General features: G+C 59.7%; 49 protein-coding genes (1 of these 49 running past the window's edge). 18 read left to right on the top strand and 31 right to left on the bottom strand.

Annotated elements, in window-relative coordinates:
- Positions 1-815 carry the 5' portion of a UDP-glucose 4-epimerase GalE gene (galE, locus tag NTD85_RS19495; protein ID WP_201137007.1) on the bottom strand. The gene continues 202 nt to the left of window position 1, outside the view, so 815 of the gene's 1,017 nt are visible here — the first part of the coding sequence; its start codon is at positions 813-815; the stop codon falls past the left edge of the window.
- 389 nt (positions 816-1,204) lie between these two features.
- Between galE and galU the strand changes: the two genes are divergently transcribed.
- Both galU and NTD85_RS19485 read left to right on the top strand, forming a co-directional pair.
- Positions 1,205-2,038 carry a UTP--glucose-1-phosphate uridylyltransferase GalU gene (galU, locus tag NTD85_RS19490; protein ID WP_103484261.1) on the top strand — a complete coding sequence of 278 codons (834 nt, stop codon included), beginning with the start codon at positions 1,205-1,207 and terminating at the stop codon, positions 2,036-2,038.
- A 38-nt stretch (positions 2,039-2,076) separates the two neighbouring features.
- Positions 2,077-2,481 carry a mannose-1-phosphate guanylyltransferase gene (locus tag NTD85_RS19485; RefSeq protein ID WP_262142962.1) on the top strand — a complete coding sequence of 135 codons (405 nt, stop codon included), beginning with the start codon at positions 2,077-2,079 and terminating at the stop codon, positions 2,479-2,481.
- A gap of 85 nt (positions 2,482-2,566) precedes the next feature.
- On the opposite strand, the gene NTD85_RS19480 is transcribed toward NTD85_RS19485, so the two are convergent.
- From NTD85_RS19480 to NTD85_RS19445, 8 genes are all read right to left on the bottom strand, one after another.
- The gene (locus NTD85_RS19480) at positions 2,567-3,706 is read right to left on the bottom strand and encodes an SGNH/GDSL hydrolase family protein (protein WP_262142961.1); all 1,140 of its coding nucleotides are present in this window, start codon (positions 3,704-3,706) and stop codon (positions 2,567-2,569) included.
- A 110-nt stretch (positions 3,707-3,816) separates the two neighbouring features.
- The gene (locus NTD85_RS19475) at positions 3,817-4,860 is read right to left on the bottom strand and encodes an acyltransferase family protein (protein ID WP_262142960.1); all 1,044 of its coding nucleotides are present in this window, start codon (positions 4,858-4,860) and stop codon (positions 3,817-3,819) included.
- Between the two features lie 12 nt (positions 4,861-4,872).
- Positions 4,873-5,976, bottom strand: a complete 1,104-nt coding sequence (locus NTD85_RS19470; protein WP_003226536.1) for a hypothetical protein — start codon at positions 5,974-5,976, stop codon at positions 4,873-4,875.
- Complete coding sequence (locus NTD85_RS19465; RefSeq protein WP_262142959.1) at positions 5,967-7,196, bottom strand: polysaccharide biosynthesis C-terminal domain-containing protein; 1,230 nt, start codon at positions 7,194-7,196, stop codon at positions 5,967-5,969. Before NTD85_RS19465 ends, NTD85_RS19470 begins: the two co-directional genes overlap by 10 nt.
- On the bottom strand, positions 7,193-8,305 hold the full coding sequence (locus tag NTD85_RS19460) for a polysaccharide pyruvyl transferase family protein (protein ID WP_262142958.1): 1,113 nt from the start codon (positions 8,303-8,305) through the stop codon (positions 7,193-7,195). Before NTD85_RS19460 ends, NTD85_RS19465 begins: the two co-directional genes overlap by 4 nt.
- Before the next feature lie 15 nt (positions 8,306-8,320).
- Positions 8,321-9,403 (bottom strand): glycosyltransferase, encoded by a 1,083-nt coding sequence (locus tag NTD85_RS19455; RefSeq protein WP_003226542.1) that lies wholly within the window; start codon positions 9,401-9,403, stop codon positions 8,321-8,323.
- Positions 9,404-9,444: 41 nt separating this feature from the next.
- On the bottom strand, positions 9,445-11,673 hold the full coding sequence (locus NTD85_RS19450) for a polysaccharide biosynthesis tyrosine autokinase (RefSeq protein WP_262142957.1): 2,229 nt from the start codon (positions 11,671-11,673) through the stop codon (positions 9,445-9,447).
- Between the two features lie 38 nt (positions 11,674-11,711).
- The gene (locus NTD85_RS19445; protein WP_003226547.1) at positions 11,712-12,152 is read right to left on the bottom strand and encodes a low molecular weight protein-tyrosine-phosphatase; all 441 of its coding nucleotides are present in this window, start codon (positions 12,150-12,152) and stop codon (positions 11,712-11,714) included.
- A gap of 291 nt (positions 12,153-12,443) precedes the next feature.
- Here NTD85_RS19445 and NTD85_RS19440 point away from each other — a divergent pair, with 291 nt between their 5' ends.
- On the top strand, positions 12,444-13,394 hold the full coding sequence (locus tag NTD85_RS19440) for a glycosyl hydrolase family 5 (RefSeq protein WP_262142956.1): 951 nt from the start codon (positions 12,444-12,446) through the stop codon (positions 13,392-13,394).
- A gap of 207 nt (positions 13,395-13,601) precedes the next feature.
- Positions 13,602-14,528 (top strand): transaldolase, encoded by a 927-nt coding sequence (tal, locus tag NTD85_RS19435; protein ID WP_027611470.1) that lies wholly within the window; start codon positions 13,602-13,604, stop codon positions 14,526-14,528.
- Between the two features lie 215 nt (positions 14,529-14,743).
- Here the strand turns inward: tal and rssC are convergent, their stop codons facing one another.
- Both rssC and rssB read right to left on the bottom strand, forming a co-directional pair.
- Complete coding sequence (gene rssC, locus NTD85_RS19430) at positions 14,744-15,226, bottom strand: anti-sigma factor antagonist RssC (protein WP_003226553.1); 483 nt, start codon at positions 15,224-15,226, stop codon at positions 14,744-14,746.
- Positions 15,223-16,407 carry a two-component system response regulator RssB gene (rssB, locus tag NTD85_RS19425; RefSeq protein WP_003226555.1) on the bottom strand — a complete coding sequence of 395 codons (1,185 nt, stop codon included), beginning with the start codon at positions 16,405-16,407 and terminating at the stop codon, positions 15,223-15,225. The genes rssC and rssB overlap by 4 nt, the downstream gene beginning before the upstream one ends.
- A 274-nt stretch (positions 16,408-16,681) precedes the next feature.
- Between rssB and NTD85_RS19420 the strand changes: the two genes are divergently transcribed.
- Positions 16,682-16,981, top strand: coding sequence for a PilZ domain-containing protein (locus tag NTD85_RS19420; protein ID WP_003226557.1), 300 nt, complete (start codon positions 16,682-16,684; stop codon positions 16,979-16,981).
- A gap of 53 nt (positions 16,982-17,034) precedes the next feature.
- Here the strand turns inward: NTD85_RS19420 and NTD85_RS19415 are convergent, their stop codons facing one another.
- Entirely contained in the window at positions 17,035-17,724 is a 690-nt protein-coding gene (locus NTD85_RS19415; RefSeq protein ID WP_103485780.1) for a VacJ family lipoprotein, read from the bottom strand.
- Between the two features lie 195 nt (positions 17,725-17,919).
- On the opposite strand from NTD85_RS19415, the gene NTD85_RS19410 reads away from it, so the two are divergent.
- Positions 17,920-18,540 carry an HAD family phosphatase gene (locus NTD85_RS19410; protein ID WP_262142955.1) on the top strand — a complete coding sequence of 207 codons (621 nt, stop codon included), beginning with the start codon at positions 17,920-17,922 and terminating at the stop codon, positions 18,538-18,540.
- Positions 18,541-18,649: 109 nt separating this feature from the next.
- Positions 18,650-18,913, top strand: a complete 264-nt coding sequence (locus NTD85_RS19405) for a DUF4404 family protein (protein ID WP_103485781.1) — start codon at positions 18,650-18,652, stop codon at positions 18,911-18,913.
- 177 nt (positions 18,914-19,090) lie between these two features.
- On the opposite strand, the gene queF is transcribed toward NTD85_RS19405, so the two are convergent.
- Together queF and NTD85_RS19395 are read right to left on the bottom strand one after the other, a co-directional pair.
- Entirely contained in the window at positions 19,091-19,921 is an 831-nt protein-coding gene (gene queF / locus NTD85_RS19400) for an NADPH-dependent 7-cyano-7-deazaguanine reductase QueF (protein ID WP_003226566.1), read from the bottom strand.
- A gap of 61 nt (positions 19,922-19,982) precedes the next feature.
- Positions 19,983-20,516: a cupredoxin family protein gene (locus NTD85_RS19395; protein ID WP_262142954.1), complete on the bottom strand. Its 534-nt coding sequence runs from the start codon at positions 20,514-20,516 to the stop codon at positions 19,983-19,985.
- 154 nt (positions 20,517-20,670) lie between these two features.
- Between NTD85_RS19395 and NTD85_RS19390 the strand changes: the two genes are divergently transcribed.
- On the top strand, positions 20,671-21,351 hold the full coding sequence (locus NTD85_RS19390; RefSeq protein WP_103520045.1) for a heavy metal response regulator transcription factor: 681 nt from the start codon (positions 20,671-20,673) through the stop codon (positions 21,349-21,351).
- Positions 21,351-22,700: a heavy metal sensor histidine kinase gene (locus NTD85_RS19385; protein ID WP_262142953.1), complete on the top strand. Its 1,350-nt coding sequence runs from the start codon at positions 21,351-21,353 to the stop codon at positions 22,698-22,700. Before NTD85_RS19390 ends, NTD85_RS19385 begins: the two co-directional genes overlap by 1 nt.
- 108 nt (positions 22,701-22,808) lie before the next feature.
- Here NTD85_RS19385 and NTD85_RS19380 read toward each other — a convergent pair whose 3' ends face one another.
- The 3 genes from NTD85_RS19380 to NTD85_RS19370 form a co-directional block, all read right to left on the bottom strand.
- Positions 22,809-24,053 carry a lipoprotein-releasing ABC transporter permease subunit gene (locus tag NTD85_RS19380; RefSeq protein WP_103485785.1) on the bottom strand — a complete coding sequence of 415 codons (1,245 nt, stop codon included), beginning with the start codon at positions 24,051-24,053 and terminating at the stop codon, positions 22,809-22,811.
- A 63-nt stretch (positions 24,054-24,116) separates the two neighbouring features.
- Positions 24,117-24,800 (bottom strand): lipoprotein-releasing ABC transporter ATP-binding protein LolD, encoded by a 684-nt coding sequence (lolD, locus tag NTD85_RS19375; protein ID WP_177327499.1) that lies wholly within the window; start codon positions 24,798-24,800, stop codon positions 24,117-24,119.
- A gap of 7 nt (positions 24,801-24,807) precedes the next feature.
- Positions 24,808-26,058: a lipoprotein-releasing ABC transporter permease subunit gene (locus tag NTD85_RS19370; protein ID WP_003226577.1), complete on the bottom strand. Its 1,251-nt coding sequence runs from the start codon at positions 26,056-26,058 to the stop codon at positions 24,808-24,810.
- A gap of 94 nt (positions 26,059-26,152) precedes the next feature.
- Between NTD85_RS19370 and NTD85_RS19365 the strand changes: the two genes are divergently transcribed.
- Both NTD85_RS19365 and NTD85_RS19360 read left to right on the top strand, forming a co-directional pair.
- A complete protein-coding gene (locus NTD85_RS19365; protein WP_003226578.1) occupies positions 26,153-26,734 on the top strand; it encodes a PilZ domain-containing protein in 582 nt (193 codons plus the stop codon).
- 14 nt (positions 26,735-26,748) lie between these two features.
- The gene (locus tag NTD85_RS19360) at positions 26,749-27,471 is read left to right on the top strand and encodes a glycerophosphodiester phosphodiesterase (protein ID WP_003226579.1); all 723 of its coding nucleotides are present in this window, start codon (positions 26,749-26,751) and stop codon (positions 27,469-27,471) included.
- Positions 27,472-27,513: 42 nt separating this feature from the next.
- Here the strand turns inward: NTD85_RS19360 and sthA are convergent, their stop codons facing one another.
- Positions 27,514-28,908 carry a Si-specific NAD(P)(+) transhydrogenase gene (gene sthA, locus NTD85_RS19355; RefSeq protein ID WP_003226580.1) on the bottom strand — a complete coding sequence of 465 codons (1,395 nt, stop codon included), beginning with the start codon at positions 28,906-28,908 and terminating at the stop codon, positions 27,514-27,516.
- Between the two features lie 197 nt (positions 28,909-29,105).
- On the bottom strand, positions 29,106-30,050 hold the full coding sequence (locus NTD85_RS19350; protein ID WP_315975163.1) for an FAD:protein FMN transferase: 945 nt from the start codon (positions 30,048-30,050) through the stop codon (positions 29,106-29,108).
- A 416-nt stretch (positions 30,051-30,466) separates the two neighbouring features.
- Here NTD85_RS19350 and NTD85_RS19345 point away from each other — a divergent pair, with 416 nt between their 5' ends.
- A complete protein-coding gene (locus NTD85_RS19345; RefSeq protein ID WP_003226582.1) occupies positions 30,467-31,768 on the top strand; it encodes an MFS transporter in 1,302 nt (433 codons plus the stop codon).
- Positions 31,769-31,949: 181 nt separating this feature from the next.
- On the opposite strand, the gene NTD85_RS19340 is transcribed toward NTD85_RS19345, so the two are convergent.
- Positions 31,950-33,413 carry a glyceraldehyde-3-phosphate dehydrogenase gene (locus NTD85_RS19340; protein ID WP_003226583.1) on the bottom strand — a complete coding sequence of 488 codons (1,464 nt, stop codon included), beginning with the start codon at positions 33,411-33,413 and terminating at the stop codon, positions 31,950-31,952.
- A 354-nt stretch (positions 33,414-33,767) separates the two neighbouring features.
- Between NTD85_RS19340 and mfd the strand changes: the two genes are divergently transcribed.
- From mfd to NTD85_RS19325, 3 genes are read left to right on the top strand one after another with little or no spacing between them, the layout of a single operon-like run.
- Positions 33,768-37,217, top strand: a complete 3,450-nt coding sequence (gene mfd, locus NTD85_RS19335; RefSeq protein WP_262142951.1) for a transcription-repair coupling factor — start codon at positions 33,768-33,770, stop codon at positions 37,215-37,217.
- Between the two features lie 10 nt (positions 37,218-37,227).
- Positions 37,228-37,794 (top strand): peptidoglycan binding protein CsiV, encoded by a 567-nt coding sequence (locus NTD85_RS19330; RefSeq protein ID WP_262142950.1) that lies wholly within the window; start codon positions 37,228-37,230, stop codon positions 37,792-37,794.
- Between the two features lie 11 nt (positions 37,795-37,805).
- Entirely contained in the window at positions 37,806-40,496 is a 2,691-nt protein-coding gene (locus NTD85_RS19325; RefSeq protein WP_262142949.1) for a DEAD/DEAH box helicase, read from the top strand.
- A 148-nt stretch (positions 40,497-40,644) separates the two neighbouring features.
- Here NTD85_RS19325 and NTD85_RS19320 read toward each other — a convergent pair whose 3' ends face one another.
- The 4 genes from NTD85_RS19320 to NTD85_RS19305 all read right to left on the bottom strand — a co-directional run bounded on the left by NTD85_RS19320 (position 40,645) and on the right by NTD85_RS19305 (position 46,574).
- Positions 40,645-43,938, bottom strand: coding sequence for a DEAD/DEAH box helicase (locus NTD85_RS19320; RefSeq protein WP_262142948.1), 3,294 nt, complete (start codon positions 43,936-43,938; stop codon positions 40,645-40,647).
- A gap of 9 nt (positions 43,939-43,947) precedes the next feature.
- Complete coding sequence (locus NTD85_RS19315) at positions 43,948-44,685, bottom strand: S-methyl-5'-thioinosine phosphorylase (protein ID WP_103485793.1); 738 nt, start codon at positions 44,683-44,685, stop codon at positions 43,948-43,950.
- 12 nt (positions 44,686-44,697) lie between these two features.
- Positions 44,698-45,708, bottom strand: a complete 1,011-nt coding sequence (nagZ, locus tag NTD85_RS19310) for a beta-N-acetylhexosaminidase (RefSeq protein ID WP_262142947.1) — start codon at positions 45,706-45,708, stop codon at positions 44,698-44,700.
- Between the two features lie 158 nt (positions 45,709-45,866).
- A complete protein-coding gene (locus NTD85_RS19305; RefSeq protein ID WP_007961819.1) occupies positions 45,867-46,574 on the bottom strand; it encodes a TetR/AcrR family transcriptional regulator in 708 nt (235 codons plus the stop codon).
- Between the two features lie 229 nt (positions 46,575-46,803).
- On the opposite strand from NTD85_RS19305, the gene lexA reads away from it, so the two are divergent.
- The gene (gene lexA / locus NTD85_RS19300) at positions 46,804-47,412 is read left to right on the top strand and encodes a transcriptional repressor LexA (RefSeq protein ID WP_003226590.1); all 609 of its coding nucleotides are present in this window, start codon (positions 46,804-46,806) and stop codon (positions 47,410-47,412) included.
- A 10-nt stretch (positions 47,413-47,422) separates the two neighbouring features.
- A complete protein-coding gene (gene sulA / locus NTD85_RS19295) occupies positions 47,423-47,896 on the top strand; it encodes an SOS-induced cell division inhibitor SulA (protein ID WP_007961817.1) in 474 nt (157 codons plus the stop codon).
- A 94-nt stretch (positions 47,897-47,990) separates the two neighbouring features.
- Here the strand turns inward: sulA and NTD85_RS19290 are convergent, their stop codons facing one another.
- From NTD85_RS19290 to NTD85_RS19260, 7 genes are all read right to left on the bottom strand, one after another.
- Positions 47,991-48,224, bottom strand: a complete 234-nt coding sequence (locus tag NTD85_RS19290; protein ID WP_003226592.1) for a hypothetical protein — start codon at positions 48,222-48,224, stop codon at positions 47,991-47,993.
- 106 nt (positions 48,225-48,330) lie between these two features.
- Complete coding sequence (locus tag NTD85_RS19285) at positions 48,331-48,855, bottom strand: DUF6586 family protein (protein ID WP_003226593.1); 525 nt, start codon at positions 48,853-48,855, stop codon at positions 48,331-48,333.
- Positions 48,856-48,999: 144 nt separating this feature from the next.
- Positions 49,000-51,630: a type I DNA topoisomerase gene (gene topA / locus NTD85_RS19280; RefSeq protein ID WP_003226594.1), complete on the bottom strand. Its 2,631-nt coding sequence runs from the start codon at positions 51,628-51,630 to the stop codon at positions 49,000-49,002.
- Positions 51,631-51,744: 114 nt separating this feature from the next.
- Positions 51,745-51,981, bottom strand: a complete 237-nt coding sequence (locus NTD85_RS19275) for a DUF1653 domain-containing protein (RefSeq protein ID WP_003226597.1) — start codon at positions 51,979-51,981, stop codon at positions 51,745-51,747.
- 98 nt (positions 51,982-52,079) lie between these two features.
- Entirely contained in the window at positions 52,080-53,255 is a 1,176-nt protein-coding gene (fadA, locus tag NTD85_RS19270) for an acetyl-CoA C-acyltransferase FadA (protein ID WP_003226599.1), read from the bottom strand.
- Between the two features lie 29 nt (positions 53,256-53,284).
- A complete protein-coding gene (fadB, locus tag NTD85_RS19265) occupies positions 53,285-55,432 on the bottom strand; it encodes a fatty acid oxidation complex subunit alpha FadB (RefSeq protein ID WP_024013640.1) in 2,148 nt (715 codons plus the stop codon).
- Between the two features lie 527 nt (positions 55,433-55,959).
- A complete protein-coding gene (locus tag NTD85_RS19260) occupies positions 55,960-56,397 on the bottom strand; it encodes a hypothetical protein (protein ID WP_262142946.1) in 438 nt (145 codons plus the stop codon).
- Positions 56,398-56,501: 104 nt separating this feature from the next.
- On the opposite strand from NTD85_RS19260, the gene NTD85_RS19255 reads away from it, so the two are divergent.
- Positions 56,502-56,939, top strand: coding sequence for a universal stress protein (locus tag NTD85_RS19255; protein WP_262142945.1), 438 nt, complete (start codon positions 56,502-56,504; stop codon positions 56,937-56,939).
- Positions 56,940-57,005: the final 66 nt, after the last annotated feature.

Genomic DNA, 57,005 nt, shown 5'->3' with positions numbered 1-57,005 from the left:
ACTTGCATCACGCTGTAGCCGTCGCCGGTGCCAAGGTTCCAGGTGTGAATGCCCGGGCGTCCGGCAATCGACTGCAAGGCCTTCAGATGGCCATCGGCGAGGTCGACGACGTGGATGTAATCGCGCACCCCGGTGCCGTCGATGGTCGGGTAATCGTCGCCGAAGATCGACAACTCCTGCAGGCTGCCGACCGCGACCTGGCTGATGTAAGGCAGCAGGTTGTTGGGAATGCCGTTAGGGTCTTCGCCCAGGTGCCCACTGTGATGCGCGCCGATCGGGTTGAAGTAACGCAGCAAGGCGATGCTCCAGCGCGGCTCGGCCTGGCTCAGGTCGCGCAGCACGTTCTCGACGATCAGTTTGGATTGACCGTAAGGATTGGTCGGAATACCGGTGGGGAAATCCTCGCGGATCGGCATCTGCTCAGGCTCGCCGTACACCGTGGCCGACGAGCTGAACACCAGCCGGAACACGCCCGCTGCGGCCATCGCCTGACACAAGGTGATGCTGCCGCCGACGTTGTTTTCGTAGTAATCCAGCGGCTTGCGCACGCTCTCGCCGACGGCCTTGAGCCCGGCAAAATGCAGCACCGCGTCGATTTGATGCTCGCGGAAAATCCGGTCGAGCAACGCCCGGTCGCAGACATCGCCGCGAATCATCAGCGCGCTTTTGCCGCAAATACCTTCTATCGCGTGCAGTGCCGCATCGCTGCTGTTGCAAAGATTATCCAGTACAACAACTTCATAACCTGCTTCAAGCAGCGCAAGTGTGGTGTGCGAGCCGATATAGCCGGCGCCACCCGTTACCAGAATCTTCATAGCGCGGTCCGTCATTGGATAAGTGACAAGTAGCGTGTCAAGTCCCTTTTATTCAATCTGTGGCGCACCACACAAATAAGGACGACAACAGCCTCAAACAAAATTGGTTCAACCACTGGCAATAAATATTTTTGCAGGTCAAACTGTATTGCCCGGTACTTATTAGCACCCCAAGTACACTCATCACTATCAACAGATACCGACTAAAAATAACTAATAACGTTGTTACCGACATCTCATAACATTATCATGTTTTAGCCTTCGCGCTAATTGCCATTAACAACCTGACTCAGGTATTAAAGTACTCGTTCAATAATCATTGAAACTTGTGCGCCTTCGTAAGTGTGCGCATCCGTTGCCTGTGTTCCATGACTGTCCAGGATACTTTTATGATTCGTAAATGTTTGTTCCCCGCTGCCGGTTACGGCACGCGTTTCTTGCCGGCGACCAAAGCCATGCCGAAAGAGATGCTGCCGATCGTCAACAAACCGTTGATCGAATACGCCGTTGAAGAAGCACGGGACGCCGGCCTGCAACACATGGCTATCGTCACCGGTCGGGGCAAGCGTGCGCTGGAAGACCACTTCGATATCAGCTACGAACTCGAACACCAGATTCGCGGCACCGAGAAAGAAAAATTTCTCGCCGGCACCCGCGAACTGATCGACACCTGCACCTTCTCCTACACCCGTCAGGTGGAAATGAAGGGCCTCGGTCACGCGATTCTCAGCGGCCGCCCGTTGATCGGCGATGAACCCTTTGCCGTGGTGCTGGCCGACGACTTGTGCCTGAACCTGGAAGGTGACGGCGTGCTGTCGCAGATGATCCAGCTGTACAAGAAATTCCGCTGCTCGATCGTCGCCATCCAGGAAGTCCCGGCCGACCAGACCCACAAGTACGGGGTGATCGCCGGCGAACTGATGTCCGACGGCATTTATCGGGTCAATAACATGGTGGAGAAACCGGCGCCGCAGGATGCCCCGTCGAACCTGGCGATCATCGGCCGCTACATCCTCACCCCGGACATTTTCGACCTGATCGCCGACACCCAACCAGGCAAGGGCGGCGAGATCCAGATCACCGACGCGCTGATGAAACAGGCGCAGAACGGTTGCGTGCTGGCCTATAAGTTCAAGGGCTTGCGCTTCGACTGCGGCGACGCCGAGGGTTACCTGCAGGCGACCAACTTCTGCTACGACAACGTTTACCTCAAGGGCCGCTGAGACGGCTCCCGCCCACTTCTCTTTTCAGGAGGCAACCCATGAACATGGCACAGCATGCAGCAGAGATTGAACGGGAGGTGGGCAACCTCGGGGCGGTGAGTTGGCTGCCACGCCATCAGCCGTTGCCCAGCGCCAACGAGTCGTGGCTGGGCAGCATTCTGCTGGTGGAGCGCATCGGCATGTTTCCGGCGTCCGGCGACATTCGCCGAGCGCTGGCGGATCCCTATCCCCTGCTCGCCCATCTGAAACAACGCTATGCCGAGCAGGCGCTGGAAATGGATGACCGGGATGGGTTGAAAGTGATCTTCAGCGACTGGCGCTTCCGCGTACGCCTGTGCTGCAACGAGCCGGCGATCATCATCAATGTCGAGACGCGGTGTGCGACGCAGTTGATGCCGCAGAAGCTCAAAGAGCTACTGAGCCAGATCGAACAATTCGAATAGCACACTACCCCCTGTAGGAGCTGCCGAAGGCTGCGATCTTTTGATTTTAAGAGCAAGATCAAAAGATCGCAGCGTGCCGCAGCTCCTACAGGGGTTTCGTCGTGTCGCAACTGTCCGCGTTGATGCCACTGACAATCCAGCGGTAGAAGTAATCAGCAATCACCTTCCCGCCCGTGGCCGGCTGCGGATGAATCTTGTCCGGCCCGATCATCGCCGCCGCATAGCGTTTGACGTCAGGGCCGAACGCACATTGCAGATTGACAAAGCCCAACTGCTGCTCATGCGCCCACGGTTGCAGGACTTGCGCATACGCTGACATCGGATAGGCACTGGAACGCGTGGTGTCCTGACGCATGATCAGGTTGATGCTCGCCGCCGGTTGAATCTCGCGGATCATCGCCACCAGGCCCTGAACGTTGTGCAGATACTGCGCGGGTTTGACCCCGAAGCCCTGATCGTTGCCGCCGAGCATGATCAGGTAAACGTCGGCGGGAATCTTCGACACGGCAGCTTTCCACTGCACCTGCCATTGCGGGTCCTGGTGATAGAAATCCGCCGATGCCGCGCCCGATGCCGCCAGTTTCGAGACCCGCACGCCGCTCTGCTCGTTGCTCAGCCACAGGCCAAACAAAGTCGGCGCGCCCTTCACCACTTCCAGTTTGAATGACCAGTCTGCCGCCGAAGAGAGACCTGCGAGCGGTACTTCCTGTACGCCTGCCCCTTCAAGTTTCAAGGGCTGCCAGTCTTGCGCGGGCGTCCAGCGGTAACGCAGCTCACTGACTTCGCCGTTGCCCAGGTAGAGCAGTTTCGCCTGAGTGACTTGGGTGTCGATGGCGGGTGTCGGACTGGCATCGATTTGCAGCCAGGCGCCGGGTTTGCCGGTCACCGTGCGACTGTCGGGGCTCGCCTGGCCGAGGCCGGACACTTGCCAGCCACCACCGAAAAATTTTTCGCTGCTGCGGGTGTATTTGAAGTGCGTGCCACCAAGCGCCGCGCCATGGTTGAAACCGACATAACCGGGGCCGGCAAAACCGACCTCGCCGGCCACGTGCTGCACCAGTTTGTTCAGATAAAAATTCTGCCCGGCGCTGTAGCTGTCGCCGATCACCGAGACCGACAACACCTTCCCGGCCTTGCCTTCGCGCCACTGCGCAAAGCGCTCGCGGGCATCACCTACTTCCACCACCGACGCCGCGACGGGCTGAGCGTCATCTACTGCCAACATGCGTTATTTCCTTCAGTCTGGAATGGCCCCTTCGCGAGCAAGCCCGCTCCCACATTGGATCTCGGCAACTCACACAATCCCTGTGGGAGCGGGCTTGCTCGCGAAGCTTTTCAGCTATTGGCCGGTACCACCGGAACAATGTTCGCCACCGGCTTCTTCTTCGCCGCACGCTCCCCGAGAAACAGCACCGAAGTGACATTGAAGCGGCTGAAAATCATCGACAACACCACCGGCCCCAACAAGCCAAACAGCACGCCGCTGAGCACCAGAATGCTTTCGTCCTTTATCCCCAGCCGACCCATGACAAACCGTGAAGTCGCGGCGAACAGCACGTGGAACAGGAAGATCGCGTAAGAGTAGCCGCCCAGCCAGGTCAGCCATTTCGAGCGCATGTCACTCGACAGCAAGGCGATGCACGACACGCAGCCCACGGTCAGACCGATCAGGCTACGGCGGTCGACAATCAACTCGCGATCAATCGCCGCCACGTACAGCAGCGTCAGCGAGATCAGTACAAACACCAGCGGCCCGATCACCTTGAACCGCTGCTTCAGCGCCTCGACATTTTCCTGGCCGATCATCCCCGCCACAAAAAACGGCAGCAGGTAAATCGCCCCATTGATGCCGAACGCATCGAGCTTGAACGGCGGCAACAGAAACACCGCCGCAGCGAACCCGAACAGCAGGTACAAGCGCGTCATCGAGCGCAGCATCCCGCGCCATTCGAGTAGGCCGACGAACATGAAAATGATGAACACCGCCTGCAAGAACCAGAAGTGATTGACCGGCACCCAGAACGACAACAACGCATCGATCACCCCGACGTCCTTGTTCACCCCCGGCCCCACCGCCTGCAACACCGAGAACGGCACGCCGACGCAAAACAGCGGCACGATCAGCCGTCGCACCTTGCCGCTGAAGAATGCGGAAAAGTCATTGCCGCGAATTTTGTAGATCGAATAGATGTAGCCGGAAATGAAGGTGAACAGCGGCATGCGCACGTACACCATCGAGTCGGCGATGACGCGCAACGGCGAGCCGAGATCAATCTTCAAGCCCCCGCCCAACGGGCCGATGACGTGATAAAGCACCAGCAGCAGGCACGCCAGGCCACGCAGGGTTTCGATCTCCAGCGATTTTTTCTTGCTCGACATACAGCACCCGCCTTAATTCAGAACTCTTGATTCAACCCGCACCGGTTTGTTGGCGCGCAACATCAAACCCAGGCCGACAAACAACACCGGCACCACCATGGAAAAGTGCCGGGCGAAGGAACCGAAGTCCGGTTCGAACAAACCCTGCACCAGCAGGAACGCCAGCGGAATCGCGATCAGTTCCTTGGGTTTGGTCTCGATCGGTGCGCCTTTGTAGTCGGTGGAAGTGATGACTTTGAACAGCAGCAGCGCAGTCATGATCATCAACGCGACGAAGATCACCTGGCCCGGCCCGGACAACAGAATCAGCTCCACCGGGAACGACAGGCGGAAAAAAATGATCATCGAGTCCAACGCCTGCGAGACAAAATCACTACCGCTGAGCCACGAGACGATCAGCGATTTCGAGCCCTCCTCCCCCGCCGTACGCAACTCGTTGTTGCTGGCGCGAATCGACGACACCGGAAACCCCAGCGCCAGCTGAATCGCCATGGCCACCGCCAGATAAAACAGGAACAGCATCAGGAAGAAGGTGAAGCGCGACACGTACTTCTTCATCACGCAAACGCCGACCCACGACAGTGAAAACAGAATCCAGTAAGGCCGGATCAGCACGCCGTAAATCACCGCCGACAGAAAAAATCCGCCACGATATTTACGCGTCAGCGAGCTGAACAAAATGCTCAGCACCGCCACCGAAACGATGATTTCCTTGGTCAGGTTTTCCAGAAAAAACGAACGCACAATCCCCCACAGACACAGGGTGCCGAAGATCGCCAGCGGCATGCGCCGGAACACCACCACCGGAATCGCCGTGAGGAAGAAATTGCAGAACATCCCGTAGGCCCAGGCGTTGGTCAGGTTGATCCCGGTGGGCCGCAGCAGGAACGCCGAACACTCATAGGAGGAGCGATCCGGCGAGAACGGGTTCCAGAAATTGCAGTTGTCGGCGCGCGCGTAGGACGACCACAAGGTCATCGCATCCGGGCCCGGAGCGCGAGGGATCAGCAGCGGCATCGCCACCGACAGAAACAGCCCGGTGAACAGAATCAGGAACGACAGCGAGGAATCGAGTTTGCGTCCGCGAAACTCGATGCACGGCAACTTCAACCCCATGCCAACGCCCCTTTTGCACGGGTCGCCCGAGTCAACACGGCAATCACCCCGAGCTGGACGATGATCGCGAAGACATTGCCCCACGCCGCGCCATAAATCGAATAGTGCTTGATCAGCAGGTAGCTGACCGGCACCGACACCAGCAGGCAGATCGCCGCGCTGGCGAATGACACCCGACTGTTTTTCGAGGCAATCAGACCGCCCCAGACGATGTCGCCAATGGCCCGCAGGGCAAAGGAAAAGATCAGCACACCGAGAATCGCGTTATCCGGACGCGGCACGCTGGTGGCGACGTAATCGAGCACCACGTTGAAGAACAGGAAAATCAGCACCGCCACCGCCGCCGAAACCAGCAGCGAGCGCATCACCCACTTGTTGACGAACAAATGCCTGACCGTGAACGCCTGCTGATCCGCCTGAAACCGCTTGGCCAGCACCGGAATACCGACCACCGCCACCACCGCGTAGGACAGCGCCTGCAAAGTGTTCGCCGCCGACCACGCGTACACGTATTTACCGAGATTGGCATACGGTTCGAGATCGGCAATCAGGAAGCGCTCGGCGTACTGACTCAGCGCAATCAGCCCCGTACCGAAGTAGAACGGCAACCCGGCCTTCCACACGGTCGCCGTGGTCAGCGCCGCGCTGACCCGGCCCTTGTGCACGCTCACCACAATCAGGTAACCGGCGATGATCACCAGCACGTTGGCGGCCACCCACAGCCACAGCACACTGGCGATGCCGGAAACCCAGTCGAGCATCATCCCGCCCACCGCCAGCAGCGCCCAGAGGCCGGTCTTGATGAAGAACAGCAACGCGCCCGCGGTGGCTTTCTGCGCGGAAAACACGAACGAATTGATCTCGAACGACAGGTGTTCGGTGAGCAGCACCAGCGTCACGCAAAGAATCAACGCGGTGCCCGCCTCGAGCTGCTGGAACAGCGAGTAAATCCCCACTGTCACCAGCGACAGCAGCAGCCCCACCGCCAGATACAGCAGCAGGACTTTGTCGACCACCCGCCGCGAACTGCCGCCGACGCTGATCAGCCGATTGATCTCGGAACTGAAACCGGCGCTGTAGAACTTCGAGGCGATCAACGAAGCCGCGACCACCACCCCGTAAAACCCCAACGCTTCGTAGCCCAGGTAATGGGTGATGGCCAACACCAGCAAGAACTTCGCGCCCAAGGCTCCGCCGCGAAGCAGCAACCGAAATATCATCGAACGACGCCTTTGATGATCTCGTCCATGGCCACGGTTTTTGCCTCGATCTCGCGGCAGGTGTCGGTCAGGCGCTTGCCGAAATTCGACAGGGCATTCGGCGCGTAAACGGTGTCGATGATCTGCTCGACATCGATGTCGCCACCGTTGATCACCCAGTCTTCCACGCCCATGTCCTGATAGGCGCCAAAGCCTTTGCGCTCATAGCTGATGTGGTACGCCGGGACACCGGACAGCAGCGACTCGATGGCGCCGTGCAGACGCACCGAGATCACCAGGTCCGGCTGATATTTGGCAATCGTCGCCTTCAACGACAGCAGGTCTTCGCTGATGCCCAGTTCGCGATAGAACGCACCGTCATCGTTGCCGCGAACGGCGCTCTGCACGGCGCAGACCACTTTGCTTTTGTTCTTTAGGCGCTGCAGCAGCAACTTCAGGTTGGCGACGTAAGCGATCTTCTTGTCCTTGCTCCACTCCGGCGGCTTGCGCAGCACCACGCACACGGTGGCGGGCGATGCGGCGCAGCGGGTGAACTTGGGTTGCTGAAGGATCTTGCTGGCCAACGACTGCACCGCCAGATCCGGCGCGCGGTAGACGTTTTCGCAGGCATCGAACATCGCCGAGGAGCGGTTATCGCGCACGAACACCGCATCGGCACTGGCGTAGTGCTCGACGATCTTGCGGCTCTCGCCATGGAACGGCCCGATGCTTTGCGGCAGGTACACCGACGGCACCTTGCTGAGAATCGCCGTTTCCAGTTGCTTGGCGTGGCCCAGTTTCAGCTTGATGTGTTCGAAGGCACTTTTCGAGCGCATGTAGCCGCCACCGACGCCAACGATCAGATCAGTCTTGCGCAACAGATCCGCCAGCCCGGCATACGACTGATTGAGGAACACCGCCTGCTTGACCCGCCCCAGCCCCTTGGCCGCCATCACCGGTGCGTCGAAACGCGGGTGCGGCAAGTAGGCGAAAGACTGCGGATCGGACGCCACGACATTGATCGCGGTGTCTTCACCAAAGTTGCGCTGCACCAACGCGATGGCCAGATCGACGAGCAGGCCGTCACCGGAGTTGGACGCACTGTAGCCATGCAAAATCGTTACGTTCATAAGCTTGAGTTCTACTTAATAAGTGGGAGCGCAATACACGTCGTAGGTCTGGCGGATCATCAGCGCGGCGCTGAAACGCTCGCGCACGATGTTCCGGCCTTCGCTGCCGAGGTCGAGCAACCGCGGCTTCTGGATTCGCGCCAGCACATCGGCCAGCGCCTGGTGATCACCGGTAGGAAAGACGTAGCCGGACACTTCATGGGTGACCAGTTCGGGCAGCGACGTGCAGTTGCTGGCGATCACCGGCAAGCCCATGGCCATGCCTTCCAGCGGCACCATGGCGAAGCCTTCCCAGCGACTCGGGACGATCAGCGCGTCGGCCTGTTGATACAGCGCCTGCACCTCGGCCGGCGTGACCCACGGCAGGTACTCGACGGCGTCCATCTGCGGACACTCGACCTTGTCCTCGTTGACCGCACTGCCGACCACCGTCAGTTTCAGATCGCTGCGTTGCACCTTGGCGAAAGCCTTGAGCAACACGTCGAAACCTTTCTGGTAGTCGAGACGACCGACGAACAGCAGATGAATCGGCGCGGGGCTCTCGGCCTTCGGCGCCTCGTCACGCTGATGAATGCCGTTGTAGATCAGCTTCATGCGCGAGCGCTGAATGCCGAACCGTGCGGCCTTGTCCATCTCGTAGCGGCTGACGCAGATGATCACGTCGGTCACCCGCTGCAGGACGCGCTCGATCCACGCGTAGAGCTTCTGCTTGGTCGGCGAGCTTTCCATCAGGAACGAAAAGGCGTGTGGGCAGTAGACGATTTTCGGCTTGCGCCACGGTCGCAGAAGCACGCAGACCACGCGGCCGATCACCCCGGAAAAAGTGCTGTGCAAATGCACCACATCGGGTTTTTCCTTGAGCATCACCCGGGTCAGTTGCCAGGCAAAACGCAGCAGCGAACGCACATCGCGCCCGCTGCGTTCGAACGTGCGAATCTGCTGCTCATCGATACCGTGCAGCTCTTTTTTCTGGTCGAGCGGCACCAGATAGACCAGCTCGTAATTCGAGTCCTGGCCTTCGGGAGAGGCCGAGATGGTGCGGATAACGGTGGCGACCCCACCTTTTATCGTTTCAGCCACGTGCAGTATTTTCTTCACAACCCACCCACTTCCTTGCATGTAAGGACAATCGCTGACACTCAGGATTTGTCGGACGCGTACTCGTAGTTGTAGTAACCGTAGTTGCCGTTGCCGTAGTAACTGGCGGCGCGCTTCTCGACGCCGTTGAACACCGCGCCCTTGAGTTCGATGCCGTTCTGCGCGAAGCGGCGAATGGTCATTTCGATCTCCTTGGCCGGGTTCACCGCAAACCGCGTGACGATCAGGCTGATCCCGGCTTCACGCCCGACAATCGCCGCGTCCGTCACCGCCAGCAGTGGCGGTGTATCGATGATCACCACGTCGTAGCGCTGACTCAGCTCGGCGAGCAGATCGCGGAAGTTGGAGTGCATCAGCAGCTCGGAAGGATTGGGTGGAACCTGGCCACGGCTGATGAAGTGCAGGTTGTCGATTTCCACCTTATTGATCGCCTGCTCGATGCTGCAGCGCTTGACCAGCAGGTCCGACAGGCCATTGGCGATCGGCACATTCAGCGTCTTGTGCAGGTGGCCCTTGCGCATGTCGGCGTCGATCAGCAACACGCGCTGACCGCTCTGCGCCATGACCGCCGCGAGGTTGGACGAGACGAAGGTCTTGCCGACCTGCGGGCTGGGGCCGGAGATCATGATCCGGTTGTTGGTCGAATCCAGCGCGGCGAAATGCAGGCAGGTACGCAGGCTGCGGATCGACTCGATGGACAGGTCGGTCGGGTTGCGCAGCGCCAGCAGATAGGCCGGTGTTTCGGCGGTGATTTTGGCCCGGCCCTTTTTCGTGTCCTCGTCGCGCTGCAAGGCGCTGTAGGGAATCGAGGCGTACACCGGCAGCCCGAGCTGTTCGATGGCTTCCGGGCCTTCCAGACCTTTGCTCAGGGATTTGCGCAACAGCACCAGCGCCACACCGAGAAAGGCGCCGAGGAACGTCGCGATCAACACGATCAGGGCTTTTTTCGGTTTGACCGGACTGCTCAGGTCGACATCCGCCGGATCGATCAAGCGTACGTTGCCCACCGCACCGGCGCGGACGATGTCCAGCTCCTGGGATTTGTTCAGCAACTGCGTGTAGATCTGCGAAGCGACTTCCACATCGCGGGTCAGGTTGAGCAGTTCCTGTTGCGTCGCCGGCAGATCGCCGACCTTGCCTTCCAGCGATTTCTGCTGCTGGGTCAATTCGCCAATCTGCGACATCAGCGCGCGATACGCCGGATGCTGCTTGGTGAACTTGCGGTCCATTTCCGCCTGCTGCATTTTCAGCTCGGAAATCCGCGTTTCCAGCGCCACGGATTGACCCAGCACCGATTGGGTTTCCAGGGAAATGTTCACGGTCTTGCCACGGGTCTGATACGCGTTGAGCGCATCGCTGGCCTTGGCCAGATCACGCTTGACCTGCGGCAACTGGCTTTGCAGGAACGCCAGGCTTTGCGCCGCCTCCGCCGAGGTGCGACGCACGTTCTGATCGACGTACAGCGCGGCGATCTTGTTGAGGATCTTCACTGCCTCGGCGGCATCGGAACTGGCCAGCGCCAGGCGAATAATCCCCGACTCCTTGCCTTGCTCGGAAATATCCAGCGCATCCTGGTAACCCTGAATGGTCACAATCCGTGGATAGCGCACCACTTCAAAGCGGGTGCCGGGGTTGGCTTGCAGGCGTTCGATCAAACCCTCGACGCCGTCCTGGGCGAAGGCTTCGCCCGCAACGCCCTCGACCAGCAGGTTGTCGTTGTCATCGAGCAACTGGAAGTGCTGTTGTTCGCCAGCCACCAGGGTGAGCTTCTTGCCCAACAGTTCTTTGGGCAGATTGAGCCGGGTAAACGCCAGACGCTCGCCGCCCCAGGCGTAGCTGTTGAGTCCAAAACGCGGCGGCGCCACGCTGAATTCGGTTTCGCCGCGATAACGCCGGGCGAGAAAACCACCGATGACCGGGAAGGTGTTGGGGGTGACGTCGATGTCCAGGCGCAGATCGTCGACGGTTTTGCCGATCACCGCGCGGGACTTGATGATGCCGATTTCGGTCACCGACGGCGATTGCCCGCCGAGCATGCTGCTGAGGTCGGAAAAGCCGAGCATGTCGTTCTTTTTCGGTTCGACCTGAACCAGCGCGTTCGCCAGGTACACCGGCGTCGCCAATACCGCATAGGCAACACCAGCGGCCATGAAGGCACCGGTGAATGCACCGATCAGCCATTTCTGGTCGATCAAACTGCCGAATATACCCAGAAGATCAATACTGTCTTGATCGTTATCACGGTTGGCGATTACTGACGGTAACTGCATAAGTCTTTCTTACCATTCACTGATCTGAAGAATATTCATCAATGTCCGAGGCGCTGCGCCCACGAGCTAACAGCATCTTCAATCAATGCATGGGCATGAATAAAAGCGGCCTTACCTTGACGATACGGATCCTGTATTTCTCTTTCGCTCTGCCACTTGCCAAGAAGAAACACTTTGCCTCGGGCGTGCGAGGCAATCTTCAGTACCTGATTCACATGTTGTTTTTCCATGACCAGAATCAAGTCTGATTCATTGACGATATCGGCGGTCAATTGCCGGGCCTGGAAGCCCTCGGCGCTGTGCCCGTGGTCTTCCAGCACCTGGCGCGCCGACGCTTCCATGCCTTCGCCAACCCGCGCCGCGAGGCCTGCGGAAGTCACAGAGATGGTTGAGGGGGTCAGCGCGTTACGCAGCAGAAGTTCTGCTGTCGGACTTCGGCAAATATTGCCAACGCACACGACAAGGATCTTTTTGAACAAGGTTTACATTCCTGTGTAATATCATTCTGCCAACATCTAGAGCGGATCTTAATGAACCCACTAGATCATTCTGCACTCAGAAATAGATTCGCCCTGTCAGTACCAGTGTATTAAGTACCACAGCGCCAAAAGTCGCCAAAACAGAATTACCGGACTAAAAATAACTGTGATTTTCAGGTCTGGTTTTCCTGACAAAAAATAACATTGGCGCACTTAGTGCCAATGTTAGTTTCGAAGCAGTTATCACGAGATACCTTTTCGCCGTTGTCATTTCTCACCTGGAGAACCGACATGAAGTCAGCCCATCTCAAACACCTGAGCGCCCTGACCCTGCTACTGCTGGCGGCAACCGGCGAGAGTCAGGCCAATGAACTGTTCCCGGCATTACCCGCCAATAAAACCATCGGGGTTCAGGTCAAAGTCCAGACCTTCTCCGCCGCCGACGCCGAGCGCGTCAAAGCCACCGGCTTCACTTTCGTGCGCTTTGGCGTATGGACTGACAGCCTGCCCAGCGCGGCCTACCAGAAGCAGATCAGCGATGCCTTCGCAGTGGCCCGCGCAGCCGGTCTGCCGGTGCTGATGACCCTGCGCGCGACCAAGCCGTTACCGGCCAATGATCTGGCGAACGCCGGGGTCGCGTATGCCAACGCGTTAACCAGCCTGGCGACGACCTACGGCTCGCAACTGGTGGCGATCGAGTTGTGGAATGAGCCGGACCTCGACACCTACTGGCCGACCGGCAATTTCGATACGACGTTCGTGCCGTTCATGAGCGCAGCGTGCAAAACCCTGCAGGACAAGCCGCAAGCCATCCCGGTGATCGGTTTTGGCTTTGCCCGCCCGCCGACTGCCGGCTCGGCGTCCACCGTGGCACTCAACCGAATTGTCAGCGAATACCCTAAATGCCTCAGCGCGGTTTCCTACCATCCCTATGGCATGACCGGCACGCAGATCAGCAACGCCCAGACGTTTATCCAGCAGAACTTCCACCTGCCGGGGGTGATCAGCGAATGGGGTATCTCGGCGCTCCCCTCCAACGGCGGCACCGAAGGCCAAGCCAGTAAAATCAGTGCATTCGTGGCCGATATCAAAACCCGCAACATTGCCCTGACCTCGATTTACGAATGGAAAAACAGCGACACCGGCAGCAACGACCGCGAGAAGAACTTCGGTCTGTTGACCGCCGACGGCCAGCCGAAACCGGCGGAAACTGCGGTCAAAACCCAACTGAGCCAGCAATAACCTCCATTGATGTGCTCAAGGGGCGCTGGCCGTCAGTTGCTTTGAACCTGTGACCGCTTTTGGCATCGTATTCATCGATACCGCGCCCCGCCCATCAAGCAGCCGTTCTCAGGTTGTTGCCAGCGGGGCCTCCGATACGCCCGGATACCCTTGAGTGACTGTCAGCGCTCGGGTAATGTCGTCAAACCCACAGGACAGAGCACACCCATGACTTCCAAGCTGGAACAACTCAAACAGATGACCACCGTGGTCGCCGACACCGGCGACTTCGAAGCGATCGCCCGGGTCAAGCCGGTCGACGCCACCACCAACCCTTCCCTGCTGCTCAAGGCAGCCGCCATCCCGGCTTACGCCGAGCTGCTGAACGCCTGCGTCAGCGACTGCAAGGGCGATGTGGGCCTGGCCAGCGACCGTTTTGGCGTCGCCGTGGGCCAGGAAATCCTCAAAGTGATCCCGGGCCGGATTTCCACCGAAGTGGATGCGCGCCTGTCGTTCGACCAGGATGCCGTGCTCAAGCGTGCGCATCGCCTGATCGAGCTGTACGACAAGGCCGGCATCGGCCGTGACCGCGTGCTGATCAAGATCGCTTCGACCTGGGAAGGCATCCGCGCCGCCGAAATTCTCGAGAAGGAAGGCATCCAGACCAACCTGACCCTGCTGTTCTCCTTCGCTCAGGCTGCCGCTTGCGCTGACGCCGGGGTATTCCTGATCTCGCCGTTCGTGGGCCGCATCTATGACTGGTACAAGAAGGCCAACGGCAACGACTACACCGGCGCCGATGATCCAGGCGTGCAGTCGGTCACTCGCATCTACAACTACTACAAGGCCAATGACTACAAGACCGTGGTCATGGGCGCCAGCTTCCGTAATCTGAGCCAGATTGAGCAACTGGCCGGTTGCGACCGTCTGACCATCAGCCCGGACCTGATCGACAAGCTCGCGGCAGACACCGGCAAACTGGAGCGCAAACTCGCCCCGGGCCACGCTGGCGAAGCCCGCCTGAGCCTGAATGAAGCGCAGTTCCGTTGGTTGTCCAACGAAGACGCGATGGCCACCGAGAAACTGGCTGAGGGCATCCGTCAGTTTGCCCGTGACCAGGAGAAGCTTGAGGCGCTGCTGCAGGCCAAGCTGTGATCTGAGTCGCTGAAATGCAAAAAGGGCGAACCCGGTTGGGTTCGCCCTTTTTATTTGTGCAGCGCGGGAGGATGCATCGTCTGAACTGACGCCTTCGCGAGCAAGCCCGCTCCCACAGGGTCAGGTGTGGAATGAAGATCTCGGATTCACTCAATCACTGTGGGAGCGGGCTTGCTCGCGAAGAGGCCGGAACAAACACCCTCCCCCCTAGGGAATCAATGTCTTTCGAGGGCATTCACCAGGTCATGGAAGGCTTCACGATTGGAGTCGTTCAGGCCCATGAGGATCTTGTGCGCTTCGAGCACCTTGATCCGCACCACTTCTTCGGACTGATCCTGATCCGGCAGATCGTCCAGGCACTCGGGGCAAGGCACCGGGTGGTTGACGATGTTGAACACCTGCTCGAAGCCCATCGATTGCAGCAGGCGGGTGATGTCTTCGTGGGTGGTGACGACGGTCGGCAGCAGGCCGACCTTTTGCCGCGACAGGATCGACAGTTTGGCCAGCAGACCGAGGGTGGTGCTGTCGATGCTACGGGTTTCGGTCAAATCGATCACGATCGCGTTGAAATTCAACGCGGTGAAGATTTTCTCAATAGTCGCATCCAACGCCGAACACAGGGTCAGGCGAACTTCACCGACGAACTTCAGGACGAAGGTGCCGTCCTGCTCGGCGAACTGGATTCTACCGGTACTCATTGAAGGTTCCTGCTCAACACCAACAGGGCGATATCATCCGGCATCTCCCCTAGCGTGGCCAATTCAAACACTTGCCGCAGACCATCCAGGCTGCCGCCCGCCGCCTTCACCCGTTGAGGCAAAGCGGCTTCTTTTTCCTTGAGCGTCGGTTCTGGCAACAGATCCAGAATGCCGTCGGACATCAGCGTCAGGCTGAAAGTCGGAGGCAGCTCAAGCACGTGATCTTCGTAGGTGGCCTCATTGAACAAGCCCACCGGCAAACCGCGGCCTTCGAGGTAACGAACACTGTCAGGCGTGTACAACACAGGCAACGGCAGATGGCCGCCGATGCTATAGGTCAACAAACCGGTCTCCTCGTCGATGACTCCACCGACCATTGTGACGTGCTTGCCCAGCTTACAGCTGATCAGCCCCCGGTTGATATGACCAAGCACTTCCGAAGGCTTGAATTCCGGCAACGTGCCGTTGCGCTTGGACTCGAACAGCAAGCGCGTGGTCATGAACTTCAGCAGCACGGTGACGAACGCTGAAGAGGCGCCATGGCCCGAGACGTCGGCCAGGTAGAATGCCACCCGACGCTCGTCGACGCGGAAGTAATCGACAAAATCACCCGACAGGTACAGCGACGGGATGATCTGGTGAGCAAACTGAAATTCGTCAATGCGCCACGGGCTTTCCGGCAGCATGTTCATCTGCACCTGGCGACCGGCGTTCTGGTCTTCCTGGAGCAGGTTCAGGCTGGCTTCGAGCTCGCGGTTGGCCTTCTCCAGCTTCTCGCGGTAGCGCTGGTTCTCCAGCAACAGGCGCGCACGATCAAGCGCGCGACGCACCGAGTGCTCGAGCACGGCCAGGTCTTCGAGAGGCTTGATCAGGTAGTCCGCTGCACCCAGGCGCAGCGCCTCGACCGCGTCGTTCATCACGCCCGCCCCCGAAACGACGATCATCGGCGTTTGCGGTGACCGCTCGGTGACCTGACGGATGAATTCGAGACCGCCCATCTGCGGCATGCGCAGATCGCAGATGACCAGGTCGGGCTTGTCTTGCTCGAATACCTGAAGACCCTGTTGGCCGTTGCTGGCCTGCAGGACGCTGAAACCACTGTCTTCCAAATAGGCCGCGAGGCTCGCGCGCACTACTTCGTCATCATCGATTATCAGCAGCGTGGCACTGGTTTTTGGCATGTGGGCAAACGGCGCCAGAATTAGGTTGGCGTAGCAGGCGGGGCATCGGCCCGGCTCAGACTACTGGATTCGCTTTCTAGCCTCTCTGCTGCACCGCTTTCGAGCACTGAGCCGGAACGCGATTGCACCAGAGGTGCCCTTCTAAGGCGCAGACGGTACTCCCATCCGCGGGGCGTTTCAAGCATGCGCCGATGGTCGCTTGACGACTTTACTTGTCAAATCACCGAGAGTTATAAGAACAGCTCAAACCGTAACCCAATGGAAGGTCAAAGCCATGAGTCAAACCGGTCGGGACTACAGCGAAAAGCGCGATTTCATCCGCATGCGGGTCGATGCCGATGTGGTGTTGATTCATGAAGGGGATCAGGTGTCGGGCGTGTGCATCGACCTCTCCAGCAGTGGCATGCAGGTTGAAGCACCGCGCCAGTTCGCGGTCGGCGACCGCTTGAGCGTGCGCATCGACTCCGAGCACGCGGCGCTGAGCGGACTGGAGGCCGAGACTGAAGTGGTCTGGGTCAAGCCCCAGGACGGTGACAGCCAGAAACTCGGTCTGACCATTCTGAAGATGAAATAAGCGCACACAAAAAAGGCGGCCTCAAGAGGCCGCCTTCTGGTCATGGATCGACATTAAAAATCGTCTACGACCTTACCATCCTTGACCTTGAACTCGCGGTTCTGCAGGTAGGCGTTGCGGATGAAGGTGTATTTGTCGCCGCTGATCAGCTTTTCGCTCGACAGCAGGCTGGCGCGGGTGTCGACGATGTTCAGGCCGAACGTCGAGTTACGCACCGGGATGTCGTTGATGTAGCGATACGGAGCGGTGTAGCTGTCGACGTATTTCGACGGTGCGTCACGCAGGGTGCTAGGGCCGAGCAACGGCAGCATCACATACGGACCGCTGCCAACGCCCCAGTAACCGAGAGTCTGACCGAAGTCTTCGTCGCTGCGATGCAGGCCCATTTTCGTGCCGACGTCGAAGAAGCCCAGCAGGCCGAAGGTGGTGTTGAAAATGATACGCGCGGTATCGACACCGGCTGCTGCAGGTTTGGCCTGCAGAATGTTGTTCGCCAGGTTGGTGACATCACCGACGTTGCGGAACATGTTGTGGATGCCGTCCTCGAGGAACTGCGGCGTCACGTACTCGTAACCCTGCGCCAGCGGCTTGAGCGCGTAGGTGTCGACGAAGTCGTTGAACTGGAAGATCGGGCGGTTGACGCTTTCCCAAGGGTCTTCTTCCGTTGCGGCGTTGGCGGCGAACGGAACCAGCAAGACGCTGGCACATACACATAGCTGAGCGAGAGGATTGCTCCAGCGCATAGAAAAACTCCTTGGATTTTTACTGGCGCGGGCACCCGGGCCCAGGCGTTAAGACCGCTAGTATAAGCGCAAAAGCCGTTTTGGGCAGTCTACCAATGAAGAGTCGTGTAGGACCTTTCCAAGCCCCCTTCACACGCCTGTCATCCAACTGTCACCGCCGTCCCCTAGCCTCATGACTATTTCAGGGACGTTGCCATGACACACGCTGAAGCCTTGCCTGTCGCCGCGCCCGGTCTGACCGCCGTGCTGTTCGGACTCAGTGGCTGTCTGGTGGATTTCGGTGCCCGCGCCCATCAACACGCCAGCGTACTGCCCGAACAGGCCGACGCCACGCCTGGCGCCCTCGACAGCCTGCTCAGCCTGCAGCGCCAGCAGATTCCCTGTGCGTGGATTGATGAGCTGCCCCCGGCCCTCGCGCAACCGCTGGCGGCCTCGCTGCCGGGTTGGATCAAACCGACGCAATATTCAGCAACAATCAATCCATGGCCAGCGCCGAACGCCTGCTGGCAGGCGCTGATGGGGTTGAACGTCAGCCGTCTGGATGGCTGCGTGCTGGTCAGCGGCGAGCCACGCCTGCTGCAATCTGGCCTCAACGCCGGGTTGTGGACCATTGGCCTGGCGTCCTGCGGCTCGTTGTGTGGCCTGGCGCCGAGCGAGTGGCAAGCCTTGAGCCAGAAGGAGCGCGAGCAGCTGCGCGGCAAGGCGACCCTGCAATTGTTTGGCCTCGGCGTGCACTCGGTGATCGATCATCTGGGCGAACTCGACACTTGCCTGGCCGACATCAGCCTGCGCCGCCTCAAAGGCGAAAAGCCCTGACCGGGATCATGCAGGTTGCAGCAGAGTGGATTAATCTAATGGTCAGCCATAGACCTTTGGCGCGCGGCTGCGGTCAATGCCAGTGCCTATAGATAAAAGGAACCACACCATGCCCGCCCGTGAACTTCAAGAACAGCTCAATACCCTGCGCGAGCAACTGGAGCAGAATCCGCCGCTGTCCGAAGCCGAGCGTGAAGATCTGCGTGCGCTGATGGCGCAGATTGAATCGGAAATCAAACTGGAAACTGCCACTCAGGACGCGAGCATCGCCGACGGTGTGAACCTGGCGGTGGAACGCTTCGAAGTCGAACACCCGGCCATTGCCGGCACCCTGCGCAATATCGTCAATGCGCTAGGCAGCATGGGGATCTGATTCCCCTCCCCCGAAATGCAAAAAGCCCTGCCATCACTGGCAGGGCTTTTTCATCGGTGCGATTTGAAACGCAGTCCCTTGTAGGAGTGAGCCTGCTCGCGATTGCGGTGTATCAGTCGACATCCAAGTTGAATGTCAGTCCGCTATCGCGAGCAGGCTCACTCCTACGGGAGTTATTTATTGACGCACCAGGCGATGGTTCGGCAGTTGTACCGCTTCAGTGCTGCGATACGGGTTGATATCCAGCCCACCCCGACGCACATAGCGCGCAAACACCGTCAGTTTCTCCGGCTTCAGCAAACGTTGCAGGTCGAGGAAGATCCGCTCCACGCACTGTTCGTGGAAGTCCGAATGCTGGCGGAAACTGACGATGTACTCCAGCAGGCTCGCGTGATCCAGCGCCGCGCCGCGATATTCAACTACCACGCTGCCCCAGTCCGGCTGACTGGTCACCGGGCAATTGGATTTGAGCAGATGGCTGTGCACGCTCTCTTCGACAATCCGCGAATCATCGCAACGCAGCAGTTCCGGACGCGGATGCTCATAGTTGCTGACGCTGATATCCAGATCGTCGATGCACACGCCCGGCAACGCCACGACGCCTTCGGCTTCGACATCTTTCAGGCTGCGCACGCGCACGCCGACCGGTTTGCCGGCAGCGGCCGACAAGTCCTTGACCAGCGTCGCTTCCAGGCTGGCGATATCGGCAAACGGCGTCTGGTTCAGCGAGTTCAGGTACAGCTTGAACGACTTCGATTCGATGATGTTCGGCGAATCCGCCGGAATGCTGAATTCACCGATCGCTACCACCGGTTTACCCGAGGGCAACAACCACGACAGTTCAAAGCAGTTCCAGAAATCCACGCCTTTGTACGGCAGGGTTTCGGCGGTCAGGCCCAGCTCGGCCCATTTCGCGGTACGCGGAATCGGGAACAGCAGGGACGGCGTGTAAGTGGCGATGTATTCGCTGGATTTGCCCAGCGGCGAATGTTCGGCTGCGGGATGCATGGCGGAAACCTGACTGAAGAATCAGCGGATTCTATCAGCCTTTGCGCCCGCCTTTGAGTGCTTACTGACTGACAGTCAGTTTGCCGACCATGCCCGCCTGGTAGTGACCGGGAATATTGCAGGCAAATTCCAGGCTGGTGGCTTTGCTGAAGGTCCAGGTCAGCTCAGCGGTCTTGCCCGGCTCGACCAGCACGCTGTTGGGGTCGTCGTGCTTCATGCCGTGGTCCATGCTGCCGTGATCCATGCCGGCCATGTCGTGGGACATTTCTTTCATGCCGGTAGGCGTGAGCATGCCGCTTTGCTGCATCTGCAACATTTCCTGCTGGTGTCTGGCATGCATCGCCGCGTCGCCGAGGTTGAATTCGTGCAGCAACTGGCCTTTATTCACCAGCACAAAGCGAACCGTCTCACCGGCCTTGACCTGAATCGCCTTCGGCTCGAACGACATGTCGTTCAGCACCACCTCGATGCTGCGGCTGGCCTGGGCCGCCGGGGCCGGTTGGCCGAAGTCATAGCTGTGCGCGGGTGCGGCCCAGACAGGTGAACTCAGCGCCAGCAAACAGGCGGCGACGGCCAGAGGGTTGCGCAAAAACATAGTCATACTCCAACAAGAAAAGGTTCAGCCTGTGGGAAACTCTAGCCCGCCTGCGCTGGCAGCTACCTGACAGACAGATTACAACTTTGTCAGGTTGGCGCCTGTCGCCTGCTCTCACGGTATAAAGCTTTCGTTTCTACAACCCGAGCCGCCCATGAAACTGCTGATCGTCGAAGACCAACCGAAAACCGGCCACTATCTGCGCCAGGGCCTGACCGAGGCCGGGTTCAACACAGAGCTGGTGGCCGACGGCAACAGCGGTCAGCAACTGGCCTTGAGCGGTGATTATGCGCTGCTGATCCTCGACGTGATGCTGCCCGGGCGCAGCGGTTGGCAGATCCTGCATGCGGTGCGCACTGCCGGCCTCGACACGCCGGTACTGTTTCTGACCGCCAAAGATGCCGTGGAAGACCGGGTTCACGGCCTCGAACTCGGCGCCGACGATTATCTGGTCAAACCCTTCGCCTTCTCCGAACTGCTGGCCCGGGTGCGCAGCCTGCTGCGCCGGGGCAGCGCCCTGCCCCAGGAAACCAGTCTGCAACTGGCCGATCTGCGTCTGGACCTGATCCGCCGTCGCGTCGAACGCAGCGGTCAGCGCATCGACCTGACCGCCAAGGAGTTCGCCCTGTTGGAAATGCTTCTGCGCCGCCAGGGTGAAGTGCTGCCGAAATCGCTGATTGCCTCGCAAGTCTGGGACATGAACTTCGACAGCGACACCAACGTGATCGAAGTGGCGATCCGGCGCCTGCGCCTGAAGATCGACGATGACTTCCCCAACAAACTGATCCACACCGTGCGCGGCATGGGTTACGTGCTTGAAGAGCGTCCGGCCTGATGCCTCGCCTGTCCCTGAGTTCGCGTCTGGCCTTGCTGTTTGCCGCCTGCACCTCCGTGGTCTCGCTGTTCGCCGGGGTGCTGTTCAACCGCGCCAGCGAGGCGCACTTCATTGAGCTCGACCAGCAATTGCTCGACGGCAAGCTGATCGGTTTGCGCCGTGCCTTGCAGGATGTTCAGGCCAGCGAGAGTGAAACGCGGCTGGCCGATGAACTCAGCCGGCAGGCCGATCTTTCGCTGCGCATCACCGGGGCCGATGGCCAGCGCTGGTATGACAGCTCGATCAAAGTACCACCGGACTTGCCGCAACAGCCCGGCCTGTCGACCATCAGCAATGACGGCATGGACTATCGCGTGCTCAATGCCCCGCTCTACCCGGACAAACCCGATACGCCCCAACTGACACTGCTGCTGGACATCACCCATCACCAGCACTTTTTGCAACGCATGCAGCACCTGATCTGGCTGACCGTCGGGTTGTCGGCGCTGGCCACCGCGCTGCTCGGCGCCTGGGCTGCACGCAGCGGCTTGCGTCCGCTGCGGCGCATGAGTGCAGTGGCACGTGGGATTTCCGCACATTCGCTCAACGCCCGACTGCCGGAAGCGCAAATGCCGCCAGAACTGGCGGAAATGGCCCACAGCTTCAACGCAATGCTCGGACGCCTCGACGACTCGTTTCAACGGCTGTCGGCGTTCTCTGCCGACATCGCCCATGAACTGCGCACACCGCTGTCGAATCTGCTGACCCACACCCAGGTCACCCTCACCCGCCCGCGACCGATCGAGGATTACCGCGAAGCCCTGCACAGCAATCTCGAAGAACTGCAATGGATGGCGCAACTGGTCAACGACATGCTTTATCTGGCCAAGGCTGACCACGGTTTGCTGATGCCCAAGCGTGAGGCGCTGGAACTGGCGGATGAGAGCGATGTGCTGCTGGAGTTTTTTGCGCCACTGGCCGAGGACGCCGGGGTGACGCTGAGCCGCGAAGGTCATGCGCGCATGGAAGGTGATCGCAATATGTTGCGCCGGGCCTTGTCGAATCTGCTGGACAACGCGCTGCGATTTACTCCGGCGACGGGCAGCGTGCGCTTGTCCATCGTCGATCAGCCGCACAGGGTGCAGGTGTCGGTGGAGAACAGTGGCGAAGGCATTTCAACAGAACTGTTGCCACGGCTGTTTGACCGGTTTTATCGGGCGGATCCGGCGCGGCAGGAAGGCAGCAGTGAACATGCTGGGTTGGGGTTGGCGATTACCCAATCGATCGTCCGCGCGCATGGTGGGCAGATTCATTGCGAATCGGCTGCGGGGTGGACGCGGTTTGTGATTGAGTTGCCCAAGGGAGTTTGAGGCCAGCAGGTCCGGCCCCTTCGCGAGCAAGCCCGCTCCCACATTGGATCTGCGTCGTACACAAATCCCCTGTGGGAGCGGGCTTGCTCGCGAAGGCGGTATTGGCGCTTACGAATATCTCAACGCGTGAGCCGGCTCGATCTTCGCCGCCCGCAACGCCGGGTACACCGTCGCCAGGAAGCTCAGAATAAAGCCTGCCGAGCAGATCAACAGCACATCCCCGCCCTGCAATTCCGAAGGCAGGTTGCTGACGAAGTACACATCGGAACTGAAGATGTGCTGGCCAGTGACACGCTCGACCCAACCAACCATTTCACTGACGTTGAGCGCCGCGATCACCCCGAGCACGCCGCCAATCAGTGTGCCGACAATGCCGATCACCGTGCCCTGCACCATGAAGATCGCCATGATCTGCCGTGGCGTGGCGCCGATGGTGCGCAGGATCGCGATGTCCGCGCCCTTGTCGTTCACCACCATGATCAGCGTGGCGATGATGTTGAACGCCGCCACCGCGACGATCATCAGCAACAGCAGGCCGATCATGGTTTTTTCCATTTTCATCGCGCTGAACAGGCTGCCCTGGGTGTGGGTCCAGTCATCCGCCTTGAAGTCGGCACCGAGACCAGCGGCGATGTCCGAGGATACTTTCGGCGCGGCGTACAGGTCCTTCACCGCCAGGCGCACGCTCTGCACCTGATTCGGCTGCCAGTGCTGCATGGTCGCGGCATCGGCCACGTGAATCAGGCCCATCGAACCGTCCAGTTCGGCGCCGACCTTGAACACACCGACTACGTTCAGGCGCTGCATGCGCGGGGTGATACCCCCCGGTGCGGTGCTGACTTCCGGCACGATCAGGGTGATCTTGTCACCGACATTGAGACGGAAGCGCCGCGCGGTGATTTCACCGATCACCACACCGAACTCGCCGGGTTTCAGATCATCAAGACGACCCTGCACGATGTGCTGGGCCACGATCGACACCTTGCCTTCCTGGGCCGGATCGACACCGCTGATCTGGATTGGCTGCATCGAGCCCTTGTAGGACAGCATGCCTTCCATCTCGGTGAACGGCACGGCGGCGGTCACTTCGGGATTTTTCAGCGCGGCAGCGGCCACTGGCTGCCAGTCATCGATCGGCTTGACGCCAACGATGGTCGCGTGCGGCACCATGCCGAGGATGCGCGAGCTCATCTCGCGCTGAAAACCGTTCATCACCGACAGCACCACGATCATCGCCAGCACGCCGAGGGCGAGCCCGATCATCGAAGTCATCGAGATGAACGAAACAAAGCGATTGCGGCGTTTGGCGCGGGTATAGCGCGTGCCGATAAAGATCGATAACGGTCTGAACATTCGCTGGGGCACCGTATAAAAATAAAAGACCCGATGCCTTTTCAGGCACCGGGTTTCGGTCGGTCAGATGGTGGTCAAGCAGCCTTCCTGCAATTGCAGGACGCGGTCCATCTGGCGGGCCAGGTTCATGTCGTGAGTCACCACCAGGAACGCGGTGCGCATCGAAGTGCTGAGTTCCAGCATCAAGTCCTGAATGCCTTCGGCGGTGTGCGAATCGAGGTTACCGGTCGGTTCGTCGAGCATCACCAGGCCTGGATTGTTCACCAGTGCACGGGCGATGGCCACACGCTGGCGCTCACCACCGGACAGCTCGGCCGGTTTGTGTTCCAGACGATGACCCAGACCTACGCGCTCGAGCAACGCCGTAGCGCGCTGACGTGCTTCCGGGATCGCAGTCTTGCCGATCAGCAACGGCATGCAGACGTTTTCCAGCGCGGTGAATTCCGGCAGCAAGTGGTGGAACTGGTACACGAACCCAAGGGCGCGGTTACGCAGCAGGCCACGCTTCTTCTCGCTCAGGGCCGACAGTTCTTCACCGTCGAGCCAGACGCTGCCCTCGGTCGGCGTATCGAGACCGCCCAGCAGGTTGAGCAAGGTGCTCTTGCCCGAGCCGGACTTGCCGACGATCGCGACACGCTCGCCCGGGTGCAACTCCAGTTGCAGACCGGCCAACACTTGCACCGACTCCGGGCCTTCCTCGTAGGATTTGCCGAGGTTGCGGCAGCTCAAGATTGCTTTATCACTCATGCCCGACTCACTCATAACGTAGCGCCTCCGCCGGCTGGGTGCGCGCGGCACGCCAGGCGGGATACAGGGTGGCGAGGAAACTCAGGACCAACGCAGCCGCGCAGACCATGACCACGTCCTGGCTCTGCACCTGCGACGGCAGGTAATCAATGAAATACACATCAGCGTTGAGGAACTTGTGGCCGATCAGCCCTTCGAGGGCGGAAATCGCCGCGCTGACGTTCAACGCCGCGAGAATCCCGACCACCGCGCCGATGGCGGTGCCGACCACGCCGATCACGGTGCCCTGCACCATGAATGTACGCATGATCGTCCCTGGCGTAGCGCCGAGGGTGCGCAGAATGGCGATGTCGCTCTTCTTGTCGTTCACCACCATCACCAGCGTGGAAATGATGTTGAACGCAGCCACCGCGACGATCAGCAGCAACAGCAGCCCGATCATGGCTTTTTCCATGCGGATCGCCTGATACAGATTGCCGTGGGTGCGGGTCCAGTCGCGGGCGTAGTAATGGTCTTCGCCCAGTTGCTGGGCGATGGTCCAGGCCACGCGCGGCGCCTGGAACAGATCATCGAACTTCAACCGGATGCCCTGCACCTGATCAGGTTTCCAGCGGTGCATCTTCGCCAGATCCTGCAGGTTGGTGACGCCCAGATAGCCGTCCAGCTCACCGGCGCCGACATGAAAAATGCCGACCACGGTGAAACGCTTCATGCGCGGGAACATCCCGGCCGGGGTCACGCTGACCTCCGGCGCGACGAAGGTGACCTTGTCACCGAGGCCTACGCCGAGCTTGGTCGCGGCCTTGTCGCCGATGACGATGCCGAAGCTGCCCGGCGTCAGGTCGTCGAGTTTGCCCTGCTTCATGAAGTTGTCGATGATCGACACATTGCGCTCGAGCGCGGGGTCGATGGCGTTGAGCAACACCTTGGACACCTGGCCGTTGTTGGTCAGCAAACCCTGCATCTGGGTGAACGGCGCAACGGCCGTCACCTCCGGGTTGCGCTTGACCTTGGCGGCGAGGCTTTGCCAATCGTTGATCGGTTCGCCGGTTTCAAGAGTCGCGTGGGGCACCATGCCCAACACGCGGGTGCGCATCTCATGATCGAAGCCGTTCATCACCGATAGCACCACGATCATCACGACCACGCCAAGGGCGAGCCCGATCATCGAAGTCAGGGAAATGAATGACACAAAATGATTGCGACGCTTTGCACGGGTATAACGCGTGCCGATAAATACGAAGAGAGGTCTGAACATGTCGGGGCTTGTTCGGAGGGAAAAGGAACGTCCTTGTGGCGGGGGTCGATAACCAGCTTTACACTCAGACCACCGCCGCTACCATGGGTTCGCCATGTCGACATTAGATGAAGAAGATCGCCGCGAATACTACCGTATCGAGGACACGATCGCACTGGAAATTCGGCCCCTGTCCGCTCCCGAAGCCGCAGGCCAGGAAGTGTTGCAGGATGCTTCCCCGCTGTTCAACCTGCTCAGCGAACTGCACCTGAGCGAATTCGAGTCGCAGCACCTGTTGCGCCAGATCAGCGAGCGCGACCGGGCCATCGCCGCGTTCCTCAAATCCCAGAACAAACGTATCGACCTGCTCAGCCAGGTGGTCGCCCTGACCGTGCTCGGCCATATCGGCGAGCCGCAACCGGTGATCATCTCCGAAGGCGGGATCGATTTTCAGCACCCGACCGCGCTGGCCACTGGCGCGCACCTGTCGGTGAAACTGGTGCTGATGCCGCAGGCGCTGGGTCTGTTGCTGCGCGCCCGCGTCACCCATTGCGACCGCAAGGGCGATGGCTACGACGTCGGCACCGAGTTCGAACACTTGACCGACGCCCAGCGCCAGTTGCTCGCCCGCTATATCCTGCAGAAACAGGCCCAGGAACGACGCCTGGCCCGTGAACAGAACGAATCAGGCATTTAAATTAAGGAAGCACCGTGACCCTCATCTACGGCCACCGCGGCGCCAAGGGCGAAGCACCGGAAAACACCCTGACCAGTTTTCAGGAATGTCTCAAGCACGGCGTACGCCGTTGTGAACTGGATCTGCACCTGTCGAAGGACGGCGAGCTGATGGTGATCCACGACCCTACCCTCAAGCGCACCACCGACCGGCGCGGCAAGGTGGTCGAGCACACCGCCGCCGAACTGGTGACCTATGACGCGCGCAAGGGCGGCCCGGGCTGGATCAAGCCGTGCCCAATTCCGACACTGGAAGAGCTGTTCGAAAAATGTGATTTCGAGCACTGGCAGCTGGAAGTCAAAAGTGCATCGCGCACCCGCGCGGCGACCACTGTGCTGGCGATTCGCGAGATGGCCCAGCGTCATGGCTTGCTGGACAAGGTCACCATTACTTCGAGTTCGCGGGAAGTGCTGAAGGCGGCACTGGACCTGGTGCCGGACGTGTCGCGGGGACTGGTGGCCGAATACGCCTGGCTCGACCCGCTAAAGGTCGCGGCCAGCTATGGCTGTGAGATTCTGGCGTTGAACTGGACGCTGTGTACGCCGGAACGCCTGCAGAAGGCGCAGCGTCAGGGGCTGCATGTGTCGGTGTGGACCGTCAACGAGCCTGCGCTGATGCGCAGACTCGCCGACTTCGGCGTTGACAGCCTGATTACAGACTTTCCCGGTTTGGCCACTGCCACCCTCGAGAATTGCTGAAATCGGTCTCCCCGGCCGGCTCAGGCCACCGGCCGGAGCCCGTCAAAAAAGCCGGTTGAGGCCGTCGTACGCCGCTACCCGATAGGCTTCGGCCATGGTCGGGTAGTTGAACGTGGTGTTGACGAAGTACTTCAGGGTGTTCAACTCGCCAGGCTGGCTCATGATCGCCTGACCGATGTGCACGATCTCCGACGCCTGATAACCGAAGCAGTGAACACCCAGCACTTCCAGGGTTTCACGGTGGAACAGGATCTTCAGCATGCCTTGCGGCTCGCCGGCGATCTGCGCACGCGCCATGCTCTTGAAGAACGCCTTGCCGACTTCATACGGCACCTTGGCCTGGGTCAGCTCCTGCTCGTTCTTGCCGATCGAGCTGATCTCCGGAATGGTGTAGATGCCGGTCGGCACGTCATTCACAAAGCGCCAGCTACCGTTATCGACGATGCTGCCGGCAGCCGAACGACCCTGGTCGTGGGCAGCACTGGCCAGGCTCGGCCAGCCGATCACGTCGCCGGCACCGTAGATGTTCGGCACGCAAGTGCGGTAGGCCTCGTCGACTTCGATCTGGCCACGGCTGTTGACCTTGACGCCGATGTTTTCCAGACCGAGCTGGTCGGTGTTGCCGGTACGGCCGTTGCACCAGAGCAAGGCGTCGGCCTTGATCTTCTTGCCGGACTTCAGGTGCAGGATCACACCGTTGTCCACACCTTCAACGCGATCGTAGTCCTCGTTGTGGCGCACAGTGATGTTGTTGTTGCTGAAGTGGTAGCTCAACGCCTGGGAGATTTCCGAGTCGAGGAAGCTCAGCAACTGACCACGGTTGTCCACCAGTTCAACCAGTACCCCCAGACCGCTGAAAATCGAGGCGTATTCGCAACCGATCACGCCGGCGCCGTAAACGATCAGTTTGCGCGGGGTGTGGCCGAGGCTGAGGATGGTGTCGCTATCGTAGATACGCGGGTGATTGAAATCGATGTCCGCCGGACGATACGGGCGCGAACCGGTGGCGATGATGATGTGCTTGGCCACCAGCTTCTCGACCACACCGTTGGCGCAGACCACTTCGATGGTTTGCTCGTCGGCGAAGCTGCCGGTGCCGAAGAACACGTCGACGCGGTTACGGGCGTAGTAGCCGGTACGCGAAGCGACTTGTTTGGAAATGACTTTCTCGGCGCTTTTCAACACGTCCGGGAAGGAGAACCAGCGCGGCTCGCCGATCGCCCGGAACATCGGGTTGGTGTTGAACTGCATGATCTGCCGGACCGAGTGACGCAGGGCCTTGGACGGGATGGTTCCCAGGTGGGTGCAGTTACCGCCGACCTGGCGACGGCTATCGACCATCGCCACCTTGCGCCCTGCTTTGGCGGCGTTCATTGCCGCGCCTTCTCCCGCCGGGCCGGAACCCAACACCACCACGTCGTAGTTGTAGACAGCCATGCGTACTCCTCAGAACAGGCCGCGGTGCCAGCAGCACCGGCGGCTAAATCACGCCGAATCGCGGCGCGAAGGAACAATTGGGGGTCAGTAAAGAACCCGGACACAGTCTATAGAAGCGTCAACGCCGCGCACATTAACCCTTGGTCGCGTCGTAGGCTACTTTTGCCTGCACTACAACGCCAGCTTTCGTACTGTTTTCAGTCAACTTTTGCGTGATTGAGGCGCTCGAAAGCCGTACTGGTGCGGATAACGAAACCTGTATCGGCACGAATGACAAAGAATGCACCAATGTCATGTTTTTCGGCATAGTCCCAAGCCCTTTCAGGCCCGAGAATCAGCAACAGCGTCGATAGTCCATCGGCCATCAACGCCGAAGGATGAATCACCGTGACCGACGCCAGGTTGTGTAGGACCGGCGCCCCGCTACGCGCATCGAAGGTGTGGGAATAGCGCCGGCCATCCTGCAGGAAATAGTTGCGGTAATCACCGGAGGTGGAAACGCCGCAGCCGTCGACCTGAATGATCCGTTCGGCCACCTGTTGATCGTCTCGCGGTTCTTCCAGCGCAATACGCCAGGACGAGCCATCAAGCTTCTTGCCCTTGGCCTTTAGCTCACCGGTGGCTTCGGCGAGATAGTCATGGATGCCCATCGACTCGAGCCTGGCTGCGATGGTGTCGACGGCGTAACCGGCGGCGATGCTGTTGAAGTCGACTTCGACCGGCGCATCCTTGCACAAGCGGTCGCCGTCGATATGCAAATGGTGGTAGCCGACCCGCTCAAGGGTTTCGGACAGTGCGGCGGGACTGGGGACTTTCTCTTCACGCCCTTGCGGGCCGAACCCCCACAGGTTCATCAGCGGCTCGACGGTCAGGTCGTAGGAACCTTCGCTTTGCTCTGACAGCTGTTCGCCGACACGGACCAATTCGAGCACGGCAGCCGGCATGGTCTGACAGCTGTTCGCCGGCAATGCATTGAAGCGCTCGATGTCTGAGTCACTGCGATAGGTCGACATCTGCTGATCGACGTCGGTGAGGATTTTTTCCACTTCAAGCTGGACCTGCGCGGCCTCGGGAAGACCGGCGTGGCGCACGTACTTGATTGAATAGGTGCTGCCCATGGTCGGGCCGCCGAAGCTTTCCATGGAGTCGCCGTTGCCGCAGCCGGACAAGGCGCCCACCAGCAGCAAAAGGCTGATCAGCCTCCTTTTAGACAAATCCCCTACTCCCCACACAAAGCTGAAGATTATGCGCCAGAACCTGTAGGAGCTGCCGAGTGAAACGAGGCTGCGATCTTTTGCTTTTGATCTTTTCAAGCAACATCAAAAGATCGCAGCGTTCCGCAGCTCCTACAGGTTTTTCATTCGCTTGATAGCGTCATGCTGGCCTTCGTAATGGCTATATCGTTTAAGCAGTGCCCTAACCAATTGTTGCCTAACGTTCTTTATACACATATGGTTACAAAACTGTTCACGGGTACTGCCTGAGTTTGCCGCGTGACGGCGAGGACGTGTCTAGTTCAGGGATTTCCAATAAGACAGCCAACAGAGAGTACGAACCAATGTCCTCCACCACGGGCAAAGGCAAAGCGATTTTTCGCGTTGTCAGCGGCAATTTTCTCGAGATGTTCGACTTTATGGTCTATGGCTTCTACGCCACGGCCATTGCCAAAACCTTCTTCCCGGCCGACAGCGCCTTCGCTTCCCTGATGCTCTCCCTGGCGACGTTCGGTGCCGGCTTCCTGATGCGTCCGCTGGGAGCGATTTTCCTCGGTGCCTATATCGACCGCCATGGCCGTCGCCAGGGTCTGATCATTACGTTGGCGCTGATGGCCGCCGGTACGGTGCTGATTGCCTGCGTCCCCGGTTACGCCACCCTCGGCGTCGCCGCCCCGCTGATCGTGCTATTCGGTCGTTTGTTGCAAGGCTTCTCGGCCGGCGTCGAGCTGGGCGGTGTTTCGGTGTACCTGGCGGAAATCGCCACACCGGGCCGCAAGGGCTTTTTCGTCAGTTGGCAGTCGGCAAGCCAGCAAGCAGCGGTGGTCTTTGCCGGCCTGCTCGGGGTGGGTCTCAACCACTGGCTGAGCCCGGAACAGATGGGTGACTGGGGCTGGCGCGTGCCGTTCCTGATCGGCTGCATGATCGTTCCGGTGATCTTCGTGATTCGTCGCTCGCTGGAAGAAACGCCGGAATTCCAGGCGCGTAAACATCGCCCTACCCTGCGCGAAATCGTCCGTTCGATCGGCCAGAACTTTGGCATCGTCATCGCCGGCATGGCGCTGGTGGTGATGACCACGGTTTCGTTCTACCTGATCACCGCCTACACCCCGACCTTCGGCAAGGCCGAACTGCATCTGTCGGACTTCGACGCGCTGCTGGTGACCGTGTGCATCGGCCTGTCGAACTTCTTCTGGCTGCCAGTGATGGGCTCGGTATCTGACAAGATCGGGCGCAAACCCCTACTGCTGGCGGCGACCATTCTGGCAATCCTGACCGCTTACCCGGCATTGTCGTGGCTGGTGGCGAACCCGAGCTTCAGTCATTTGCTGATCGTCGAACTGTGGCTGTCGTTCCTGTACGGCTCGTACAACGGTGCGATGGTGGTGGCGCTGACCGAAATCATGCCGGTGGAAGTGCGCACGACCGGGTTCTCGCTGGCCTATAGCCTGGCGACGGCGACCTTTGGCGGCTTTACGCCAGCGGCCTGTACTTACCTGATCCATGTGCTGGACAACAAGGCTGCGCCGGGGATCTGGCTCAGCGGTGCGGCGGTGCTGGGGCTGATTGCGACGCTGGTGCTGTTCCGTGGCAACAAGCATGAGCTGCGGACTGCGCAGGCCTCGATAGTCGGCGGCGCCCGATAGGACGCCTTCGGGAGCAAGCCCCCTCCCACAGTGTCCGGTGGTGCCAACACGATGATGTGAACACCGCCAAACCTGTGGGAGGGGGCTTGCTCCCGAAGAGGCCGGTACAGGCAATAAAGATTCAGCAGGCATAAAAAAACGCCCCGACCAAAGTCGGGGCGTTTTCATTTGCAGCTAAGGCTTAGCGCGGGAACGCTGGCGGGTTTACACCGGCCATGTCTTCCATCACGCGAACCACCTGGCAGCTGTAGCCGAACTCGTTGTCGTACCAGACGTACAGAACAACGCGGTTGTCCTGAACGATGGTTGCTTCAGCATCGACCACACCGGCGTGACGCGAACCCACGAAGTCAGTGGACACCACTTCCTGCGAGTTGACGAAGTCGATTTGCTTGTGCAGATCGGAGTGCAGCGCCATGTAGCGCAGGTACTCGTTCATCTCTTCACGGCTGGCGGCTTTCTCAAGGTTCAGGTTGAGAATGGCCATCGACACGTTTGGCGTCGGAACGCGGATCGCGTTACCGGTCAGCTTGCCGGCCAGCTCAGGCAGGGCCTTGGCAGCAGCGGTGGCAGCACCGGTCTCGGTGATCACCATGTTCAGCGCGGCGGAACGGCCACGGCGATCGCCCTTGTGGAAGTTGTCGATCAGGTTCTGGTCGTTGGTGTACGAGTGAACGGTTTCGACGTGACCGTTGATGATGCCGAACTTGTCATTCACAGCCTTCAGCACCGGCACGATGGCGTTGGTGGTGCAGGAAGCGGCGGACACGATCTTGTCGTCAGCGGTGATTTCGTTGTGGTTGATACCGTGAACGATGTTCTTCAGCTTGCCTTTGCCAGGCGCGGTCAGAACAACGCGAGCAACACCCGGGCATTGCAGGTGCTGACCCAGGCCATCGGCGTCACGCCATACACCGGTGTTGTCCACCAGCAGCGCGTCTTTGATGCCGTACTGGGTGTAATCCACCTCGGTCGGGTTCTTCGCGTAGATCACCTGGATCAGGTTACCGTTGGCGGTGATGGTGTTGTTTTCTTCGTCGATGACGATGGTGCCGTTGAACGGGCCGTGTACCGAATCGCGACGCAGCAGGCTGGCGCGTTTGGTCAGGTCGTTTTCGGCGCCTTTGCGCACGACGATGGCACGCAGACGCAGACCGTCGCCACCACCGGTTTTCTCGATCAGGATGCGCGCCAGCAGACGGCCGATACGACCGAAGCCGTACAGCACAACGTCAGTGCCTTTACGGGCCGAAGCGTTTTGCTGACCAACCACGTCAGCCAGCTCTTCACGAACGAACTGCTCGGCGCTGCGGCCATTGCCTTCGCTGCGGAATTTGAACGCCAACTTGCCCAGGTCTACCGAAGCCGCGCCGAGCTTGAGCTCGCTCATGGCTTTAAGCAGAGGGAATGTTTCGTGGACGGAGAGTTCGCTATCGTCGGAGGAACGGTGGCGAGCAAAGCGGTGAGCTTTGAGAATCGCGATGACAGACTGGTTGATCAGGCTGCGGCCATAGATCGAGCTCACCACGTTGTTATTGCGGTAGAGCTGACCGATAAGCGGAATCATCGCTTCTGCGAGTGCTTCACGGTCGATCCATTCACCAAGACACTGGTCGGGCTTCTGAGTCACGGGAACCTTCCACATGTAGGGGCAGAAAAAAGGGGCTACATTATGCCGCCGAGAACCTCTTGTAGCAATGCGCGCTTGTCGCGCAATCGGTAACAAAATTCCGTTCAAAAAAATTACGCCCCGCGCCAGCCCAGTAAAACCGGGGCTTTCAGCGCAGTCAATTTTTCGACGACTGTTAGACGATGTCTGTAACCCTCCGTAACACCAGTCGATTTCGGCACTACATAACCACTAAAAAAGTGCTCGTTTTTATGGTTACCACTACATTTCGCGCAAACCGCGAAGATAGACGCAGTCTGCAACTGACAGGCGGCACCGGACGCCGCTACAATTACCGACTTTGTCGCAACGCCTGGAGCTCAACCTTCCGTGCCTGTTCTGCGTCTACCGCTTCTCCCTGCCGCGGCAGGTAAACAGCATTGGGGCAACTTGCCCGGTGCCGCCCTCAGCCTGGCGATTGCCGAGGCTGCCAGCGCAGCCAAGCGCTTCACGCTGCTACTGACCGCCGACAGCCAGAGTGCCGAACGGCTGGAGCAGGAGCTGAGCTTCTTCGCCCCGGATTTGCCGGTTCTGCATTTTCCCGACTGGGAAACCCTGCCGTACGATCTGTTCTCGCCGCACCAGGACATCATTTCCCAGCGTATCGCCAGCCTTTATAGACTGCCGGAGCTGGCGCACGGCGTGCTGGTGGTCCCGATCACCACCGCACTGCATCGCCTGGCGCCGACCAAATTCCTGCTCGGCAGCAGTCTGGTGCTGGATGTCGGCCAGAAGCTCGATGTCGAACAGATGCGCTCACGCCTGGAAGCCAGCGGCTATCGCTACGTCGATACGGTTTACGAGCACGGCGAGTTCACCGTACGCGGCGCGCTGATCGACCTGTTCCCGATGGGCAGCAAACTGCCCTATCGCATCGACCTGTTCGACGACGAAATCGAAACCCTGCGCACCTTCGATCCGGAAAACCAGCGTTCCATCGACAAGGTCGAATCGGTCAAGCTGCTGCCGGCCCGCGAGTTCCCGCTGCAGAAAGATGCAGTCACGCGCTTCAAGGCGCGCTTTCGCGAGCGTTTCGACGTCGACTTCCGGCGCTGCCCGATCTTCCAGGACTTGAGCAGCGGCATCACCCCAGCCGGTATCGAGTACTACCTGCCGCTGTTCTTCGACGAAACCTCGACGTTGTTCGATTACCTGCCGCAGGACACTCAAGTGTTCTCGCTGCCGGGTATCGAACAAGCAGCAGAAAACTTCTGGAACGACGTGCGCAATCGCTACGAAGAGCGCCGCGTCGATCCATCGCGCCCTCTATTGCCGCCTGCGGAATTGTTCCTGCCGGTGGAAGACTGCTTCGCCCGCCTCAAGAGCTGGCCGCGGGTCGTCGCCAGTCAGCAGGACGTCGAATCCGGTGCCGGTCGCGAGCGCTTCCCGGCGCAGGCACTGCCAAACCTGGCGATCGAAGCCAAGGCCACGCAACCGCTGGCGGCGCTCTCGGCGTTCCTCGATGAATTCCCCGGGCGTGTGCTGTTCACCGCCGAGTCCGCGGGCCGTCGTGAAGTCCTGCTGGAACTGCTGGAACGTCTGAAGCTGCGGCCGAAAACCGTCGACAGCTGGCCGGACTTCGTTTCGAGCAAGGATCGTCTGGCGATCACCATTGCGCCGCTCGACGAAGGCTTGATGCTCGATGACCCGGCGCTGGCGCTGGTGGCCGAGAGCCCGCTGTTCGGTCAGCGAGTCATGCAGCGCCGCCGTCGCGAAAAGCGCGCCGACGCCAACAACGATGCGGTGATCAAGAACCTCACCGAACTGCGCGAAGGCGCACCGGTGGTGCACATCGACCACGGTGTCGGACGTTATCTCGGCCTGACGATTCTGGAGATCGACAATCAGGCGGCGGAATTCCTCACCCTGGAATACGCGGAGAACGCCAAGCTCTACGTGCCGGTGGCCAACCTGCATCTGATCGCCCGCTACACCGGCAGCGATGACGCGCTGGCGCCGCTGCACCGACTCGGCTCCGAGACCTGGCAGAAAGCCAAGCGCAAAGCCGCCGAACAGGTGCGCGATGTCGCGGCTGAGCTGCTCGACATCTATGCCCGTCGTGCCGCCCGCGAAGGCTACGCGTTTGCCGACCCGAAAGCCGATTACGCGACCTTCAGCGCCGGTTTCCCGTTCGAAGAAACGCCGGACCAGCAAGCGACCATCGAAGCTGTGCGCGAAGATATGCTCGCGCCAAAGCCGATGGACCGTCTGGTCTGCGGCGACGTGGGTTTCGGCAAGACCGAAGTGGCAATGCGCGCCGCGTTCATCGCCGTGCACGGCGGACGCCAGGTAGCGATTCTGGTGCCGACCACCCTGCTCGCCCAGCAGCACTACAACAGCTTCCGCGACCGCTTCGCCGACTGGCCAGTGACCGTGGAAGTGATGAGCCGCTTCAAATCGGCCAAGGAAGTCAACGCGGCGATCGCCGATCTCGCGGAAGGCAAGATCGATATCGTCATCGGCACGCACAAGCTGCTGTCCGACGACGTGAAGATCAAAAACCTCGGGCTAGTGATCATCGATGAAGAACACCGCTTTGGTGTGCGGCAGAAAGAACAGCTCAAGGCCCTGCGCAGCGAAGTCGACATTCTCACGCTGACCGCCACGCCGATTCCGCGCACGCTGAACATGGCGGTGTCGGGCATGCGCGACCTGTCGATCATTGCCACGCCGCCGGCGCGACGTCTGTCGGTGCGCACCTTCGTCATGGAGCAGAACAAGAGCACGGTCAAAGAGGCCCTGCTGCGTGAACTGCTGCGTGGCGGTCAGGTTTACTACCTGCACAACGACGTGAAGACCATCGAGAAATGCGCGGCGGATCTCGCCGAACTGGTGCCGGAAGCGCGGATCGGCATCGGCCACGGGCAGATGCGCGAACGCGAACTCGAACAGGTGATGAGCGACTTCTATCACAAGCGCTTCAACGTGCTGATCGCCTCGACCATCATCGAGACCGGCATCGACGTGCCGAGCGCCAACACCATCATCATCGAGCGCGCCGACAAGTTCGGCCTGGCGCAATTGCACCAGTTGCGTGGACGCGTCGGGCGCAGTCACCACCAGGCCTATGCCTACCTGCTGACGCCGCCACGCCAACAAATCACGTCCGATGCGGAAAAGCGTCTGGAAGCGATTGCCAATACCCAAGATCTTGGCGCTGGTTTCGTGCTGGCGACCAACGATCTGGAAATCCGTGGCGCCGGCGAACTGCTGGGCGATGGCCAGAGCGGGCAGATTCAGGCAGTCGGTTTCACCCTGTACATGGAAATGCTCGAGCGCGCAGTGAAGTCGATCCGCAAGGGCGAACAGCCGAACCTCGATCAACCGCTCGGCGGAGGCCCGGAGGTCAACCTGCGGGTGCCGGCGCTGATTCCGGAAGACTATCTGCCGGATGTTCACGCCCGTCTGATTCTGTACAAGCGCATCGCTTCGGCCACCGACGAGGAAGGCCTGAAGGATCTGCAAGTGGAGATGATCGACCGTTTCGGTCTGCTGCCTGAGCCGACCAAGAACCTGGTACGCATTACCGCACTGAAGTTGCAGGCCGAGCAGTTGGGCATCAAGAAGGTCGACGGTGGGCCGCAGGGTGGGCGTATCGAGTTCGCCGCGCAGACGCCGGTAGACCCGATGACTCTGATCAAACTGATCCAGACTCAGCCAAAACGCTACAAATTCGAAGGCGCCACGATGTTCAAGTTCCAGGTGCCGATGGAGCGCCCGGAAGAGCGCTTTAATACTGTAGAGGCGCTGTTCGAGCGCCTCCTCCCGAAAACTGTTTGAAGGACGCCGCATGCGCCTGTTTCGCTCACTGACTTTGCTACTTGCCTTGGTAGCCCCTTCGGTTTTCGCCGATGACCTGTATCAGGTCGAAATGATTCTGGTGCGCCAGAACGCTGTACCGGCGATTGTCAGCCGCGCCGCGCCGGAAGACTGGGCCGCCGGCGCTCGACGCCTGGGTGATGACAGCCTGCGCACACCCGCGCTCGGCGACATTGCCAGCAAACTCACCGCCAGCGGTGATTACAGCGTGCTGATGCACAAGGCCTGGCAGCAGACCCTCGGCGAAGCGCCGACCAAGGTCGCCGTCAGCGACGGCAAGGAACAGTTCGGCCAGTTCCCGATCGAGGGCACCCTGGAATTGAAACTCGGGCGCTTCACCGACGTGAACGCCGACTTCTGGGTCAACCAGATCGACAGCAACGGCATGGTCACTGCCAGCGAACGCCTGAAGCAGGACAGCCACACCAAGAACGGCCAGCTCAACTATCTCGACAACGGCCACCTGGCGCTGCTGATCAAGATCACCTCCCTGACGGCGCCCGCCCCACGGCAAGCCCCTGAAGCGATTCCGGACTGATCGAAGTCCTTATGTCCCCGCCCCTGAGTAAACCGTTGGCACCCTCCTGGGTCAGCCGATTCAAGGAACAGAGCCTGGAGCGTGGCCGCCGCTACGCCCTGGAGAACCGGGTACGCATCGCACAGGTCGGCGATGCAACCATCACCGCCAGTTGCGAAGGCTCTGGCGGTAACGTCTACCGTCAGACCATTCACCTGCGCGAGTCAGCCAAAGACACCCTGTTGCTGGTTGACGCCACCTGTACCTGCCCGGTGCGCAATAACTGCAAACACTGCGCCGCAGTACTCCTGCAAGTGCAGGAAACCCTCGAGTACCCTGCCGCTGCGAAAGACGCCGAGCTGCTGGGAAAACTCCAGGCCGTATTGGAGAACCGTAGCCCCAAAGCGCCGCCGCAAGTGCTGGTGGACAACGTGCAACCGCTGCCGCGCCTGTGGCTGGCGAGTGTCGAGTTCAGCGCGTTCGAGCCGCGCAACGGCAAGATGCAGCGTTACATTCAGCATCGAGCAGCGCTGTCGTTCAGCTATCTGGATGAATACGTCAGCGGGCAGAAAAACAGCGACATCCTGATCCGCCAGGAAACCCAGACCCTGCGGATAAAACGCCATCCGGAAGTGGAACAGTCCTACCGCGAACAGTTAAGAATCCTCGGCTTCCGTATCGCAACGCGCCAGAGCAAAGCGCTGCCGGAAAGCGCCGGCGAGCTGTACGAGATGGTCAACGACAGCGCCTGGCTGACGTTTACCCTCAACGAACTGCCGAAGCTGCGCACCCAAGGCTGGGAATTGCAGATCGACGAGGAGTTCGGTTTCGACCTGACCGCCGTCGACGACTGGTACGCCACCGTCGAACAGGCGCCGGAGCGCGACTGGTTCGATCTGGAACTGGGGATCATCGTCAATGGCGAACGCCTGAGCCTGCTGCCGATCCTGCTCAACCTGATGCGCTCGCACACGGAAATCCTCAACCCGGAACGCCTGGCGCGGCGCCGTGATGACGAGCTGATTCTGGTCAATGTGCCGCAACGCAACAGTGAGCACGGGCCGCTGCAAGTGGCGCTGCCCCTTGGCCGACTGAAACCGGTACTGGCAACGCTGGGCGAGTTCTACTTGCAGGAACCGGGCGAAACCACCCTGCGCCTGAGCAAGGCCGATGCCACGCGCCTCAATTCGCTGGAAGGCATTCCCCTGCTGTGGGAGGGCGGCGAGCAGATCCGCAGTTTCGCCCAACGCCTGCGCGACATTCGCGATTACACGGCCAAAGCGCCGAAGGGCTTGAACGCGACGTTGCGTCCCTATCAGCTCGAAGGCTTGAGCTGGATGCAGTCGCTGCGTCAGCTTGAGGTTGGCGGGATTCTGGCGGACGACATGGGCCTGGGCAAAACCCTACAGACCCTGGCGCATATTCTCAGTGAGAAAAACGCCGGACGCCTGGATCGACCGTGCATGGTGGTGATGCCCACCAGCCTGATCCCGAACTGGCTCGACGAAGCCGCGCACTTCACGCCGCAACTGAAAGTGGTCGCGCTGTACGGTGCCGGCCGCAAAAAGCATTTCGATCATCTGGCCGACTTCGACCTGATCCTGACCACGTATGCGCTGCTGCCCAAGGACGTCGATCGGCTGGCACAACAGCCCTTGCACGTTCTGGTGCTCGACGAAGCCCAGTACATCAAGAACCCCAACAGCAAGGCCGCGCAGGCCGCTCGCGAACTCAACGCGCGCCAGCGCCTGTGCCTGAGTGGCACACCGCTGGAAAACCACCTCGGCGAGTTGTGGTCGTTGTTCCACTTTCTGCTGCCGGGCTGGTTGGGCGATGTCAAAAGCTTCAATGCCGACTACCGCGTGCCGATCGAAAAGCGCGCCAGCGAAGTCAGGCTGCAGCACCTCAATGGGCGGATAAAACCGTTTCTGCTGCGCCGCACCAAGGAACAGGTGGCCACCGAACTGCCGCCCAAAACCGAGATCATCCACTGGGTCGATCTCAATGAGGCGCAGCGCGACGTTTACGAAACCATGCGCCTGGCGATGGACAAGAAAGTCCGCGACGAGATCACTCGCAAAGGCGTGGCGCGTAGCCAGATCATCATTCTTGAAGCCCTGCTCAAGCTGCGCCAGGTCTGCTGCGACCTGCGCCTGGTCAACGACGCCACCCTGCCCGCCCGTGGCAGCACCTCGGGCAAACTCGACAGCCTGATGGAAATGCTCGAAGAGCTGTTCGAAGAAGGTCGGCGGATTCTGCTGTTCTCGCAGTTCACCTCGATGCTGTCACTGATCGAAGACGAACTGAAAAAACGCAACGTGGCCTACGCCTTGTTGACGGGCCAGACCCGCGATCGGCGCACGCCGGTGAAGGAATTCCAGAGCGGCAAGCGTCAGATCTTTCTGATCAGCCTGAAGGCCGGCGGCGTCGGCTTGAACCTGACCGAAGCGGATACGGTGATCCATTACGATCCGTGGTGGAACCCGGCGACCGAGAATCAGGCGACTGACCGCGCGTATCGAATCGGCCAGGAGAAACCGGTGTTCGTCTACAAGATGATCGCCCGGGGCACGGTGGAAGAGAAGATTCAGCACCTGCAGAAGGAAAAGTCTGACCTGGCAGCGGGCGTACTGGATGGGCGCAAGGCCGGGGACTGGAAACTGCAGAGCGATGATATTGAAGCGCTGTTTGCGCCGTTGCCGGACAAGTTCGACAAGCGTTGAGATGCGTTTTTTCCGATAAATTGCCATCGCTGGCCAGCCAGCTCCCACGGTGCTTTGCGTTGAGCACTAATTTGTGAACATTACAAAACCTGTGGGAGCTGACTTGCCAGCGATAGGGCCATCAGATGTCGAACTCTGACCTGGACAGTCAACCCCTGGAAACCGGCAGCGGCGCAAACAGCGCCTCGATGTCACTCTGCTCCAGCTTGAACCCACCTGTCGTACCACCTTCCAGCACCGCCCCGGCCAGCGCAGCTTTCTCCTGCTGCAGCGCCTGGATTTTTTCCTCCACGGTACCTTTGGCAATCAACTTGTAAACAAACACCGGATTGTTCTGCCCGATACGATAAGCGCGATCAGTTGCCTGATTCTCCACTGCCGGGTTCCACCACGGGTCGAAGTGGATCACCGTGTCCGCAGCCGTCAGGTTCAGACCGGTACCGCCAGCCTTGAGGCTGATGAGGAACAACGGCACCTTGCCGCCCTGGAAATTCTTGACTGGCGTGCGCCGGTCGGTGGTGTCGCCAGTCAGCAACGAATAACCGATAGCGCGCTGCTGCAACTCCTGCTCGATCAGCGCCAGCATCGAGGTGAACTGGGAGAACAGCAGGATGCGCCGACCTTCGCCGAGCAACTCTTCGAGCATCTCCATCAGGCTGATCAGCTTGCCGCTGCCCGAGCGCAATGCCTTCGCCGTGAGCGGCATGTTGATCAAGCGCAGATCGCAGCAGACCTGACGCAGCTTGAGCAAGGCATCAAGAATGATGATCTGACTGCGCGCCACACCACTGCGGGCAATTTCGTCGCGCACTTTTTTGTCCATCGCCACGCGCACCGTTTCATAGACGTCGCGCTGGCCGTCGCTGAGTTCAACCCAATGGATGATTTCGGTTTTCGGCGGCAGCTCAGTGGCGACCTGATCTTTCTTGCGACGCAGCAAAAACGGCTTGATGCGCGCCGTCAGGTGCTGCATGCGCTGGACATTGCCATGCTTCTCGATCGGTGTGCGGTAATCGCGGTTGAAGGATTTGCTGTCGCCCAGCCAGCCAGGCATGAGGAAATGAAACTGCGACCACAGCTCGCCGAGATGGTTTTCCAGTGGCGTGCCGCTCAGACACAAGCGCTGACGGGCCTGCAAGTCACGTGCGGCCTGCGCCGCTTTGCTCAGCGAGTTCTTGATGTTCTGCGCTTCGTCGAGAATCAGTACGCTCCACGACTGCGGCCGCAACGTTTCAAGATCCCTGGGCAGCAAGGCGTAAGTGGTCAGCACCAAGTCGTATTCGGCGAGATTGGCGAAGTCTTTTTGCCGCCCGGTCCCATGCAGCGCCAGGACCTTCAACTGAGGCGTGAAGCGCTGTGCCTCGTCGAGCCAGTTGGGAATCAGGCTGGTCGGCATCACCGCCAGTGCCGGGCAATCGAGGCGCCCGGCGTGCTTTTCCGTGAGCAGATGCGCCAGGGTCTGCAGGGTTTTGCCCAAGCCCATGTCATCGCCAAGAATGCCGCCGACCTCCAGCTCCCGCAGAGTCTGCATCCAGCCAAGGCCTTCGAGCTGATACGGGCGCAGCTGCGCATTAAGGCCGGCTGGCGCAGCAATGTGGGTGTGACTGGAATTGTGCAGCCGCTTGGCAAAAGTGCGCAGGCGTTCGCCGCCCTGCCATTCCAGTGGCACGCCATCGAGCATACTCAGGCGCGCGGCGTCTGGAGCAGTCAAGCGCAGCGCATCGCCCTGATGTCCGCCCAGGTACAGCTCGCCCAGCGTCGCCATCAGCGGTTTGACCCGACTCAGCGGCAAGGCCACCTTGGCGCCTGCCGGGTCGCCAAAACCGCTGGGCTTGAGTTCGATCAGGAGTTTTTCGTCGTCGCTGCGTTGCGCCAGATTCACCGGGTCGAGCAAACGTGGCTGGGTACGCAACAGATGCAGAAGGATCGGCAACAAGCTGTAGCGCTCGCCATTGACGACGATGCCCAGTTGCAGATCAAACCATTGATGCCCGGCCTCTTCTTCGACCTCCGCGTACCAGTGTTCAACCGGCTGCACATCGAAATGGAAGCCGGGACTGATTTCGATTTCCCAGTCCGCGGCGCGCAGTGTGGCAAGCCCTTCGTGCATGAATCCGAGCCAGGCGGAATCATCCGGCAAAGTGAACATCTCGCCGGCGCGATCCATAGCGCTCTTGCGCGTGGCTTTTTTAAAGCCGTGCTTTTGCAGGCTCTGGCGCAGCTTCTTTTCCATCGCAGGCTGGCGCCGAATGCGCTGGGTTTCAGTGCCATTGAGGACCATCACTTCCGGATTACGATCCACCGCCGGATGACCGTTGTAGGTAAACACCAGAGCGGCGCGGTGCTCCAGAACGTATTCCCAGCGCGAACGCTCCCGGCCGCTGACCAAGGTCAGTTGCGGCTGCGGAAGCACGTCATCGATGATTCGTTCGGTGAGTTTGTGCGGCGGCGGGATTTTGGTCATCGCGCTCATGCGATGGCTGAACTGCATGGCCTGACGCGCGGGGATATCTGGGGCGAGGGTCAAATGGCAGGCCAGTTTTTCTTCCAGTTCACTGAACAGAGGGCCAACCTGTCGCTGCTCACGATCGAGGTAATAAAGCGGCTCCAGCGCCAGCACGGTTTCCTGCGCAGCTTCTGCACTGCTCCACTGGGCGCGGAACCCACCGTCGGCCTGCTCGGCCCAAGAGAACAGACCCATGCGTTTCGCGCCCGGCGTCAGTGGCTGCAAGTTTTCGAAGTCGAGGAACAGGCGGGAGGTGCGCAGGAGCATTTCCAGCAGTTCCGCGCCACTGCTGCCTTCCAGCGGATAGCCGCTGTAATAGGCGTGATGGGAATGCATGGCGACCAACAGCCTGGCGACGCGCAGATCCAGTTCGGACAGATAACCGGGCTGACGCATGAGCATGTCCGACAGCGAATACACCGGTTTTACTTCGCGTAACTCTCCGCTCTTGAGCTGATAGACCTTGAAAATATCGAGCAGCCACTTGCCGTTCGCAGACGTGGGTTTGAGTTTGTAAAACAGGCGCGTGCCCGCGGTTTGCGCCCCTTCGTCGACGAGCCTGGCCGGGACGGGGACTGTCGAAAGCCAATGCTCGAGCGCCCGACCCAAGGGGATCTGTGCGTCACTTTCGGACGTATCGTCGTCAATGCCCTGCAGGTGATAGAGCACCGCCGCGCAGTGCTTGCAATCAATCACGACGGGGCAGGTGCACAAGCAACGCAAATTAACCGATCCCAGGCGATCTTCGGACAGGTAGATGCTTTGTTCATACGCCTGAGTTTCCGAACCGACGCAGAACGCCTCGATCTTCCTGTCATCGATCTCGATGATCTCTACCCGATCATCGGCAGCATAAGCGCGGGCCTTGGCCAACGCCTTGCTACTGAATGCGTCAGTCCATGCCAGCCCTTTAAGCCGCTCGATGAAAATGCTCATGGACAGTCCTTAGCTGGCCAACACCCGCGCCAACGTCGATTTCACCTTGCCCATCCCGTCATGCAGCGCCTGCTCGATTTCGGCCATGGTGATCACCGCCGTGGTCTTGCCTGCTGCCGGGTTCACCACCAGCGACAGGCAGGCGTAATCCAGATCCAGCTCACGGGCCAATGCCGCTTCCGGCATGCCGGTCATGCCGACGATGTCGCAACCGTCACGCTCCAGACGCACGATCTCCGCCACGGTTTCCAGACGCGGGCCCTGGGTGCAGGCGTACACCCCCTGATCGCTGTATTCGCAGCCTTCGGCAGCCAGCGCGGCGATCAATTGCTGACGCAGCGGCTCACTGTAAGGGAAGCTGAAATCGATATGGGTGACGTGCTCCAGATCATCGGCGAAAAACGTGTGTTCGCGGCCACTGGTGTAATCAACGATCTGATGCGGCACGCAGAAATGGCCGGTGCCCATCGCCGGATGAATCCCGCCCACCGCATTGACCGCGATGATCGCCTCGGCGCCGGCCTGCTTCAGCGCCCACAGGTTGGCGCGGTAGTTGACCTTGTGCGGCGGGAAGCGATGTGGATGGCCGTGACGGGCGAGGAACAGCACTTCCTTGCCGGCGTACTCGCCGATTTGCACCTCGGCCGAAGGCGCACCGTAAGGGGTGTCCACCGCCAACGACTGACGAATGCTCAAGCCTTCGAGCTGGGTCAGGCCGGTGCCACCGATGATTGCGTAAACCGTCATAACGAAGAGTCCTTAATCGATCAATTGAGCGTCTTTGAGCGCGCCGATGGCGGTGAGCCAGCGCGGATCCTGACGGTAGTCGGTGCTGGCGAACGCCTGCCCGCGCATCCGCGCAATGCGTGCGGACGGCTTGACCTTCATCCGTTGCGCAGCACTCAGGGCCAGTTCGGCCGCAGCGCGGTCGTTGCACACCAGGCCCATGTCGCAACCGGCGCTGAGCGCGGCTTCAATGCGACTGGCGGCGTCGCCGACCACATGGGCGCCGGCCATCGACAGGTCGTCGCTGAAAATCACGCCGTCGAACTGCAACTCGCCGCGCAGGATGTCCTGCAACCAACGGCGGGAGAATCCGGCCGGCTGCGAATCGACTTGCGGATAGATGACGTGCGCCGGCATCACCGCTGCCAATTGCTTGCTTAGTCTGGCGAACGGTACGAAGTCGTTTGCACGAATCTCGTCGAGGCTGCGTTCGTCATTCGGGATCGCGACGTGGGAGTCGGCTTCGGCCCAACCGTGACCGGGGAAATGCTTGCCGGTAGCGGCCATGCCCGCGCTGTTCATGCCGCGGATGAAGGCGCCGGCGAGCAACGCGGCGCGCTCGGGATCCCCTTCGAACGAACGCGTGCCAACCACGGCGCTGCGCTGGTAATCCAGATCCAGCACCGGGGCGAAACTCAGGTCGAGGCCAACCGCCAGCACTTCGGTGGCCATGATCCAGCCGCATTGTTCGGCGAGGTATTCGGCGTTCGGGTTGTCGGCAATGGCGCGCATCGCCGGCAGGCGCACGAAGCCCTGACGCAGACGCTGCACGCGACCGCCCTCCTGGTCGACCGCCAGCAGCAGATCCGGGCGAATGGCGCGGATGGCGGCGCTCAACTCACGCACCTGGCGCGGGTGCTCGATGTTGCGGGCAAAAATGATCAGGCCGCCCACTTCGGGCTGACGCAACAATTGGCGATCCTCGGCCGTCAGCCAGGTACCGGCGACGTCCACCATCAACGAGCCTTGCAGGCCAGCAGTCATAGAGATTCCTTGAAAACGAAAAACCCGATTCGCACGACATCGCCACCGAGAGCGGTGCCCGGCAGGTTGGCGATGTCGATAGGAAACGGGTTCAGAACGAGAGTCGGCATGGGCGGCTAGCTTAGCGGATGTAAACTGCCGCGCCCACCCGTGTGCGGTTAAACCTTGGCGGCTACCGGGGTCGATTTGCTGCGCGGACGAAGTTGCGCAGTCGCCATGGCCGGGTCGGTGACACCGGTTTCGGCACGCATGCCGGCGGCAAGGAACGGCACCATCAGACGCATCACCTGTTCGATCGAGGTGTTGACGCCGAAATCGGTCTCGGCAATCGCACGCAAGGCCTTGATCCCGGACATGCTGAACGCCGCAGCGCCGAGCATGAAGTGCACGCGCCAGAACAGTTCGATAGGTGGAATGCGTGGAGCTGCTTCATTGACCAGCAGCATGTAGCGGCGGAACACCTTGCCGTACATGTCTTCCAGATAGCGACGCAAGTGGCCTTGGCTCTGGCTGAACGCCAGGCCGAGCAAACGCATGAAGATCGACAGATCGTTACCGCTGCGTGGCTGCACCACGAGCGCCTGTTCGACGAGAATTTCCAGCAGTTCTTCAAGGGTCGGCTTGTTTTCAGGCTTGGCCTGGCGACGCTCCAGCTCCTTATCGAGGCTGATGCAGAACGGCCCGAGGAAGCGCGAGAAAACCGCCTGGATCAGCGCTTTCTTGGAGCCGAAATGATAGTTCACCGCCGCCAGGTTTACTCCGGCTTTGCTGGTGATCAAACGCAATGAGGTTTCCGCGAAACCTTTCTCCGCGAACAACTGCTCGGCAGCATCAAGAATGCGTTCAACGGTTTCCGACTGGGCCATGGCTACTCCGCCTGACAAACACTTGTTTGAAACATACGTTTCAGCCTGTGCCTTGTCAAGCCTGCCAGTCCGTTTTGGGAATGGTCGGTCAGCTATTTAACCACACTGGACCGCTCCTTTAATAAGCACGGCTGCCGACCGTCCGGCGGCCTGCAAAAAAACGGGCATTGCCAAGACCGCTTCACTGTATATAATCCCAGTCACTGTATAAAAAGACAGAGCGATCAATATGCTAAAGCTGACGCCACGCCAAGCCGAGATTCTGGCCTTTATCAAACGCTGCCTCGAAGACAACGGCTACCCGCCAACCCGCGCGGAAATCGCTCAGGAACTGGGGTTCAAGTCGCCCAACGCGGCGGAAGAACACCTCAAGGCCCTGGCCCGCAAGGGTGCGATCGAGATGACCCCGGGCGCCTCCCGCGGCATTCGCATTCCCGGGTTTGAAGCCAAGGCTGACGACTCTACCCTGCCGATCATTGGCCGGGTCGCCGCCGGTGCACCGATCCTCGCCCAGCAGCACATCGAAGAGTCCTGCAATATCAACCCTGCGTTCTTCCACCCTCGCGCTGATTACCTGCTGCGCGTACACGGCATGAGCATGAAGGACATCGGTATTTTCGACGGTGACCTGCTGGCGGTTCACACCACCCGCGAAGCACGCAATGGTCAGGTCGTGGTTGCGCGAATCGGCGACGAAGTCACCGTCAAACGCTTCAAGCGCGAAGGCAGCAAAGTCTGGCTGATTGCCGAAAACCCTGAGTTCGCCCCTATCGAAGTCGACCTGAAAGATCAGGAACTGGTGATCGAAGGCTTGAGTGTCGGCGTAATCCGCCGCTAAAGGAGGCTTTATGCAGTTCCCACACACACCTCAGCAAACACAACTGCCGTTATTCGAAGCGTTTCTGGCACAACCGATGGCGCCGATCCTGAAAGATGTGGTCGAGCGCCCATGGATTGCCGAACCGGAAGTATTCAGCGAGCTGTCACTGCGCGGTGCAGCCGGGAACTGCCTGAACCTGCTTGCCCCGATCCTTCGCGAACTGAGTGAAGATCAGGACGCGCGCTGGCTGACGCTGATTGCCCCTCCTGCCAGCCTGACCCAGACCTGGCTGCGCGAGGCCGGCCTGAACCGTGAACGCATTCTGCTGCTGCAACCACGTGGCGCGCAAAGCGCCCAGCAACTGGCCTGCGAAGCACTGCGTCTGGGTCGTAGCCACACGGTGGTGACCTGGCTCAACCCGCTGAACACAAGCTCACGGCAGCAGTTGATCAGCGCTGCGCGCACGGGCGACGCTCAGAGCCTGAATATTCGATTGGGTTGATTCACTTGTGACACGCGCTGTGTGAAGCGCATGGCTTCTCCAAGGACAGAGAAGCCGATCTGATGCGGTAACAGCAAACGCCGACAGGCGGGGCTCAGTGAAGAACCCGCGGCCCTTCTTCCTTATCAAATTCGCCTTCAACCATACGACCGGCCATCTGCACACCGACGCTCAACATCGCCTTGGCGATTTCCACGTGCTGGCCTTGCAGGAACGCCTTGGCATCCTCGGAGAAATCCAGCGTCACCAGAGACCCCTCGTCCTCAGCCCTGCGCAGTTCGATTCGGCCGTCTGGTAACTCGACAATTTCTAGAAAGGACGTTGGCATATAGGTCTGTTCTCCACGAAAGGCAGGGATTATATAGACATCATTCAGGCTTCGCTCGGTATCTTGACCAGCAGCATGTTTCAGATTGCCACCGTGTCAATTGTCCTCAGCATTCGTTCAAGCCTTCGCGAAAGCGGATGGCCAGGCCTTTGAGATTTTGCCGCCAGCTCTCCAGCTCTTCGCGGCTCAACTCTTGCGGCGTCTCTTCTTCATCCAGATTAACGGCCTGAATCAATGGCTGTGTCACATCACCCTTGGGCTTGTGTGGCACCCGTGGCGGCTGAAACAACGCCGAGTGCGCCGCCAGCAGTTTCGCCAGCCAGGTTTCAGGATTGCCCGCCAACTCGATCATCTCGGCCAGCTCAGGGATCGCAATCGATTCCAGGACTTCGCGAGTCAGCAACGCTTCCGCTCGCGACGCATTAGCCTGAGGCAGACGGTAGAAACCGGCGATCTCATGGCACAGCCCTAGAAGCGCGCCATAGAGGTGAAACAACGCCGATTCACGCCCAGCTTGAATCAACGCCAACGAATTCATCGCCCGCCCCTCTTCGGCGCGAGCCAGAGCGTCCAGCGATAGGCCGGCGAAATAGATCTTCTGATTGGTGCGGGTATAGAGTTCGTGCGCCATGCCGGCAGTCTCCACAGCGAAATAATTGCGTCACACAGACCCGACAGTGTCATGGATCAACGGATCCGACCGCAAGCACAAAACAAAAAGGCCGCATGAAAACCCGAGGGTCATCATGCGGCCTTTGGTGTATCAGGCTAACGCTTACTCGGCCTTGGCTTTCGTGCGCTTGTCTTCAACAGTCCACTTGCCACCGTCGTAATAAGCCTTCCAGCCGGTAGGCTTGCCGTCGACCTCGGTCTGCACGTATTGCTCCTTGGTCTTGCGGCTGTAACGGATGACCGCTGGCAGACCATCAGGATCCTTCTGCGGTGCTTCACAGAGGAAATGGTACTTCGGATCGATCTCGTCCTTGTGCGGCAGAATCTCGATCACCAGCGGAGCACGAGTCTCGCGGTTTTTCGGGAACTGGCTAGCCGCCAGGAACAGACCGGAAGCACCGTCGCGCAGGATGTAGGTGTCGTTGACCTTTTCGCATTTCAGCTCAGGCATCTTCACCGGATCCATCTTCGGCGGCGCCGCATCACCGCTCTTGAGCAGTTTGCGGGTGTTCTTGCAGGTCGGATTGGTGCAACCGAAGAACTTGCCGAAGCGGCCGGTCTTGAGCTGCATCTCGCTGCCGCACTTGTCGCATTCCAGGCTCGGACCTTCGTAGCCCTTGATACGGTAGTTGCCCTCTTCGATTTCGTAGCCGGCGCAATCAGGGTTGTTACCGCAGATGTGCAGCTTGCGCTTCTCGTCGAGCAGGTAAGCGTCCATCGCCGTGCTGCAGATCGGGCAGCGATGCTTGCCGCGCAGCACCAGCGACTCCGATTCACCCTCGTCGTCCGCCGCAATCTCGTCGCCCGGAACCAGGTTGACGGTGGCCTTGCAGCGCTCTTTTGGTGGCAGGCTGTAACCCGAGCAACCGAGGAACACGCCAGTCGATGCGGTACGAATCTGCATCGGACGACCGCACGTGGTGCACGGAATATCAGTCATGACCGGCTGGTTGGCACGCATGCCGTTGTCCGGGTTCTCGGCCACTTCGAGCTTCTTCTTGAAGTCGCCGTAGAACTCGTCCAGCACGTTTTTCCAGTCGCGCTCGCCCTGAGCCACGTCATCGAGGTTCTCTTCCATGCCGGCGGTGAAGCCGTAGTCCATGAGATTCGAGAAGCTCTCCGACAGACGCTCGGTGACGATGTCGCCCATCTTTTCCGAATAGAAACGACGGTTGTGCAGAGTCACGTAGCCGCGATCCTGAATGGTCGAAATGATCGCCGCGTAGGTCGAAGGACGACCGATGCCGCGTTTTTCCATTTCTTTCACCAGACTGGCTTCCGAGTAACGGGCCGGCGGCTTGGTGAAGTGCTGCGATGGATCAAGCTTGATCAGCTTCATCACGTCGCCCTGCGCCATGTCCGGCAGAACATCGTCATCGCCAGGCTTGGCGATCTGCGGCATGACGCGGGTGTAGCCGTCGAACTTCAGGATGCGGCCCTTGGCGCGCAGCTCGAAATCCCCAGCGGCGACGCTGACGGTGGTCGACAGGTACTGCGCCGGCAGCATCTGGCAGGCGAGAAACTGGCGCCAGATCAGCTCGTAGAGGCGCTCTGCGTCACGCTCCATGCCCGCAAGTTTGCTCGGCGTGGTGTTGGCGTCAGACGGACGAATCGCTTCGTGAGCCTCTTGTGCGCCTTCCTTGCTGCTGTAGACGTTCGGCGTTTCCGGCAGGTACTTCTTGCCGAACTCGTCTTCGATGTAAGTCCGCGCCATTGCCACGGCATCAGCCGAAAGATTGGTCGAGTCGGTACGCATATAAGTGATGTAGCCGGCTTCATACAAGCGCTGGGCCATCATCATGGTTTTCTTCACGCCGAAGCCCAGGCGGTTGCTCGCCGCCTGCTGCAGGGTTGACGTGATGAACGGCGCCGACGGCTTGCTGCTGGTCGGTTTGTCTTCGCGCTTGACGATGCTGTAGCTGGAAGACTTGAGCTTCTCCAGCGCGGCCGTGGCCTGGGCTTCGTTGAGCGGCTTGAAGGCTTCGCCCTTCTCGCGAGCCACTTCGAAGCGTACGGTCGAGCCTTTGGCGGTGCCGAGATCAGCGTGCACTTCCCAGTATTCTTCCGGGTTGAATGCACGAATCTCGCGCTCACGCTCGACCACCAGCTTCACGGCAACCGATTGCACGCGACCGGCCGACAGACCACGGGCGATTTTGGCCCATAGCAGCGGCGAGACCATGTAACCCACAACGCGGTCGAGGAAACGACGCGCCTGCTGGGCGTTTACACGATCGATGTCCAGCTCGCCCGGCTCGGAGAAGGCTTCCTGAATCGCCTTCTTGGTGATTTCGTTGAACACCACGCGCTTGTAGCGGCTGTCATCACCACCGATGGCTTCGCGCAGGTGCCAGGCAATGGCTTCCCCCTCGCGATCCAAGTCGGTTGCGAGATAGATGGTGTCAGCATCCTTGGCGAGCCGGCGCAGCTCTTCGATGACCTTTTCCTTGCCCGGGAGGATCTCGTACTTGGCTTTCCAGCCATGTTCCGGATCGACACCCATACGCGAGACCAGCTGCTTGCGCGCCTTCTCTTTCGGCGTGAGCACCGGCCCTTCACCTGCGGCAGCCTTGCCACGCTTGGCGGCTGGTTCTTTGCTGGCGCTAGCCGAACCGCTGGTGGGCAGGTCTCGGATATGGCCGATACTCGACTTCACCACGTATTGGTTACCCAGATACTTGTTGATGGTCTTGGCCTTAGCCGGGGATTCCACAATGACCAGCGATTTGCCCATGGATCAGAAAATTCCTGAATTCTAGAAGTGAAAGGCGGTTGGCGCCTGACGCGGCACCGCTATATATAGTTGATACAAGGTGAGGTCAAGCGCAGGGTTCTGCACGCACTCGTCTCATACCTTGGAAAAAAGGCTCGGTTCGGCTTGCACCAAAGCAAAGCGTGGCACCTGCTCGCCGTCAACCTCGACCGACTCCAGAAACATGCTCAAGGGGCGCACCCAAAAGCCGTATTCGCCATACAGGGCTTGGTAAAACACCACTTCCTCTTCGGTCTCGGAATGCCGCGCAACACTGAATACGCGGTACTGCGGCCCCTTGTAATGTTGGTAGAGCCCAGGTTGTATCGGCATGCTTCGGCCCTCACTCAAATTTTTTCAAAATAAATACAAAATAAATCCACAAAAACAAAAACCGGGGCACTTGGCCCCGGCTTCCATCGACGAGACGCTTAAACGCGTTCGAAGACGGTGGAGATGCCTTGGCCGAGACCAATGCACATGGTAGCCACCCCGAAGGTGCCGCCATTCTGCTTCATCACGTTCAGCAAGGTGCCGGAAATACGGGCACCGGAGCAACCGAACGGGTGACCCAGGGCGATCGCGCCGCCGTGCAGGTTAACCTTCTCGTTCATCTTGTCGAGCACTTTCAGATCTTTCAGCACTGGCAGGGCCTGTGCAGCGAAAGCTTCGTTGAGCTCGAAGAAGTCGATATCGTTGATGCCAAGGCCCGCACGCTTCAGGGCTTTTTGTGTTGCCGGAACTGGACCATAGCCCATGATCGCCGGATCCACACCCGCCACTGCCATCGAACGGATCACGGCCATCGGCTGGATCCCCAGATCCTGCGCACGCTGCGCCGACATCACGATCATGCACGAAGCACCATCGGTGATCTGCGACGAAGTACCGGCAGTCACGGTGCCGCCCTTTGGATTGAAGGCAGGCTTGAGGGCCGCCAGACTTTCCAGGGTAGTTTCCGGACGAATGGTTTCGTCGTAGTCGTACAGCTTCAGGAAGCCGTTTTCGTCGTAGCCCTGCATCGGGATGATTTCGTCTTTGAACTTGCCTTCCACAGTCGCCTTATGAGCGAGCTGGTGGGAGCGCACGCCAAAGGCGTCCTGCTGCTCACGGGTGATGCCATGCATCTTGCCGAGCATTTCTGCAGTCAGCCCCATCATGCCCGAGGCTTTCGCCGCGTACAGCGACATATGCGGGTTCGGATCAACACCGTGCATCATGCTCACGTGGCCCATATGCTCGACGCCACCAACCACGAATACGTCACCGTTACCGGTCATGATCGCTTGCGCCGCCGTGTGCAGAGCACTCATCGACGAGCCGCACAGACGGCTGACGGTCTGGCCGGCCGAGGTGTGCGGGATCTGGGTCATCAGCGACGCCATGCGTGCGATGTTCCAGCCCTGCTCCAGGGTCTGGTTTACACAGCCCCAGATCACGTCCTCGACTTCAGCAGGATCGACCTTGGCGTTGCGTTCCAGCAGTTTGCTGATCAGGTGTGCCGACATGTCTTCGGCACGGGTGTTGCGGTGCATGCCGCCCTTGGAGCGGCCCATCGGCGTACGACCGAAGTCGACAATCACGACGTCTCTAGGATTCAAGCTCATAAGTTCACTCTCACTCTAGTTGGGGGCGCTTAACCGAAGAAGCTCTGGCCGTTTTTGGCCATTTCGCGCAGCTTCGCGGTCGGGTGGTACAGCGCGCCCAAATCAGCGTACTGGTCAGCCAGGGCAACGAACTCGGCAACACCGATCGAATCGATGTAGCGCAGCGCACCGCCACGGAATGGAGGGAAACCGATACCGTAAACCAGACCCATGTCGGCTTCAGCGGCAGTTTCAACGATGCCATCTTCCAGGCAGCGCACGGTTTCCAGGCACAGCGGGATCATCATCCAGTTGATGATGTCTTCGTCAGTGACTTCGCGCTGCTCGTAAACGATCGGCTTGAGCACTTCGAGTACCGACGGATCGGCGACTTTCTTCTGCTTGCCTTTCTTGTCGGCCTCGTAGGCGTAGAAGCCCTTGCCGTTCTTCTGCCCCAGGCGTTTGGCTTCGTACAGCACGTCGATGGCCGAACGACGGTCATCCTTCATGCGATCCGGGAAACCTTCAGCCATCACGTCACGACCGTGGTGACCGGTGTCGATGCCGACCACGTCCATCAGGTACGCCGGGCCCATTGGCCAGCCGAATTTTTCCATGACCTTGTCGATGCGGACGAAGTCCACGCCGGCGCTGACCAGTTTGGCGAAGCCGCCGAAGTACGGGAACAGAACGCGGTTGACCAGGAAGCCCGGGCAGTCGTTGACGACGATCGGGTTCTTGCCCATTTTCTTGGCGTAGGCAACGGTGGTGGCAATCGCCAGCTCGCTGGACTTCTCGCCACGGATCACTTCCACCAGCGGCATCATGTGCACCGGGTTGAAGAAGTGCATGCCGACGAAGTTTTCCGGACGCTTGAGGGCCTTGGCCAGCAGGCTGATGGAAATGGTCGAGGTGTTGGACGCGAGGATGGTGTCCTCTTTGACTTTGTCTTCGACTTCAGCCAGTACCGCTTGCTTGACCTTCGGGTTCTCGACCACAGCCTCTACAACCAGGTCGACGTGACCGAAGTCGCCGTAAGACAGGGTCGGACGAATGCCGTTGAGCACTTCAGCCATTTTCGCAGCAGTCATGCGGCCTTTATCAACGCGGCCAACCAGCAGTTTGGCGGCTTCGGCCAGACCCTGCTCGATACCGTGCTCGTTGATGTCCTTCATCAGGATCGGCGTACCTTTGGAGGCCGACTGATAGGCGATGCCGCCACCCATGATGCCGGCGCCCAGTACGGCAGCCTGCTTCACGTCCTTGGCGATTTCGTCGTAGGCCTTGGCCTTTTTCTTCAGTTCCTGATCGTTCAGGAACAGACCGATCAAGCTCTGCGCGGCAGAGGTCTTGGCCAGTTTGACGAAACCTGCTGCTTCGACTTCCAGCGCCTTGTCACGACCGAAGTTCGCGGCTTTCTGGATAGTCTTGATCGCTTCGACCGGCGCCGGGTAGTTCGGGCCAGCCTGACCGGCCACGAAACCTTTGGCGGTTTCGAAAGCCATCATTTGTTCAATGGCGTTGAGCTTGAGCTTTTCCAGCTTCGGCTGACGCTTGGCCTTGTAATCGAACTCGCCGGAGATGGCACGCTTGATCAGTTCAAGGGCAGCTTCCTGCAGCTTCTCTGGAGCAACCACGGCGTCGACGGCGCTGACTTTCAGCGCATCTTCAGGACGGTTTTCCTTGCCGGCGGCAATCCACTCGATGGCGTTATCGACGCCGATCAGACGTGGCAGACGCACGGTACCGCCGAAGCCCGGATAGATGCCCAGTTTGACTTCCGGCAGACCGATCTTGGCCTTGGTCGACATGACGCGGTAGTCCGCAGCCAGGCACATTTCCAGACCGCCACCCAGAGCGATGCCGTTGATCGCGGCCACGGTCGGAACGTTGAGGTCTTCGAAATCGCTGAAGATCTTGTTGGCTTCGAGATTGCCAGCAACCAGCTCGGCATCCGGCAGCTTGAAGTTGTCGACAAATTCGGTGATGTCGGCGCCGACGATGAACACGTCCTTGCCACTGCTGACGATCACGCCCTTGATCGAAGCATCTGCCTTGATGGTGTCCACGGCCTGACGCAGTTCGTTCAGGGTAAGACGGTTGAACTTGTTGACGGACTCACCCTTGAGGTCGAATTTCAATTCGACGATGCCACTTTCAAGAGCTTTAACCGTGATGGCTTTACCTTCGTAAATCATCAACTGATCTCCACGATATGGAAGCTGAACAGTACACGTCGGACGCAGGTAAATGGCTCGGCAGGACGTTTTTTCGTCGATGCTGACGCCAATCCACCCGGCACACCCGCCAACGCGATAGTCGGGATTCTGTAGGAGCAGTCTGTAAGACAAACGCTCAATTCATACGCCCGTTTGATTTGGGTACGTCACCTTCACGGAATTTCCAACAATTGTCAATCGCCCAAAATACGGGTGGAAATGCGACTTTGCGGTCACTTCCGTCGCACGCAGAGCTGCAATACGCCTCTGCATGCAAAGCCATTCATAGAATCAATAGTTAGAAAAGTCGCCCTAATTCGCAACGAGCCCTGTTTAAAAGGCTACGCTGGCTGGACTACAGGGATATCCGCTGACTGCAAAAAGACGAATCAGCGACAAAAACAGTTACCGGCCTGCCTGGCCACCCCGCCCGATGAATCATGTCGGGCTTTTTATTGCTCGTCTGCCGGACGCTCCCCACCCTTGCAGTGGGAAAAGTCCGCGAGTCATGCCAGTGCTTTCAGAGTCGCATCGATATCCTGCAGAACCGTGGCTTCGCCCTTCTCCCCCCAGTACAAAGCGATCATCTGCTTGTCGGCCTCGACCTTGAACACGTTGCCCGGCAACTTTTCGAAATGATTGAGCAACAATCGGTCTTCGCAGACTTCCTGCCACTGATTGACCCACACGCCCGGCGATTTCTGCCAGTAGGTCCAGCACGCCGGCTGACCGCCACGCCGTGGCCGATGATATTGCGCACACGGGTTGGGCGGCTCCTGAGACAGCCAGTGCGGCCACTCCTGAGGCGCTAACTGCATGGCCAGTCCGATGCGCCGAGCCTCCATGCGCAGGGCCATCCGGCCACTCTGCACGCGCGATGGGCGCAACCATGCCAGTGGACTCAGAACCACCAGCAGGATTGACACCACCAACCAGACCGTCATATCTCTACTCCCGACTTATAGGTGAGCGCATTGCGTCACTTTGGAACCAATGCGCTTGAAACCAGCCATACTTAACAATATTGAACCGTCACGAGGAGCACCTCATGCCCTACAACCATATCCTGGTCGCCGTAGACCTGACCGAAGAGTGCGACCCTGTGATCCACCGCGCCCGCGAGCTGTCAGCGAGCAACGGTGCCAAGCTGTCGCTGGTGCATATCGTCGAACCAATGGCGATGGCATTCGGCGGCGATGTGCCGATGGATCTGTCACAACTGCAACAGCAGCAGTTCGATCAGGCCAAGCAACGCCTTGATACGCTCAAGCACAAATACCCCGAGCTGGAAGGCGCCAATTGCCACCTGACCTACGGCCAGCCACGCCAGGAAATCCATCACTTCGCCAAGGAGCAACTGTGCGACCTGATCGTGGTCGGCAGCCATGGCCGCCATGGTCTGGCGCTGCTGCTCGGCTCCACCGCCAACGACGTGCTGCACGGCGCGCCTTGCGATGTACTCGCAGTGCATCTGGTCAAACGCTGAAACACTGATCAGTGTGGGGGCGGGCCCCCGCGCGCCCCCGCCGCGACAAAAACCAAAAAAAACCCC

It is taken from the genome of Pseudomonas sp. 13B_3.2_Bac1 (assembly GCF_025466205.1).
Classification (GTDB): domain Bacteria; phylum Pseudomonadota; class Gammaproteobacteria; order Pseudomonadales; family Pseudomonadaceae; genus Aquipseudomonas; species Aquipseudomonas fluorescens_H.
Note: the sequence above shows the minus strand (reverse complement) of the source record. Positions and strands in the feature narration are given on the sequence as shown.

What these genes read in the sequence shown, in the direction of transcription:
- NTD85_RS19385 (WP_262142953.1), top strand. Translation starts at nt 21,351, where the DNA reads ATGCCTCGCCTGTCCCTGAGTTCGCGTCTGGCCTTGCTGTTTGCCGCC.
- NTD85_RS19330 (WP_262142950.1), top strand. Translation starts at nt 37,228, where the DNA reads ATGCGCCTGTTTCGCTCACTGACTTTGCTACTTGCCTTGGTAGCCCCT.
- NTD85_RS19420 (WP_003226557.1), top strand. Translation starts at nt 16,682, where the DNA reads ATGAGTCAAACCGGTCGGGACTACAGCGAAAAGCGCGATTTCATCCGC.
- NTD85_RS19320 (WP_262142948.1), bottom strand. Translation starts at nt 43,938, where the DNA reads ATGAGCATTTTCATCGAGCGGCTTAAAGGGCTGGCATGGACTGACGCA.
- NTD85_RS19365 (WP_003226578.1), top strand. Translation starts at nt 26,153, where the DNA reads ATGTCGACATTAGATGAAGAAGATCGCCGCGAATACTACCGTATCGAG.
- NTD85_RS19480 (WP_262142961.1), bottom strand. Translation starts at nt 3,706, where the DNA reads ATGTTGGCAGTAGATGACGCTCAGCCCGTCGCGGCGTCGGTGGTGGAA.
- topA (WP_003226594.1), bottom strand. Translation starts at nt 51,630, where the DNA reads ATGGGCAAATCGCTGGTCATTGTGGAATCCCCGGCTAAGGCCAAGACC.
- rssC (WP_003226553.1), bottom strand. Translation starts at nt 15,226, where the DNA reads ATGAGTACCGGTAGAATCCAGTTCGCCGAGCAGGACGGCACCTTCGTC.
- nagZ (WP_262142947.1), bottom strand. Translation starts at nt 45,708, where the DNA reads ATGACTGCTGGCCTGCAAGGCTCGTTGATGGTGGACGTCGCCGGTACC.
- sulA (WP_007961817.1), top strand. Translation starts at nt 47,423, where the DNA reads ATGCAGTTCCCACACACACCTCAGCAAACACAACTGCCGTTATTCGAA.
- NTD85_RS19315 (WP_103485793.1), bottom strand. Translation starts at nt 44,685, where the DNA reads ATGACGGTTTACGCAATCATCGGTGGCACCGGCCTGACCCAGCTCGAA.
- NTD85_RS19285 (WP_003226593.1), bottom strand. Translation starts at nt 48,855, where the DNA reads ATGGCGCACGAACTCTATACCCGCACCAATCAGAAGATCTATTTCGCC.
- sthA (WP_003226580.1), bottom strand. Translation starts at nt 28,908, where the DNA reads ATGGCTGTCTACAACTACGACGTGGTGGTGTTGGGTTCCGGCCCGGCG.
- fadB (WP_024013640.1), bottom strand. Translation starts at nt 55,432, where the DNA reads ATGATTTACGAAGGTAAAGCCATCACGGTTAAAGCTCTTGAAAGTGGC.
- NTD85_RS19350 (WP_315975163.1), bottom strand. Translation starts at nt 30,050, where the DNA reads ATGGAAAGCTTCGGCGGCCCGACCATGGGCAGCACCTATTCAATCAAG.
- NTD85_RS19405 (WP_103485781.1), top strand. Translation starts at nt 18,650, where the DNA reads ATGCCCGCCCGTGAACTTCAAGAACAGCTCAATACCCTGCGCGAGCAA.
- NTD85_RS19415 (WP_103485780.1), bottom strand. Translation starts at nt 17,724, where the DNA reads ATGCGCTGGAGCAATCCTCTCGCTCAGCTATGTGTATGTGCCAGCGTC.
- NTD85_RS19325 (WP_262142949.1), top strand. Translation starts at nt 37,806, where the DNA reads ATGTCCCCGCCCCTGAGTAAACCGTTGGCACCCTCCTGGGTCAGCCGA.
- NTD85_RS19345 (WP_003226582.1), top strand. Translation starts at nt 30,467, where the DNA reads ATGTCCTCCACCACGGGCAAAGGCAAAGCGATTTTTCGCGTTGTCAGC.
- NTD85_RS19475 (WP_262142960.1), bottom strand. Translation starts at nt 4,860, where the DNA reads ATGTCGAGCAAGAAAAAATCGCTGGAGATCGAAACCCTGCGTGGCCTG.
- galU (WP_103484261.1), top strand. Translation starts at nt 1,205, where the DNA reads ATGATTCGTAAATGTTTGTTCCCCGCTGCCGGTTACGGCACGCGTTTC.
- NTD85_RS19370 (WP_003226577.1), bottom strand. Translation starts at nt 26,058, where the DNA reads ATGTTCAGACCTCTCTTCGTATTTATCGGCACGCGTTATACCCGTGCA.
- lexA (WP_003226590.1), top strand. Translation starts at nt 46,804, where the DNA reads ATGCTAAAGCTGACGCCACGCCAAGCCGAGATTCTGGCCTTTATCAAA.
- NTD85_RS19255 (WP_262142945.1), top strand. Translation starts at nt 56,502, where the DNA reads ATGCCCTACAACCATATCCTGGTCGCCGTAGACCTGACCGAAGAGTGC.
- NTD85_RS19470 (WP_003226536.1), bottom strand. Translation starts at nt 5,976, where the DNA reads ATGGGGTTGAAGTTGCCGTGCATCGAGTTTCGCGGACGCAAACTCGAT.
- NTD85_RS19450 (WP_262142957.1), bottom strand. Translation starts at nt 11,673, where the DNA reads ATGCAGTTACCGTCAGTAATCGCCAACCGTGATAACGATCAAGACAGT.
- NTD85_RS19305 (WP_007961819.1), bottom strand. Translation starts at nt 46,574, where the DNA reads ATGGCCCAGTCGGAAACCGTTGAACGCATTCTTGATGCTGCCGAGCAG.
- NTD85_RS19290 (WP_003226592.1), bottom strand. Translation starts at nt 48,224, where the DNA reads ATGCCAACGTCCTTTCTAGAAATTGTCGAGTTACCAGACGGCCGAATC.
- NTD85_RS19275 (WP_003226597.1), bottom strand. Translation starts at nt 51,981, where the DNA reads ATGCCGATACAACCTGGGCTCTACCAACATTACAAGGGGCCGCAGTAC.
- fadA (WP_003226599.1), bottom strand. Translation starts at nt 53,255, where the DNA reads ATGAGCTTGAATCCTAGAGACGTCGTGATTGTCGACTTCGGTCGTACG.
- NTD85_RS19485 (WP_262142962.1), top strand. Translation starts at nt 2,077, where the DNA reads ATGAACATGGCACAGCATGCAGCAGAGATTGAACGGGAGGTGGGCAAC.
- NTD85_RS19340 (WP_003226583.1), bottom strand. Translation starts at nt 33,413, where the DNA reads ATGTGGAAGGTTCCCGTGACTCAGAAGCCCGACCAGTGTCTTGGTGAA.
- rssB (WP_003226555.1), bottom strand. Translation starts at nt 16,407, where the DNA reads ATGCCAAAAACCAGTGCCACGCTGCTGATAATCGATGATGACGAAGTA.
- NTD85_RS19260 (WP_262142946.1), bottom strand. Translation starts at nt 56,397, where the DNA reads ATGACGGTCTGGTTGGTGGTGTCAATCCTGCTGGTGGTTCTGAGTCCA.
- NTD85_RS19460 (WP_262142958.1), bottom strand. Translation starts at nt 8,305, where the DNA reads ATGAACGTAACGATTTTGCATGGCTACAGTGCGTCCAACTCCGGTGAC.
- NTD85_RS19395 (WP_262142954.1), bottom strand. Translation starts at nt 20,516, where the DNA reads ATGTTTTTGCGCAACCCTCTGGCCGTCGCCGCCTGTTTGCTGGCGCTG.
- lolD (WP_177327499.1), bottom strand. Translation starts at nt 24,800, where the DNA reads ATGAGTGATAAAGCAATCTTGAGCTGCCGCAACCTCGGCAAATCCTAC.
- queF (WP_003226566.1), bottom strand. Translation starts at nt 19,921, where the DNA reads ATGCATCCCGCAGCCGAACATTCGCCGCTGGGCAAATCCAGCGAATAC.
- NTD85_RS19390 (WP_103520045.1), top strand. Translation starts at nt 20,671, where the DNA reads ATGAAACTGCTGATCGTCGAAGACCAACCGAAAACCGGCCACTATCTG.
- NTD85_RS19465 (WP_262142959.1), bottom strand. Translation starts at nt 7,196, where the DNA reads ATGATATTTCGGTTGCTGCTTCGCGGCGGAGCCTTGGGCGCGAAGTTC.
- NTD85_RS19380 (WP_103485785.1), bottom strand. Translation starts at nt 24,053, where the DNA reads ATGTTCAGACCGTTATCGATCTTTATCGGCACGCGCTATACCCGCGCC.
- NTD85_RS19440 (WP_262142956.1), top strand. Translation starts at nt 12,444, where the DNA reads ATGAAGTCAGCCCATCTCAAACACCTGAGCGCCCTGACCCTGCTACTG.
- NTD85_RS19410 (WP_262142955.1), top strand. Translation starts at nt 17,920, where the DNA reads ATGACACACGCTGAAGCCTTGCCTGTCGCCGCGCCCGGTCTGACCGCC.
- tal (WP_027611470.1), top strand. Translation starts at nt 13,602, where the DNA reads ATGACTTCCAAGCTGGAACAACTCAAACAGATGACCACCGTGGTCGCC.